This window comes from Cronobacter sp. EKM101R (assembly GCF_963888145.1).
Taxonomy (GTDB): Bacteria; Pseudomonadota; Gammaproteobacteria; order Enterobacterales; family Enterobacteriaceae; genus Cronobacter; species Cronobacter turicensis.
In genome coordinates this window covers 283,626-339,976 of the sequence record NZ_CAWPHW010000042.1, presented here as the reverse complement: position 1 = coordinate 339,976, position 56,351 = coordinate 283,626, and the positions used below count along the sequence as shown (strand labels likewise).

Below are 56,351 nucleotides of genomic sequence, written 5' to 3'. Positions count from 1 at the left end.
AAAGCCCATCAGGTCGAGCTGGTGCAGGCGGAATCGCCGTCTGGCGACGACGACACCGACCGCTAATTTCCTTCCTCTACGCGCGGGCGATGCAAAACCCGCGCGTTAGCACACCCGCGCGTTAGCACATAGTCAAAGTTCAGCTTTCTCGCTACAGTTAACTTTCACATGGCCCGAAAGGAGAGTGAGTCATGCTCTATATCTTTGATTTAGGTAATGTCATTGTCGATATCGACTTTAACCGCGTGCTGGGCGTCTGGAGTGATTACAGCCGCGTGCCGCTGGCGAATCTGCGGCAAAGTTTCTCCATGGGCGAGGCGTTTCATCAGCACGAGCGCGGCGAGCTGAGCGATGAGGATTTCGCGAAGGCGTTATGCGAGGAGATGGCATTGCCGCTGAGCTTTGAACAGTTCTCCGCGGGCTGGCAGGCGGTGTTCGTCGGGCTGCGCCCGGAAGTGATTACTATCATGCAGCAGTTGCGCGAGCAGGGGCATCGCGTGGTGGTGCTGTCCAACACCAATCGGCTGCATACCACGTACTGGCCGGAACAGTATCCGGAAGTGCAAGCCGCCGCCGATGCTATCTATCTCTCTCAGGAGATGGGGATGCGCAAGCCGGAGCCGGAAATCTACCAGAAGGTGCTGGAGCAGGAAGGCTTTAGCGCTCGCGACGCCGTGTTTTTCGACGATAACGAAGCGAATATCGACGGCGCGCGCAAGGCGGGCATTACCAGCGTGCTGGTGACTGACCGTAAAACCGTGCCTAACTATTTCTCGAATCCTGCATGTTAAAATCCGTTCATCAAAAAGCGGCCCGTCGTACCGGGCCGCTGCTCGCCTGGCTTAAGCTGCTGTGGACGCGGATCGATGAAGATAATATGACGACGCTTGCCGGTAACCTGGCGTATGTGTCGTTGCTCTCGCTCGTGCCGTTTGTGGCGGTGATTTTCGCGCTGTTCGCCGCGTTCCCGATGTTTTCCGACGTCAGCCTTCAGCTACGCCATTTTGTTTTCGCCAACTTTATGCCCGCCACGGGTGACATTATTCAGCGCTATATTGAACAGTTCGTTGCCAATTCCAGCAAGATGACGGCCGTTGGCGCGCTGGGGCTGATTGTCACCTCGCTGCTGTTGATGTACGCCATCGACAGCGCGCTGAACACGATCTGGCGCAGCACCCGTAAACGCCCGAAGGTTTACTCCTTCGCGGTGTACTGGATGATCCTGACGCTTGGCCCTCTGCTCGCGGGCGCGAGCCTGGTGATTAGCTCTTATCTGCTGTCGCTGCGCTGGGCGAGCGGCTTTACGACCATGATTGACGAAGTGCTGCGTATTTTTCCGCTGCTGCTGTCGTGGCTTTCGTTCTGGCTGCTCTACAGCGTAGTACCCACCACGCGCGTGCCGGCTCGTGATGCATTGATTGGGTCGCTGGTAGCCGCGCTGCTGTTTGAGCTTGGCAAAAAGGGCTTCGCCCTTTACATCACGATGTTCCCTTCGTATCAGCTGATTTACGGCGTGCTGGCGGTGATCCCTATCCTGTTTCTCTGGGTCTACTGGACCTGGTGCATCGTCTTGCTTGGTGCGGAAATTACTGTCACTCTCGGGGATTATCGCCAGTTACGACAGGCCGCCAGAGAAGAAGCTGAATCCGTATGATTGCATTAATTCAACGTGTGACTCACGCCAGCGTGCGCGTGGGAGAAGAAGTGACGGGTGAGATCGGGCCGGGACTTTTAGTCCTGCTGGGTGTCGAAAAAGAAGACGACGAGCAGAAAGCGAACCGACTATGCGAGCGTGTGCTGGGCTATCGCATCTTTAGCGACGAGCAGGGCAAAATGAACCTGAACGTGCAGCAGGCTGGCGGCAGCGTGCTGGTGGTGTCGCAATTTACGCTGCCGGCGGATACCGAAAAAGGCCTGCGCCCAAGCTTTTCGCGCGGTGCGCCGCCTGAGCAGGCGCAAGCCCTTTATGACTATTTTGTCAGCCGTTGCCGGGCCGCGGGCATCACCACAGAAACAGGACGTTTCGCCGCTGATATGCAGGTCTCACTAACGAATGACGGCCCCGTGACGTTCTGGTTGCAGATATGAACCAGATGCCATCGTGGTCGCGGACAACAAGAGAGAGTACCGCTATGTATCACCTTCGTGTACCCGAAACAGAAGAAGAACTTGAGCGCTACTACCAGTTCCGCTGGGAGATGTTGCGTAAGCCGCTGCATCAGCCGAAAGGCTCCGAGCGGGACGGCTACGATGCGATGGCCCATCATCAGATGGTGGTGGATGAAGAGGGCAACCCCGTCGCCATCGGGCGGCTGTATATCAACGCCGATAACGAAGGCTCGATCCGCTTTATGGCGGTCGACCCGGCGGTGCAGGAGAAAGGCCTCGGTACGCTGGTGGCGATGACGCTGGAGTCGGTCGCACGCCAGGAGGGCGTGAAGCGCGTGGTCTGTAGCGCGCGCGAGGACGCCGTGGAATTTTTCGCCAAGCTGGGGTTTGTGAATGAGGGTGAGATCACCACGCCGCAAACCACGCCGCTGCGCCACTTTCTGATGATCAAACCGATAGCCTCGCTGGATGACATTCTTCACCGCGCCGACTGGTGCGCACAGTTGCAGCAGGCGTGGTATCAGCATATTCCGCTCAGTGAAAAGATGGGCGTGCGGATCCTGCAATATACCGGGCAGAAATTCATTACCACGATGCCGGAGACCGGCAACCAGAACCCACACCAGACGCTGTTCGCGGGGAGCCTGTTTTCGCTGGCGACCCTGACGGGCTGGGGGCTTATCTGGTTGATGCTGCGCGAGCGGCACCTTGGCGGCACGATTATTCTGGCCGACGCGCATATTCGCTACAGCCGACCGATTACCGGCAAACCGGGCGCGGTGGCGGATTTAGGGTCGCTGAGCGGCGATCTCGACCGTCTGGCGCGCGGGCGCAAAGCGCGCGTGCAGTTGCAGGTGGAGCTTTCGGGCGACGAGATACCCGGCGCGGTGTTTGAAGGCATTTATATCGTGTTGCCCGCCACCCCCTTCGGGCCGCTGGAAGAGGGCGGCAACGAGGAGGAGTAAGCGTCAGGACCGGGTGTTGTTTGATCCGATGGGTTTTGGCGCTGATGGGTTTGGTGGGTGCGCTGCGCTTACCCACCCTACGGGGGTCTGGCGCTGGTGGGTTCGGTGGGTGCGCTGCGCTTACCCACCCTACGGTGCTACGGAACTGTGACGTTAACGCGATAACGTAGGGCAGGTAAGCGAAGCGCACCTGCCGTCTCTTTCTGCCTGCCCTCACTACCTGGCCATCACGCCCCCGGCACAACGCCGTTCTGCATGGTTTGCTGTACCGGCTGCCCGTTTTTCACTGTCGCCTGCAACTGCCCGTTAACGCTCGGGCGCAGCGGCGCCTCTGCCGCCAGACTGCCGCTTACGGTGAGCTGTAAATTACCGTCGCCCTCCAGCGGCACCTGCGGCCATCCCCAGTTATGCAACACATTAACCGGCACCGCGCGACCATTCAGGCTCACTGTCGTCATTCTCTGCGGCAACTGGGAAATCGTCGCGGTGGCCTGCAACATCCCCTGGCCCGCAAACGCGCTCAGCTCGCTAATCGCGATGGTGGAAGGGTTCGCGTTCAGGGTCAGCGACGGGCGACGAACGTCGACGCGGTTAAACGTCGCGGCGGCGGCGTTCAGCGTGGCGTTGCCGCCCCAGATGCCCCATTCGCCGTTACGCGCCAGCGCCAGATTATTGCCCCATGCGTCCAGCGCGGTGAGCTGGAACGGCCATTCAGGATCGATATCGATAATCAGGTTGCGGCTGCCGGAGAGCTTTTTCACCGTCACGGTTTGCAGCCACGCGGGCAGTTTCTCCTGCCAGCGCTTTTTCCAGTCGGCAGGCAGAGTGTACTCCAGGCCCGCCAGCGCCAGCTCATCAAGCGTCAACGCGTTGCCTGCCCGCTGCCAGTCGCCGGAGGTTCTTACCATGCCGCCCTCCCAGCGCGAGCTAAACTGACGCAGCGCCACGCCCTGCGTTGAGAGATCGGCATTCACGATAGGGTCGAGAAAATGCAGCGAGCCGTAGACCACCTCGCTGGCGTTCATCGACACCTTGCCGTCATCGCTCTGCCAGCTGCCGTTCACCAGCGTCAGATTACGCAGGCTGATATCCAGATCGGTCGCCGCCCAGCCCGGCCCTTCAAGCCGCGCGTCGGTGACGTCAACGCGCCCGAGCGCGAGCGAGGGCAGCGTCGTCAGCGGTTGCAGCAGGTCGCTCACGGATTTCGCGGTTTGCAGACGGATATCGCTCAAGCGCAGGTTATCCACCACCCAGCCGCCGTTCGCTAACCGACGCGCGTTGCCGGTGAGCGCGCCGCGGGCGATATCGGCCCCGAGATTGGTGATGGTCACCTCGTTGTTATTGATTTCGCCCTGCACCAGCACGTTGCTGGCGGGCATCCCGTTTAGCGTCAACGAGCCTGCGCTCAGGGCGATATCCGCCTTGCTGCCGAGGATTTTCCCGGCTTCCGGCAGCCACGGGCTGATACCACCATTAACGCGCTGCGCGCTGAGATCCCAGCCGGTTTTTGGGCTGTTAAACGCCATATCGCTCAGTTGAAGCCGGTCGGCGCGAAACGGCAGCGGGGCGGTGGAAGGGGATAAATTCAGCGTGCCCTTGTAGAGCAAAATGGTATCGACGTGCATCGGCTCGGTGAGCTGGCGGCTGCTCAGGCCGATCTCCACCTTTTGCGCCACCAGCGTGGCGGGCTGGCCGCTGCGCCCGAACGTGACGTTTTTCAGCACCAGATGCGAAGGCGCGGAGAAGCTATGGTCCATTTCATCAAAGGTGATGTGGTAACCGCTGTGCTGGTTTACCCAGCCGGTGAGCCAGCCCGCGCCCCAGCGCGTCTGTAATAACACATAGAGCGCGAGCAGAATCAGCAGAACGGCGGCGATCAGCGCAATGATGAGCTTTCCGAGAAATTTCATTGTCTTCCATCCTGTGAACTTCCGATGATGGATTTATGCACTATTCGGGCGAATTGCTCAAGGCGGGGATTGTCAACGGAGGTGTCAGCGATGGCGGCGTGGCGCCGCCATCGGCAGGGGATCAGTCGTTGGACTGTTTTTCCGGCGGGAAAATCAGATTCAGCACAATGGCGGTAATGCCGCCCGCGGCGATGCCGGAGGAGAGCAGGTTTTTCACCCAGTCCGGCGCGAATTGCAGGATCAGCGGCTGCTGCGAGACGCCGAGGCCCGCCGCCAGCGACAGCGCGATGATCATGATCGCGCGGCGGTTTAACGGCTCGCGGGAGACGATACGCACGCCGGAAGCGGCGATGGTGCCAAACATTACAATTGTCGCCCCGCCCAGCACCGGCTCAGGAATATGCTGAACGAAACCGCTCACGGCCGGGAACAGGCCGAGCGCAATCAGCATCAGCGCCACCACAAAGCCCACATAACGGCTGGCGACGCCGGTCAGCTGGATAACGCCGTTGTTTTGTCCGAAGCAGGAGTTCGGGAAGGTGTTGAACACGGCGGAGACAAACGAGTTCAGGCCGTTCGCCAGCACGCCGCCTTTCAGGCGTTTCATATACAGCGGGCCGGAGACCGGCTGTTCGGAGACGTCAGAGGTGGCGGTGATATCGCCGATGGTTTCCAGCGACGTGATCATAAAGACCAGCATCAGCGGCAACAGCAGGTTCCAGTCGATGCCAAGCCCGTAATGCAGCGGCGTCGGGATCATGATCAGCGCGCTTTGCGCAGGCGCCGCGGTGTGCGGCAGCATGTCCATCGCCCAGGCCAGCAGATAACCCACCGCCATCGCAATCACCAGCGAGGCGACGCGCAGGTACGGGTTACGCTGGCGGTTAAGGAGAATAATCACCGCCAGCACCGCGCCCGCCAGCAGCAGGTTTTTCGGCGCGCCGAAGGTGTGATCGCTCATCGCGGCATAGCCGCCGCCAATCGACGTCAGCCCAACCTGAATCAGCGACAGGCCGATGATCATCACCACCACGCCGGAAACCAGCGGTGTGATAATCCGGCGCGCCAGGTGCAGAACGCGTGAAATGACCATCTCGGTGCAGCTTGCCAGCATCAGGGTGCCGAACAGCGCGGCCATCATGGTGGGCACGTCTGCGCCGCCGGTTTTCAGCGCGGTACCACCCATAATGAGCGGCGCCACGAAGTTGAAGCTGGTGCCCTGAATAGACAGCAGCCCGGAGCCGACCGGCCCCCACGCTTTGATCTGAATAATCGATGCCACGCCGGAAGCAAACAGCGACATGCTGATGATGTGCTGCGTGTCCTGCGCGGGCAGCCCCAGAGCCTGACAAATCAGCAGCGCAGGCGTAATCACCGCCACGAACATCGCCAGAAGATGCTGGCAGGCGGCAAACAGCGTTTGCGGCAGGGGCGGCCGGTCTTCCAGACGGTAAATCAGTTCGCTATTCTGCGCGGGCGCAACCGTTTGCGCATTTTCAGACTCAAGGGTGTTAACGGACATCGACATAATCCCACGGTGGAAAAGCGGACATTCTAGCGAAGTGAAAATCAAAAGCAAACGATTGCACAGAGTGTTGATAAGATCAGAAATGACGGTTTTCAGGCAACGTTATAACCAGCGCGATCTACAGCAAACGCACCGCCGTTTTCCTTACGTAATGTGTTGGTGCGCAGGAGGCGATAAAGGGCCAGAGAGCGTGGTTCGCGAAGATGGGTAAAGGTGAGGATGGTCGCTGCGCCGCAGGGGAGAGTAGAGCGATAAAATCTCCTCTCCCGCAGGAGAGGAGGGCGGGATTACAGACGTTCCACCTGTACCGTCAGGCGAGCGTACATATCACCGGGAACGACGTCCTGGTTCGTTAATTTCACCAGTTGCATACCAAAAACCATATTACCGGATACGTCATCCGTCACGTCTAACGTTTCGTTATTAATCGCAATCGGGGTGTTATCTTCTTTGAAAATGCCGATCCCGACGCCTTTCGCGCCGTTATCCGTGACATAAGCGCTGTTCGCTAACGTGGTGCCATCCGCATCATCAGCGTCACCGATAAATTTCACGCCAAGCTTTCCATCCGCAGCGGCCTGTGCACAGCTGTCACTTTTTTGACCAACATTATCAATAAAAATACTGACTAAACGTGGGTCAGTAGCATTGCTGCCCTGGGGAATCATTTGCGATACGGAAGCATTCAGTACGATCATTTCCCGGGAAAGCGTCACCTCGCAACGCTCCGCCGTTGAATTAACGGTGCCTGAAATCGCAAGTGTTGCCGGAACATCCTGCGTTTCAGGGGCGGCATAAGCGATACCCGAAGTCAGCAGCGTGCCCAACAGCAGACCAGACATAAATTTTTTTTTCATCATTGATCCTTAATATAAAAATGGACGGTATGTTATTCAATGCTATATTCAGCATGAATAAGGACTATTTTGATTATTGCTATTTTGAATGACTTCTCCCGGCAAGCGGTTGTCAGGAGATACCTTTGCTTAATTCTATAATGAAGAATTTTACGCGCCTGTATATTTAATGCGATGGTCTTTCATTATTCATTCATTAGCTTTATATAATCGTTTGCTCAGCAGAGTATCTTGACGCGTGGGTAATTAAGTAACGCTGTATTAACCGACTTTCATTGAACCTCCTCTCCGCCGGAGAGGAGGGCGCTGTTAAAGACGCTCGATTTGTACAGTCAACGCACCGTAAACTGCCCCAGGGGTCACTTGCTGATCGGTCAGTTTCACCATTTCCACGTTAAATTGCACGGCGCCTCTGAGATCGTCCGGAAGGGTTGCTGCGACATTTAATGTGTCCTTATTAATGGCGATAGGTGCATAGTCGCCAGGCCCGAAGATACCCAGGCCTACGCCTTTGGCCCCATTACTCTCAGTATACGCATTCGCCAGCGTTGTGCCGTCGGCATCATCCGCTGCGCCGGTAAATTTCAGCGCGATTTGCCCGGCCTTTACAGCCTCGCTGCAGGCAAGGTTACTTTCGCCTTTATTATTTTTCCCTGAAATATAGGCCATAACATGAGTAGGATTAAGAGCCTTATTTCCCTGCAACGGTAAACGGTTAACGTTTTCTTGAAGGTAAACTAATGTCTTATCGAAGGATACGACACAGCCCGCAACGTCAGGCGTGATAACGCCGGATAACGATAATGTTGCCGGTGAATCCTGGGTATTGGTATCCGCCATCGCTTGCGCTGTGCCTGCCATCAGAAACGCGGCGAGCGCTGTGTTTAATAGTCTCATTTTCATTTTTGTTTCCTTACATTTGTTTATGGAATTAAAGCTTTCCCCAGAGGCATTCACGATTGTATGAAGTGGTGCCTGTGTTGGCTTTGACGTCCCTGCTACATAAATAAAAAGGGATGCTTCATTTTGCCTGTTGTAATTTTTATATGTGATCTCATCCGTCTTGTTACAAATCGTTATGTTTCTTTCATTAAAGAAAATTACAGACGTTCGATTTCGACGGTCACGCTCCCGGCGATCATGCCGGCAGTAATTTCTGTATTGGTCAGTCTGACTGGCTGTACGCCAAAGGTGACTGACGGCGTATTGGTTACCGGGCCGATATTGCTTACGGGTAACGAATCGCTGTTAATAGCAATGGGGGTATTATTTTCGTTAAAGAAACCAAAACCGACCCCTTTAGCCGCATCTTCTGCCGTGGCGTATTGATTTGCTAATGCGGTCCCATCTGCGTCATCTGCTTTCCCAACGAATTTTACGGCAATCTGGCCGGCTTCCACCGCTTTGGAACAGAAGTTACCGTTTATATCATTATCCTGAATAGATACGGTCACGGTTTGAGGCTGGGTCGCATTATGACCCTGGTAGATAACTTCTCCAGCATTCATATTGAAGTAAAGGTTTTCTTTAGACAGCGACACCCGGCAACCTTTGTCTGAAGATAACACTACGCCCGAAATGGAGAGCGTAGAGGAAACATCCTGAGGTGTGGTCTCTGCCTGAGCCGCGCCTGCAACCAGTAATCCGCCAATAACAAACATCCCGGCCATTTTTTTATTTTTCATGATTATTCCTTGATTTTTCAGTAAAAGCGCCTGCCTTCCGACAAGCGCAGAAGAATTACAAACGTTCAACCTGGAACGTAATATTGCCGGCTACGGCACCTGTTTTAACGGTCTCGCCTTTTAACTTAATCAGCTGTAATCCGATAATTTTGGTCGCCGTGTTTGATCCTGGCGATAAATTATAGATTTCGCTGGCATTAAGGGGCGTTTTGTCATGATTAAAGAGACCAATACCTACACCTGTCGCGGCGTTTTCGCCGACAGCAGTATTGGCAAATGCTGTACCGTCAGCATCATCGTAGGTGCCGACAAATTTGACAGCGATTTTGCCATCGTAGAGTTGTTTATCGCATTCAGAAATCTGACTGGTACTGGATACGCTGAACGTCATTTCCTCCGTAGATGTGCCATTCTGACCTTGCTCAATTAAATTGTTAGCCGAAGCAGTAAGATTAATCATCTCCTGATTTAGCAAAATTTGACATTGATCCGTTTTATTGGCGGACACGGTGCCTGAAATATTAAGCGTCGCAGGAACATCCTGCGTCGTGGTCGTGGCATAGGTCGCTGAAGAAAAGCATACAGCTGCGACTGCCAGCCCTGATATGATTTTTTTCATAGTACAATCCTTATAAATGAATATTACAATCCTGCAATTAACGCCGGGTCTGTGGTATTAAAAAAGGCATATCTCCGGCCCTGCAAAAAAGCTATGCCTTACCGCTTTCTTTATTGCGCCATCAGGCACTCGGCCTGTCCGTTATCGATGACGATTGGCTGCTAAGGAATTGTGCTGCGATTACAGCCGTTCGATATCTATCGTTAATACCCCGTGTACGGTGCCGGCCGTTGCTGTGCGATCTTTAAGCTTAACCACCTGGAAGCCAACGCCCTGTCCTGAATTCTGCGACACGGCAATACCGCTACCGTTAATACTCACAGGCTTACCCGTATTATCAAAAAGCCCGATGGCCACACCGGTAGCCGCATTTTCACCCGAGCTCGCATTGGCCAGCGCGCTACCCAGGCTATCGTCTGCCGTGCCCAAAAACCGATAAGACAGCCGCCCCTGCTCAATCAGGGCATCACACTGCGTGTTTCCTTCAATATGGAACGGGACAAATGACATACTGTCGGCCGTGTCGCCCTGATTGATGAGATTTGAGACATCTCCTCGTAAATAGAGAGAACTGACGCTGGTACCGAGCGTACAACGTGCTTCCGTATCGCCGGAAACAGTACCGGTAATCGTAAGCGTAGCGGGAACGTCTGCGGCATTCATTTCCGCGTGGGCGACTGACGCTATAAATAAAGCCGATATCATCAGTCCTGATGATAATAATTTCATGTCATAACTCCTGAACATGAGTATTCATTGTGAAAGAATTACCTGACCCATTCCGCAATATCATCGGTGATAAGAATGATACGGGGGTAATATCAGGATTACAGACGAACAATCTCGATAGTAATTGATGTTTGCACATTGCCCTCAACCACTTCCTGACCCGTGAGGCCAATCACCTGCGCACTTAGCGCTAACGGTTGGGTTCGAACGGGGATCGCGCCCTGATTAATCGTTACCCGTCCGCGGCTGCTTAAAAAGAGGCCGACACCTACGCCTTTTGCGGCGTTTTCCCCTGTTGCTGTGTTGGCAAATACGCTCCCTTCAACCTCATCAGCAGGTCCGGTAAACCTGACCGCGATTTTGCCTTCCTCAATACGCTGGTTACAGACCTCGTCCCCCGATAACGACACCAGAAGGGTGCCATCAAAAGTATTGCTTTTCAGTTGGCTCTGAGGAACCATCGTCGTCTTGTCAGCTAACAGGCTTATCGAATTTTTATTCATCGCTACTGTGCATGCGCCATCACCGGCGGTAATAGCACCATCTAAGGTAATGTTTGCTGATGACATGACGTTATCTGTAGGTTCCGCCTGAGCGGCACTCATCATAAAGAGTGTAGAGATCATGGCGAACAGAACTGACTTTCTCATGCTGAATATCCTATACATGAAATGAATAATAAGCGGAGCAATCCAGCCCCGCTTATTACCATGTAAAACTACAAACGCTCTATCTGAATGGTGACATTCGTTTCTAAATTACCTGCAACAGCTTCCTGACCGGCCAGTTTGACCATAGTAAAATTGATCCGGTTACCTTTTGCTGACGCGGTTAATGTATCAACATTCACTTTTAATGGAGTAAAATCCATCTTGTAAATCCCTATACCTAAACCTTTCGCAGCGGTGGCTGAACTGTTTGTATTTGCCAGTACAGTGCCCGCAGCGTTATCTGCTGTACCTGTAAACCGGTAAACCATTTTTCCTTCATCCATCAGCGAACTGCATGTCGCTCCGCCAATAACATTGATCGTTATGGTGGGGCCGTAAAGCGCGTAGTTATTGGCGCCCTGGTCGATAACTTCCGACATTTTTTCAGTAATCTGTAGGGTATCCTGACTCGGAAAGACGCTACATGATGACTCAGCATTTTGTATAATCGTCCCGCTAATATTAAGCGTCGCAGAAACATCTTTCGAAGTATCTTCGGCATGCGCGGAGAGACAGAGAAAACTGATGGCAATGGCAAGGCAGGAACATGACTTTTTCATGTTTAGCTATCCTGTGCTGGATATTTAAATATGCAGACACCCAATTAAGGGTGTCTGCATTAATCACGACTCAGAATGTATTATGCTCCCGGACTGATGAGCGCCTACATTACTTAGAGACGTACAATCTCGATAGTTAATGCGCTGGTAACATTACCGGCCTGGGCGGTCTGGCCTGCCAGTTTAACCATCGAAAGACCGATAGTCGTACCCTCGGTATACGCCAGAAGGCTGTCGGTGCTGTTTACACGCACCGGGGTTCTGTTTTCAGTAAAAATGCCCACCCCAACGCCTTTGGCACCTTGAGTGCCTGTATCCTGGTTCGCCAGAACCGTCCCTTCTGCATCATCGGTCGCGCCAGTGAATTTAAAAGCCATTCCACCTGTTGCAACCTTATTGGCGCAGTCAACCGGGCCAGTAATATTGAGTTTTACCAGACTCATCGTTGCGGCATTTTCGCCCTGGCCGACCAGGTCGTTGACATCCTGGCTTGACAGCGAAATTGTTGTATTATCCGGTACGACAGTACAAGCATCGGTAGCATCTGCTACAACAGTACCTGTAATACTCAGTGTTGCGGAAACGTCGTTAGGATTAGTTTCAGCCTGCGCTGCGCCAACCATAAAGAGAGCAGAAACTGCCAATCCTAAAATAGATTTTTTCATAATTTTATGTCCTTTAAAATTTTCAAATAAAATAGGTGAAAAGCAATCGTACCCAAAAAGGTAAAAATACTTTTCCATATTCTGTAATGTGTGCGCTGAAAATTATTACTTATAAATAATTTATTCTTAAGGTAATCTGTGCTTTCACGTTGCCCCCTGTTAAATCATTGCCAGTTTTTGCGTAACGCACAGAAAGCGGCAGAGAATAACTGTTCTGATCGGGTAGTGATAAATCCAGCGGAAAGTCGGGTCGCATTACTGTTCCGCTGAATAACATTTCAATACCGACGTTTTTCGCCGGGCTCTCGGGTGCTACGTTTTTAAATACCGTCGGGGCGTTGCTTTCATTCAGCCCTTCAATACTAAGGCTGGCTTTACTGATATTCATACACAGCAGATTGACGCTGACGGGCTGGGCATTTTTACCGCCATTATTTTTCAGTTCGCTGATTTTTACGGGAGGCAGCTCCACTTGTGGGGTTGCCATCTGAATCATGCAGTGCGCCTTCGGCGCAATCAGCGTCATAGCCAGATTCACGACCAGCGAGTTATCGCTGAGTGACACCAGTGAAGGAATTCGGAAATTCAATACACCGCCCTGCGTGATCGCCCCCGTTTTTATCGCCTCAAAACGTAACTTCACATCATCGGAAGTGATGGTTTTATTACTCAAGTCCCGTGTCTGCGTTGAGAACGGCAACACCCATTCTTTATGCGCTGAGCCCGGTTTGTCGTAAATCAGCGTCACCCGAATCCCCAGGCCTGGTAGCGCAGTAGCGTAAGTATCCTGCCCCTTTTGTTGCGTCGGCATTTTTCCGCTCAGCAGTTTGCTTATTTTCGCGCGGCACTCTGCGCTAATTACATCGTGTGTACCGCTGAGCTGGGCAAGCGTTGCTTCTCTTTTATAGATAACGCTGCCAACCGGTACCATGGTGATGTTATCGGGTAATTGAACCGTTACGGGTACCGTCATCGTTGATGGGTTTTGCTTAAGCGAGCAGTCGCCCGCGTATACCGGCGCAATAAACCCTTTTGCCATCATCACCACGACAGCAGCTTGCGCCAGCCGGAAACAGGTTTTCATCGCATTCATTGACAATTCAGCGTTAACAGGACAATAGGTAATTTAGGTGTCTGCTCTGACGGCATCTCAAACGGCACGGAGCAGGTCTGGTTTTCGCCCCATTTGAAGTTCAGCATGCCTTTATCGGGTACAGCATTGAGATACACCTGCCCTTTGTCGCCTACGTAAAACACGCTATCCATGCCTTCAATGCGCGCCCGTGCGCCGAAAGGCAGAACATCGCCGTTATGGTTGACGGTGATGACAGCTTTACGTCCGCGGATAGCTTTGAACTCAGCCAGCACGACGGCGTCTTTGGTCGGCACAAGCTGCGCTGAGGTGCTCACGAAATCGAGATCTTTACTCGCGCTTTGGGTGTTAATACCCAAATTGTTGCGATGGTAAGGCCGTAAATCCGTCACCAGAGCATACCCGCGCGAATCCGTGGTCATCTCCTGCCCGCTATTCAGCGGCACGTCGGCAATGCCCGGGATAGAAACTAACGCCATGCTGCCCGTTGTGTTGCGACCAAACGTAATGCCATGACGATGGCCCACGATGCTCCCGGAGGCATTCCACGAAATATATTTATTGTGGTCGGCGTTATAGGTCACATTCATATCGCCGTAGTTGCCCTGATAATCCAGCCCGGCGGAACCTGATTTAGTACTCTGTTCACCCTGTTTCGTGGCATAAGAAAGCTGTGTATTCCAGGTCGTACTCTGGCTTTCGCCCAGCTTGCCGTTAATGCCGAGCTGGTTGTTGATGTCGTTCTCCAGGCCTGACGTCGCCGTGTAATTCACCATCGGCTGCGCTGTCGGGAAGGTATCGCTAAACGGCACCGACAGGGTCAGCGCCAGTTGTTTGTCCCATACCGGCTCGCCCTCGCTGCGACTCATGCTATAAGAAAGTGTCAAGCTGACGCTTTTAATCGACCCATTCCAACCGACCTGCCACATGCGTGAAACGGAGTCATCCACGTTTTCGCTGCGGCTGAGCGAAGTATAAAAACTGTTTGAATCATCCAGTGACTGATTCACGGACAGGTTGTATTCACGGCGTTTACGGGTATCGGTAAATAAGTCTTCCGCCGTTGCCCAGTCGCTAAATGACAGGTAATCGCCGCTGTAATAACGGTTATCAAGTTGTATCTGCGTATCCGTATCAGGAATGTAGTTACGGTACGTCAGACGCACCATTTTCCCGCTACCTTCCAGCGCATTGCCGCGACGGCCTTTGCTGTGGGTAATATCCGCAGCAATCCCTCCGAGGCTTTTCAAATCCATACCCAGTCCAAGGCTAAACGCCTGATAACGATGGTGGTACTGGCTACCGCCATAGAGCGTGGTATTGAGCGGCAAACCACGGCTTATCACTGCCTGCAATATCTCCGGCTTGTCTTCCACTGAACTGGTGCCGGACATATAACGACCTACCGTGAGGTTATATTTTATTTGTCCGGTACGTAGCAGTTGAGGCACGCTGGAATAGGCGATCGTGTTATGCGTTTCTGATCCATCCGCTTCGGTTACCGTGACTTCCATTTTGCCGCCACTGGATACCGACGAGAGGTCGTTAATCATAAACGGCCCCGGCGGCACCGAACGCTGGTAAATCACATAACCATTTTCGCGTACGGTGACCCGGGCATTGCTTTTGGCTATGCCGCGAATAATGGGTGCGAAACCATTGAGTTGGTCAGGCAGCATATCGTCATCGGACGACAACTGGACGCCGCGAACCAGCAGGCTGTCAAAAACGTCGCCAGGCGTGCTGGAATCACCAACTGTCAGCTCACTCTTTAATGTATGAATAGCGGTTTCGACATAATTGGTAATGCTGTGGAAGCCCTCGCCGTTGCTTACCGTTGAGTTATTCCGGTAGCGCCACGCACCGAGGTTAATACCGTTAGTCAGGTTCGCGTAGGCGGTATTCGATGTATCCTTACTTTTATTCAGATATTGCTGGCCGGAGATCTGATAATTGTTGATTAGCGCCGGGATGCCATCGTCCCACTCTTCTTCAGGCACCCCTTGTACGCTTTCATCACGTAGTACTGTTTGTGGAATGATGATATCCAGCTGGAGCCTGGAGAAATCAAAAGCGAGTTTGGTACCTGGAACTTGTTCTTCCATTGGGACACAGGTGCTTTTAAGTTCGTTATCCTTTGCATCGGAACTGATCTTCTTCATATCCACTCCCAGCTTTTGGTAGGCCTTAAAAGAAAGGCACGCGACAAGCTGTTTATCCTTGTTCAGTTCAAACCGCACGCTGCTTATCATCACCGGCTTTTCATTCACATTAATGTGAACCCGATATGTGCCCGCAGGCTGATAGCCCTGGCTTAATAAACTGGTGTCGCTTAATGCGGCTTTTCCATCTACTGCCTGTAGTAAACCAGGGTCGAAGTACTCGCCAGCTGCGACGGTGCGACAAAAAATTGCTGACATCACAAAGGAGGCAAGCCACTTCAGTTTGGTACCACGCATAACGCCCTGTTACTTATTCAAGGTGCTGAGTAAACGTCTGAGATGTCACGCCAAAGTCGTTGATGCCATTCCATTCCACGCTTGTACCATTCGCAGGCGCATGCTTAAGTTTGTATGACTTTTTGCCAAACGGCGGGATGACCGTATTGTTGTCTACGACAGAAACCTGAATAGATTCTTTGTCTGCAACAATCTTGCTTAACACCAGGTAATAAGGTGATGAATTCTCAACGGTTAGATTATTCCCGTTGTGGCTCCAGTGCGCATTTTTCACGCCTTCGCCAGGATCGCCTTTTAAGCCTGCCGGACGGAAGAAAAACTTAATACGGTTGTTAATCGCCAGCACCATGCGGTTTTCAACTTTTGATTCTTCATCGGTTAATCCCGGTACGCCTTTTACGTCCAGCCAGAACAGACTTTCGCGATCGGCGGGCAAGCCATTACCCAGATACACAACGCGAATCACATTGTCGCTTTTAGGCGCAAGGCGGAATAATGGCGGTGTAACCACAAATGGCAGGTCTTTTTTTACCGTACTGTCGCCAGCATCCAGCCAGGACTGAATTAAATAGGCGCGATCTTCATTACTATGAACCGTCACCGATGCATCACCGTCTTTTTCATTATAAACCAGACGATCTGCGTTGAGTGTCAATGCAGCCCCTGCTATTCCTGACCAGCAGCTTGCGGCGAGGAGTGTTGTCAGGATTAATTTCTTCATTTTAAAAACCTAATAATGCTAAAAAGAGATAACTGACCCAATAGCGAATAATTTCCATAGGGCCTTATTGCTGTATTTATTACAGCGTTTCAATCTGTATAGCTAATGCGGATTGCCCCGGCCCACAGTGGATGCCGGGCAACCAACTGAACTATACCCATATAGAACATCATGCCGTCAGTACGGGCGCCATATAAATAGGCTTTTTTGCATGATAACTACTCCATTACTATTCATGATATGAATTTATTCGGGCTTATAGTTATCTTTATTTATATAGTTAAATACGTTGATAGTACGGCGCTGAAAACCCTTTTTCATAGCGCGGCGATATAATCGCTTCATAACTATCTTGCTTATAATTATTGGTGGTGGAAGGGTTTTCTTTCTTGATTAATTGTGCTTCCAAATGGAAATAAGAATTTAGCGCCGTGTTTTATCTGTTTTGTGAATGAGTGATATCACAGCTATCAATATGTGCGTCCTTCATTAATATTACTTTTGTATATGTGACGGCAAGGGTTTGCTTTTGTTTTCTTTCATTGTTGTTGTTTTTTTTGGGTAGGAGGTTTATTAAAAATAAAAATATATTTTTTTTGGTTATGGCTGTAGAGCGATTTACCCTCTTAATTATATAATTCTGAAAATCAATTTATTATCGTTATGAATGGGACTGCAGTAAATTATCTTAAAAAGTAACATCAGGCGGATGGGGTAAACAAGCCGGTAGTGCGGTTTAAGGTCAGCAGAGCGGCCTTCATGACACGTATAAAAAGAGTCACGAAGAGAGCAAATCATTGGGTTACGCGTTGGAGTAACGCTCGGTTTCCGGCATCCAGCGCTCAATTAATGCCGCTGCCTGCTCGGGATAACGCTCATGAATGTGGCGCGCAATACGTTGCACTTCTGGAATGAGTGACTGATCGCGCAGCAGATCCGCCACCTTGAATTCGGCGTTCCCCGTCTGACGGGTACCGAGTAATTCTCCCGGCCCGCGAATCTCGAGATCTTTCTGCGCTATCACAAAGCCGTCATTGCTGTCGCGCAGGACCTGCAGGCGAATCTGCGCTGTTCTGGAGAGCGGAGATTTGTAGAGCAGTACGCAATGGGATGCAACCGCGCCGCGCCCGACGCGTCCGCGCAGCTGATGCAGTTGCGCAAGGCCGAGCCGCTCCGGGTTTTCGATAATCATTAAGCTGGCGTTAGGAACATCCACACCCACTTCAATAACGGTGGTCGCCACCAGAAGATGCATTTCGCCCTGCTTAAACGCCTGCATCACCGCCTGCTTTTCCGCGGGTTTCATGCGCCCGTGCACCAGCCCGACGTTGAGTTCAGGCAGTGTGATTTTCAGCTCTTCCCAGGTCGCTTCCGCCGCCTGCGCTTCCAGCAGTTCCGACTCTTCAATCAGTGTACACACCCAGTACGCCTGACGGCCCTCTTCAAGGCAGGCGCTGCGCACACGCTCGATAATATCGCTGCGACGGGTATCGGGAATGGCGACGGTGGTGACGGGCGTACGGCCAGGCGGGAGTTCGTCGATAACCGAGGTATCCAGATCGGCATATGCCGTCATCGCCAGCGTGCGGGGAATAGGCGTGGCGGTCATGATCAACTGATGCGGATGAAAGCCCTGTTGCTGACCCTTTTCCCAGAGCGCCAGACGCTGATGTACGCCAAATCGGTGCTGCTCATCAATGATGACCAGCGCCAGGCCATTAAACTGCACCTGCTCCTGGAAAATCGCGTGCGTGCCGACGATCATCGAGACCTGGCCGCTGGCGATAGCGTCCTGCTGCGCCTGGCGCGCTTTTCCTTTTTGCTTGCCCGCCAGCCAGCCCACTTCAATGCCGAGCGGGGCGAACCAGTTACGGAAATTGTTGGCGTGTTGTTCGGCCAACAGCTCCGTTGGCGCCATCAGCGCGACCTGTTTTCCGTTGGCGATAGCGCGTAGCGCGGCAAGTGCCGCCACCAGCGTTTTGCCGGAGCCGACATCGCCCTGTACCAGCCGCATCATCGGAATATCCAGCGCCATGTCGCGCTCGATTTCCGCCACCACGCGCGCCTGCGCGCCGGTGGGTTTGAAAGGCAGCGAGGCGAGCAGTTGCTCTTTTAGCTCATCATGGGCAGCAAGAGCCAGGGCGTGGTAACGCTGGGCGCCGGCGCGTAGCGCCAGCATACTGAGGTTGTGCGCGAGTAATTCTTCCAGAATTAATCGACGCTGCGCAGGATGCTGTCCGCTCTCTAAATCTTCAAGTTTCATATCCGGCGGCGGGCGATGCAACGTGCGCAACGCCTCCGGAAGGCTCATCAGCCCCTGTGACAACTCCGGCGGCAACAGCTCGGTAATGGCGCACGTTTCCAGCAGTTCCAGCGCCTGATCGGTAAGCTTACGCAACGTCGCCTGACGCACGCCTTCGGTGGTCGGATAAACGGGCGTCAGGGTTTCCTGCATTTCCGGCGCGCTGACATCGCCCTGAATACGGTACTCAGGATGGATCATTTCCGCGCCGTATTTACCGCGTTTCGCTTCGCCATACGCCAGCACGCGACGGCCCGTCGCAAGGCTGTTTTTCATCGCGGCGTTGAAGTTGAAAAAGCGCATCGTCAGGATGCCGGTGCCGTCGCTTATCTGGCAGGTCATCATGCGGCGGCCGCCAAACGTGATATTGCAGTTCAGGACTTCGCCTTCCACCGTGGCGTAAACGCCAGGCAGAAGGTCGTTGATGGGATAAAGATGGGTGCGGTCTTCGTAGCGCAGGGGAAAGTGCAGCAGCAGATCCTGGATAGTATGCAGGCCAATTTTAGCGAGCTTCGCGCTCTGGCTGGCGCCCACGCCGGTCAGCGAGCTTAGCGGTACGGCGTCCAGCAAATGGCCGCGCATCGTTTACTCCGCAGCCTGCATGGTGGTCCACCAGGCAGGCTGCGCGTCGATTTCGCCCAGCTCATTCACGCGCGGATAGGGCAAACCTTTACGCTTCGCGACTCTCGCCAGCACCGGGTAGCCGCCTTCAAACAGCAGGCGCTGCTGTTCCTCTTCAGGCAGGGTACTATTGGCGCGTCGATACATTCCCGCGTTTTGCCGCTGGCGCTGCGCTTCATAAAGAATAAGCGCTGAGGCGACGGAAACGTTAAGGGACTGCACCATGCCGATCATCGGAATGATGATGTCCTGGTCTGCCAGCCGCAACGCCTCTTCGGTAATACCTGTTTTTTCCTGCCCCATCAGGATGCAGGTTGGGCGCGTATAGTCGATTTCACGAAAATCGACGGCCTTGTCAGAAAGATGGGTCGCGAGGATTTGCATGCCGCGCGCTTTCAGATGGCCCACCGCATCGCCGATGTTGCGATGGGTTTTTACTTCCACCCAGCTGTTGCTGCCTGCGGCGGAAGAGGCCATGGTACGCATGCGGTTTCCCGGCCAGACGGCGTGGACTTCATGCACGCCCACGGCGTCTGCGGTGCGGATGATAGCCGAGACATTATGAGGCTTATGCACCTGCTCCATGCAGACCGTGAGATCGGGCTGACGCCGGGCCAGCATCTCGCAGATACGCGCGTAACGCTGAGAATTCATACGGTTAGTTTCTGTTACGGGTGACTTTAATCACGTCCGGCATCACGCGAATTTTACGCATGATATTCGCCAGATGTACGCGATCGCGCGCCGTAAGGCGAATGAAGGCGCTGTACACGCGGCCATCTTTCTCTTCAGTATTCAGGCTCTGAATATTCGAACCCGCGGTGTTGATTGCCGCCGTCAGGTTCGCCAGCGCGCCCTGGTGGTTAAACATATCCACCTTGATCTCGGTGATAAACTCCTGTTCGGTCTCTTTATCCCACTCGACCGCCATAAACTTCTCGGGCTCTTTCTGATAGCCGCGGATGTTCCGGCAGGATTCATGATGGATAACAAGACCTTTGCCAGGGCTGACGTGCGCGACGATCGGATCGCCGGGAATCGGGCGACAGCATTTGGCGAAGGTAATCAACACGCCGTCTGCGCCTTTGATCGGCAGATGGCTGTGGCCGGACGCCGGCACGCTCGGCTGATTGCTTGCAGCGGCCTCGCCCTGCAGCAGGTTTTTCGCGACCACCACGCTCATGGCGTTGCCGAGACCGATTTCCGCCAGCAGATCGTCAAGCGTGGCGAGCTTCATACGCTCAAGCTCACGCTGGATATGCTCCGGCGGGATTTCTGCCAGTTTACGGCTGCCACCCAGCGCATGATTCAGAAGACGGCGGCCAAGGCTCACCGAGTCATCACGCTTGAGGTTTTTCAGCATCTGGCGAATTTTGGCGCGTGCTTTGGAGCTGACGACGAAATTGAGCCAGGCGGCGTTCGGGCGCGCGCCCGGCGCGGTAATAATTTCTACGGTCTGGCCGCTGGCAAGCGACTGAGACAGCGGATAGGGCTGGCGGTCAACACGTGCGCCAACGCAGGCGTGGCCGATATCCGTATGCACCGCATAGGCGAAATCGACCGGCGTCGCGCCCGCAGGTAGCTCGACAATGCGCCCTTCCGGCGTGAAAACGTAAATCTCATCCGGGAAGAGATCGGATTTAACGCTCTCGATAAATTCAAAAGAACTGCCCGCGCTCTGCTGAAGCTCCAGCAGGCTTTGCATCCAGCGCTGGGCGCGGATCTGCGCGGTCGTGCTACTTTCGCCGTGCTCTTTATAAGCCCAGTGCGCCGCGACGCCCATTTCCGCCATCTGGTCCATATCTTCCGTGCGGATCTGCACTTCGACCGGCACGCCGTGCGGGCCAATCATTGAGGTATGGAGCGACTGATAGCCGTTCGCCTTAGGGATCGCGATGTAATCTTTCATGCGGCCGGGACGCGGTTTGTAGAGGCTGTGCATCTGACCAAGCACGCGATAGCAGGTATCGACATCTTTTACGATCACGCGAAACGCGTAGATATCCATGATCGAGTGAAAACGCTGCTCTTTGAGCACCATTTTGCAGTAGATGGAGTAAAGATGTTTTTCGCGACCGCTGACACGACAGGGAATGCCCGCTTCCTGCAAGCGCCCCTCGATTTCAGAAAGAATCTTCTGAATCATCTCTTTACGGTTGCCGCGCGCGGCCTTAACGACCTCTTTAATGACGCGGTAACGGTTCGGGTGCAGCGCCTCGAAACCCAGTTCTTCCAGTTCGGTTTTAAGGTGATGAATACCGAGGCGGTGAGCCAGAGGACTATAAATTTCAAGGGTTTCGCGGGCGATGCGGCGACGCTTATCGGGGCGCAAAGAGCCCAGCGTGCGCATGTTATGAGTGCGATCGGCGAGTTTAATCAGGATGACGCGGATATCCTGCACCATCGCCATAATCATTTTGCGAAAGTTTTCGGCCTGCGCCTCTTTCTTATCGCGGAATTTCAGCTTATCAAGCTTCGATACGCCTTCCACCAGTTCGGCAACGCTTTTACCAAACAGCTGTTCCATGTCCTGGTAGGTGGCAGGTGTATCTTCAATCACATCATGCAGTAGCGCAGCCATGAGCGTTTCATAGTCGAGCTTCATCTCGGCCAGAATACAGGCCACGGCTACTGGATGAGTGATGTAGGGTTCGCCACTTGAACGTGTCTGTCCCTCGTGAGCATCACGTGCAACGAGATAAGCCTGCTGCAGACGCTTAATCTGGTCCGCAGGCAGGTATTGTTGAATCAGTTGATTCAGGCTTTCAAACAGATACAAGGGCTACCCGCACTAGTGATTAACGACGGCCTTCAGCGATAGCGGTAACGGCCTGCAGTTCTGCGGCTTCCTGCTCCTGCTGCTCCTGGCGCTCACGCACGTCGAGGATCTGGTTGTTGATCAGACCTTCTTCGATTTCACGCAGCGCAATAACAGTGGTTTTATCGTTTTCTTCCGGTACCAGCGGATCTTTGCCGCCCACCTGCATCTGACGAGCGCGACGCGCAGCGACCAGTACCAGGTCAAAACGGTTACCAATTTTCTCTACAGCGTCCTGAACAGTTACGCGTGCCATATTTAAAAAGCTCCACAGGTGAAGAAATGACTGGGCATGATACTGAAACTACGTTCAGTCTGCCAATAGTTTGGTGATTAAAGCGTCATGTCGCTGCTTCTGGCGGCTCATACGCAGACGTTCGGCGCGCAGGATGATTTTTAAGTCAGCCAACGCGGCATCAAAATCGTCATTGACGATAAGGTAATCGTACTCCGCATAGTGGCTCATTTCCGCCACAGCTTGCGCCATACGTTTTGCAATCACCTCTTCGCTATCCTGACCACGGCCGCGCAGGCGACGGTCCAGCTCTTCTTTAGATGGCGGCAGGATAAAAATACTGCGCGCCTGCGGCATTTTCTCGCGGATCTGCCGCGCGCCCTGCCAGTCAATATCCAGGAAAATATCTACGCCCGTCGCCAGTACCTGCTCAATCGCCGCGCGCGACGTACCGTAGTAGTTGCCAAACACTTCCGCATGCTCAAGAAACGCGTCTTCTGCAATCATCGACCGAAACTGGTCGTGACTAACGAAATAGTAGTGCTCGCCGTGGACTTCGCCAGGACGCGGGTTACGCGTGGTATGCGACACCGACACCTGCGAATCATAGAGCGGTTGCGTCTTTAAAAAAGCCTGAATAAGGCTGGATTTACCCGCGCCACTGGGAGCGGAAACAATATAGAGCGTGCCTTGAGCCATGTGGTTCTACGTCTGTTGGTATGCGAAAAGAGGAGCGTATACCGCCTTATTATACACGTCGCGCTACGCTGGCGCAGTCTTTGTCGCAGAGTTCGCGTCGCTTTGCGTCATTTTGCGAGGCATTATCCAGAAAAATGGTCTCGTTTATGCAATCAGCGAAAAACCCTGGAAAACTCCTCGTAAAACATAACAACCCGCCTCGCCGCCAGACGGCGTCATGTATTACCGTCTCGCCAGGAAAGCGAAGGGGGTGAAACGTGCGCATTATTATTCTTTTATTGCTGGCCAGTCTGGCATACGAAAGCGCTTATGCGTCCTGTCCTGACTGGACGCATAAGCAGGCGCGACAGGAGGTTGCGGCGCTGGAAAGCCAACTGGCGCGCTGGGATGAAGCATACTGGCTGCGCGGCGAAAATAACGTCAGCGACGCCGTTTATGACGGCATGCGCCAAAGGCTTAATGCGTGGAAAACCTGTTTTTCGCTCGCTACGGTGAGTGACGCGCCACCGCCGGTTGCCGCCGGGCGCACGCGCCACCCTGTTGCGCATACGGGAGTACAAAAATTCAAGGATGCCGCATCGCTTTCGCAATGGATGCACGGAAAAACGGACCTGTGGGTGCAACCGAAGGTGGATGGAGTGGCGGTTTCGCTGGTTTACCGGAAGGGCGAGCTACAACAGGTCATTAGCCGTGGCGATGGTTTGCAGGGTGAAAACTGGACAACGCGCGCACGCCATATCCCGGCAATTCCTTTGCAAGTGAAAGGTGAGCTCGCTGACAGCGTGTTGCAGGGCGAGCTTTTTTTACGCCGGGAAGGGCATCTTCAACAGCAAGACGGCGGGATTAATGCACGAGCACAGGTAGCGGGCGCGATGATGCGCAACGCGGCGTCACCTTTGCTTAACGATCTGGAGCTGTTTATCTGGGCATGGCCGGACGGGCCGAAAGAGATGGAAACGCGTTTGACCATACTGGCGCAAGGCGGCTTTCCCTTAGCGCGAGCCTGGAGTCAGCCGGTGAGTTCCGTTGCAGACGTCGCGCGTTGGCGCAAGCAGTGGTTCAGCGAACCGCTTCCCTTTGTGACGGATGGCGTCGTGATCCGCGAGGCGAGAGAGCCGCCCGGAAAAAGCTGGCGTCCGGGTGAAGGCTCGTGGGTCGCCGCGTGGAAATACCCGCCAGTGAAGCAGGTAACGGAAGTAAAAGCGCTGCGTTTCGCTGTTGGCCGGACCGGCAAGATAAGCGTCGTGGCGCAACTGGAGCCGGTAACGCTTGATGATAAACAGGTGTCGAAAGTCAGTATTGGTTCGCTGACGCGCTGGGAAAAGCTCGATCTGGCCGAAGGCGATGAAGTGGAGGTGAGTCTTGCAGGTCAGGGTATTCCGCGGCTGGATGCGGTTGTCTGGCGGCCTGCAAAACGCAGTAAGCCTGCGCCGCCAGCCGCACGTTTCGATGCGCTGAGCTGCTTGTTTGCCACGGGGGCGTGTGAGGAGCAGTTTATCTCGCGTCTGGTCTGGCTTAGCGGCAAGCCTGTATTCGATCTTGCGGGAATGGGAGAGGCCACGTGGCGTCAGTTATCGAGCCGCCATCGTTTTAAGCATCTCTTTTCCTGGCTTGCGCTCAGCGTTGACGCATTAAAACAAACGCCGGGGTTTAGCGCACCACGCGCGACACGGCTCTGGCATCAGTTCAACCTGACGCGCCAGCTGCCTTTCCAGCGCTGGGTAAAAGCGCTGGGCCTGCCTTTGCCTACGCGAGCATGGCAGGCGCTGGCAGATAACACATGGCATCAGTTACAGATGCGTGATGAACGTAGCTGGCAGACGTTGCCTGGCGTAGGCGCCGAACGTGCACGACAGCTGGTCAGCTACATTCATCATCCGGATGTCGCTGCGCTGGCGCAATGGCTGGCAGAGCAGAAAATCGACGGCTTTGCGCTGCCATAACCATTGGGCGTAACGATATGTATAACGCGTCAGTGCGTTCCGGCGCGGTAATGAAAAACCGGCAGTCCGAGCCGAAAGCGCAGCGCCAGCAGACGCGCCGTAAAACCGAACAGGAGCGTTGCTATCACTACCACATCATGGCTTGAGACGTAGTGCTCCAGAGCGATATACAGCACCGCGGCGGCGAAAGAGATGCCTGCATAAAGTTCTTTCTGAAAGACGAGCGGGATGCGTTTACAGAACATGTCTCGTAATACGCCGCCAAAGACGCCCGTTACAACAGCGGCTATCGAGGCGATGATCGGGCCTTCGCCCATATCCAGCGCGATTTGCGCGCCGATAATGGAGAAAACCACAAGCCCCAGCGCGTCCAGCACCAGGAAAAGACGCCGCAGATGAGGCATCACCGGGGCGACAAAGGTGGTGATCACTGCCGCCGCGGCAACGATCACCACATACTCCGGGTGTTTGACCCAGCCCAGCGGGTAATGGCCCAGTAAGATGTCCCGGACGGAGCCGCCGCCAAGTGCGGTGGCCGTCGCGATAATAATGACGCCGAAAGTATCCATGCGGCGACGGCCAGCCGCCAGAGCGCCTGTCATCGCTTCTGCGGTAATGCCAATTAAATAAAGTACATGCAGTAACATCGTTCCCCCTGAATCAGGTCGCAAAGGGTAACGATTCATACATGACGCAACGATTGAGATTTTCTAAGGCGAGGTGTTTCGGATTAGTTTTTCTAAATCAAAGAAAGAGACAGGCTGATGTGGGCGGGCGAATTTTTATGAAAAAAGGCCCTGACGGGCCTATTAAAATTTATTCAATGTTCTGGATCTGCTCGCGCATCTGCTCAATCAAGACTTTGAGTTCGATGGCGGAATTGGTTACTTCGGCGTTAATCGACTTAGACGCCAGCGTGTTCGATTCGCGGTTAAATTCCTGCATCATGAAGTCCAGTCGGCGGCCTACCGCCTCTTTCTTTTTCAGGATGTTATAGGTTTCTTTAACGTGCGCTTCCAGGCGGTCGAGCTCTTCAGCGACATCAATGCGCTGCGCCATCATCACCAGCTCTTGCTCCAGACGGTTATTCTCAAGCTGCACCTGCGCGTCTTCGAGTTTTGACACCAGGCGCTCACGCTGCCACTGAAGAATTTCCGGCATATGCGCACGCACTTTGGTGACTTCGGCGCTGACGCCTTCGAGGCGTTGTTCGATAAGCGCTTTGAGCGCCTGACCTTCGGTTTCGCGCGCCACGATGAAATCGTCGAGCGCGCCGTCGAGCGCGGCCAAAATCTCGGTAGCGATGGCATCAAGATCCTGCTCCTGAGCGGCCATTACGCCCGGCCAGCGCAGAATATCGACCGGGTTGATTTCGCCCTCGTCGCTTTGCATTTTTACCCAGTTAGCGGCGGAAACCAGCTGCTTCGCCAGTTTTTCGTTAAGGATAAGCTCGCCCTGCGCGCTGGCATCAGGCTCAAAACGCAGGCTACACTCGATTTTGCCGCGGGTCAGACGGGTACGGAGGCGCTCGCGCACCACGGGCTCAAGGCTGCGGAACTGTTCCGGCAGACGGAAATAGGTTTCCAGGTAGCGCTGGTTTACTGAACGTAGCTCCCAGGTGGCGCTGCCCCAGTCACCCTTAATTTCTCGCCGGGCGTAGGCGGTCATACTGCGGATCATAGAAGTACCCGTTTTCTGATGTGAATGTGGGGATTATAGCTACCGCAGGTCTTACAGGATAGGAATAAGCGCTTTCAGCCCGTATAATGCGCAGCCACATTCGTTAACAAGCCGGAGATATGCCCATGCGTCCAGCAGGCCGTAGCGCATCAGAAGTGCGCCCAGTTACCCTGACCCGTCATTACACTAAACACGCAGAAGGCTCCGTGCTGGTTGAGTTTGGCGATACCAAAGTGCTTTGCACCGCCTCCATTGAAGAAGGCGTGCCGCGCTTCCTGAAAGGCCAGGGACAAGGCTGGATCACAGCCGAATATGGCATGTTGCCGCGCGCGACCCATACCCGTAACGCCCGTGAAGCGGCGAAAGGCAAACAGGGCGGCCGCACACTCGAAATTCAGCGTCTGATTGCCCGTGCGCTGCGCGCTGCGGTGGATCTTAAAGCGCTGGGCGAATTTACCATTACCCTCGACTGCGATGTGATTCAGGCCGACGGCGGCACCCGCACGGCGTCCATTACCGGTGCCTGCGTTGCGCTTGCTGATGCGCTGAACGCGCTGGTTGCGGCGGGCAAGCTGAAAACCAATCCGCTGAAAGGAATGGTTGCGGCGGTATCCGTTGGTATCGTTAACGGCGAAGCGGTATGCGATTTGGAGTATGTGGAAGATTCCGCCGCCGACACCGATATGAACGTCGTCATGACCGAAGACGGTCGCATGATTGAAGTGCAGGGCACGGCAGAAGGCGAGCCCTTCACCCATGAGGAGTTGCTCGACTTGCTGGCGCTGGCCCGCGGGGGAATCGAGTCGATCGTGGCGTCGCAGAAGGCGGCGTTAGCAAACTGATTTTTAAGGCGACTGAAAAGTCGCCTTTTTTATGCCTGCAATATGCTATCTGAGGAGCAAAGCCATGAAACCGTATCAGCGCCAGTTTATTGAATTCGCCCTTAACAAACAGGTGCTTAAATTTGGTGAGTTCACGCTGAAATCCGGGCGCCAGAGCCCTTACTTCTTTAACGCCGGTTTGTTTAATACCGGTCGCGATCTGGCGTTGCTGGGCCGTTTTTATGCTGAGGCGCTGGTTGATTCCGGCATTGATTTCGATCTGCTGTTCGGCCCCGCTTACAAAGGCATTCCTATCGCCACCACGACCGCCGTCGCGCTTTCAGAACATCACGATCGCGACGTGCCGTACTGCTTTAACCGTAAAGAGGCGAAAGACCACGGCGAAGGCGGCAGCCTGGTTGGCAGCCCGCTTCAGGGCCGCGTCATGCTGGTGGATGATGTGATTACCGCGGGTACCGCGATCCGTGAATCCATGGAAATTATTCAGGCGCACGGCGCAACGCTTGCGGGGGTGATGATTTCGCTCGACAGGCAGGAGCGCGGACGCGGCGAGCTTTCCGCCATTCAGGAAGTGGAGCGCGATTACGGTTGTCAGGTAATTGCGATTATTACGCTTAACGAGCTTATCGCGTATCTGGCGGAAAAACCGGAGATGGCCAACCATCTGGCTGCGGTAGAGGCTTATCGCCAGCAATACGGCGTCTGACAGAAAGAAAAAAGGCCGGATATCCGGCCTTTTTTCTCTGCCTGCATCGGCGTTATTGCAGCTGCGCGGCCAGCAGTGGCCAACGGGCTTCGAAATCCGCCGTCGGGCTGTAGCGGAACTCACTGCGCACAAAGCGCGACAACATCCCTTCGCAAAACGCCAGCAGCTGGCTTGCCAGCAGCGCTTCGTCAGTCGCATAGCCTTCGCCTTCGCGCATTTTCTTCTCGCGCAACACCTGGCGCAACTGCGCTTCAATACGCTCAAACAGCTGGTTAATGCGCCCCTGTAAACGATCCTGTTCAAACATCAGCGCATGGCCGGTAAGAATACGGGTCAGCCCCGGGTTACGCTCGCCGAAACCGAGGATGAGCTGCACAATCAGACGCAGGCGGTTAAGCGTCTCTTTTTCATCTTTCAGAATCAGATTAATGCGGGTAATCAGACTGTCTTCAATAAATTCAATCAGGCTGTCGAACATGCGGGTTTTGCTGGGGAAGTGGCGATAAAGCGCCGCTTCGGAAACGCCAACGGAAGCCGCCAGTTTTGCGGTCGTAATACGTTGGCTGCCATCGCTGGATTCAAGCATCTGCGCCAGAGACTGAAGTATTTCTTCGCGACGGTTCCTTTTCGCGGTTTGTTTTTCTGCCATGTTTTAAAATACCCCTGAAAAATAATCACTTGCCAGGCGAGCATCCACAAAGCGTCCGCAGGCTTTCGCCTGCGGCAATCTGTTCGCTTTATTTAACTTAAGGAATGCGCGGTTACGCGGGCAGCTTATTTACGCCCGGAGTGCCCGAAGCCGCCTTCGCCGCGATCGGTGGCGGCAAAGTCTTCAACCAGATTAAATTCCGCCTGCACCACTGGCACAAACACCATTTGCGCGATGCGCTCGCCCGGTTCAATCGTGAAGCTCTGCTGGCCGCGGTTCCAGACGGAAACCATCAGCTGGCCCTGGTAGTCGGAATCGATAAGGCCGACCAGGTTACCCAGCACAACGCCATGTTTATGTCCAAGGCCAGAGCGCGGCAGAATAACGGCGGCAAGCGTTGGATCGGCGATATGAATAGCCAGACCGGTTGGCAGGAGCGTCGTCGCACCCGGCGCCAGTTCAACGGACTCGTCCAGGCAGGCGCGCAGATCGAGGCCTGCTGAGCCAGAGGTGGCATACGTCGGCAGCGGGAATTGCTCGCCCACGCGCGGGTCCAGAATCTTAACGTCGATTTTTTTCATCATAACGGGTAACAATCTCGTCCAGTAAACGTTGGCCAAGGAGCGCCTTCCGCTCAAGCGGTAAGACTTTCTCTCCCTCCTGCCAGAAAAGATGCAAAGCGTTGGTATCGCTGTTAAAGCCGTGACCGGCTTGCGACACATCGTTGGCGCAAATCAGATCAAGGTTTTTGCGCAGGCGTTTTTGCCGCGCATATTCTTCCACATTATTTGTTTCGGCAGCAAACCCGACAACATAAGGGCGATTTTGTGAGAGCGCCGCGACGCCTGCGACAATATCGGGATTTTTCACCATTTTCAGCGTCAGCTCATCGCCCTGTTTTTTTATTTTTTCAGAAGAAATGGTCTCGGCCCGGTAGTCCGCGACGGCCGCGCAGCCGATGAAAATCTGCTGCTGCTGCGCACGTTGCTGAACGGCGGCTTCCATTTCCAGCGCGCTCCCGACATCGATTCTCTCCACCCCAGGCGGCGTCGCCAGGGCGACCGGCCCGGCGACCAGCGTAACGCGCGCGCCGCGAGCGCTCGCTGCCGCCGCAATCGCAAACCCCATTTTGCCGGAGCTGTCGTTGGTGATATAGCGCACCGGATCCAGCCGCTCACGGGTCGGACCCGCGGTAATCATGATGTTGAGATGTTGCAGATCGTTGACAGGCGCGAAGTGGTTTGCGGCAAGCTCCACAATTTCTAGCGGGTCGAGCATACGGCCGGGGCCAACATCGCCGCAGGCCTGACTGCCGCTGTCCGGCCCCCAGATACGTAAACCACGCGAGGCGAGCTGCTCGATATTCTGCTGCGTCGCGATATTACGGTACATCTGCTGATTCATGGCCGGGACGACGGCGACAGGCGACGGCGTGGCGAGACAAATCGTTGTCACCAGATCGTTCGCCATGCCCGCGGCGACGCGCGCAATGAGATCGGCGGTGGCGGGCGCGAGAATCACTAAATCCGCCCATTTGCCCAGTTCAATATGACCCATTGCGGCTTCAGCTGCCGGGTCAAGCAGGCTGTCTGACACAGGGTAGCCGGAAACGGCCTGCAGGCTCAGCGGCGTAATAAACGCTTTCGCTGCCTCGGTCATTGCAACGCGCACTTCCGCGCCGCGCTCGCGCAGACGGCGCACCAGTTCCGGCGTTTTATACGCCGCAATGCCGCCGCTGACGCCCAGAACGATTTTTTTACCGGCAAGGCCCATGGTCTTCTCTTCCTGTCACTTTCTGGAAAGCGGGCATTTTATCACAATCCCAAAAACTGCGCGGCGGTATGAAATTTAAACTTTGCGAGACGTCGCGCAGGGATGAAAAACCGCTGTCGCCAGCCTCTGGCCGCCAGCGGATAATGGCGTAGCGACATAAGGGCAGGGAAGACGATGGCGAAAATGGACTACGGGCCGCGGGAAAAGCTCATGCGATACGGCGCGGCGGATTTAAGCGATGAAGAATTGCTGGCGATTTTCCTGCGTACCGGGACGCCGGGTATGGATGTCATGACGCTGGCAAAACGGCTGCTGGCGCATTTTGGCTCGCTGTACGGGTTGTTGTCGGCGGATATCGCGCCATTTCGACAAATTGGCGGCGTCGGCATGGCGAAATACGTGCAGCTCAGGGCCATCGGCGAACTGGCGCGGCGCTATTATCGCTCGCGGCCCAACGAAGAGACGGCGCTGCTGAGCCCGACGATTACGCGTGAATTTCTGGAAAGCCAGCTGGCGGAGCAGGAGCGCGAAATGTTTCTGGTGATTTTTCTTGATAGCCAGAACCGTATTATCAGGCAAAATACGCTGTTCACCGGCACGCTCAGCCATGTTGAAGTGCATCCGCGGGAGATCGTTCGCGAGGCGGTACGGCTCAACGCCGCCGGGATTATCCTTGCGCATAATCACCCTTCCGGGCACGCCGAGCCCAGCCGGGCGGATAAAATGGTCACCGAGCGTATCGTAAAATGTTGTCAGCTGGTGGACATTCGGGTGCTTGACCATCTGGTCATTGGGCGTGGAGAATACGTTTCTTTCGCCGAACGTGGGTGGATATAAGCCAGACGTGGCGATCCTTAGCGATCTTTATCTGTTCGGGACTTGAGCAGACGGTCCCGGCAGCGTATACTACGCCACCTTTGAGAATCTCGGGTTTGGCATGTGGGCCTGGCAATGCGAGTTCCATTGAACCGCCAGACTGGGCCATCAGGCCTGACGAGGCTGCCAACACCCTATACGAAGCTCGAGCTAATTTGATTTTTGGAGAATAGACATGTCCCGAGTCTGCCAAGTAACTGGCAAGCGTCCGGTGACCGGTAACAACCGTTCCCACGCACTGAACGCGACTAAACGCCGTTTTCTGCCGAACCTGCACTCTCACCGTTTCTGGGTTGAGAGCGAAAAGCGTTTCGTTACTCTGCGCGTATCTGCTAAAGGTATGCGTGTAATTGATAAAAAAGGCATCGATGTAGTTCTTTCTGAACTGCGTGCCCGTGGCGAAAAGTACTAAGTACTTAGAGGAAATAAATCATGGCTAAAGGTATTCGCGAGAAAATCAAGCTGGTTTCTTCTGCTGGTACTGGTCACTTCTATACCACTACGAAGAACAAACGTACTAAGCCGGAAAAACTGGAACTGAAGAAATTCGATCCGGTTGTCCGTCAGCACGTTCTCTACAAAGAAGCTAAAATCAAATAAGATTTTTGTCCGATTTGTACAAAAACCCCGCTCCGGCGGGGTTTTTTGTTTTCCGAACCGCCCTCATATCTTCTGTTACCGCTCCCTGTTAATGAACTCACGCGAGAGACGCTATGCCTGAATTACCTGAGGTGGAAACCAGCCGTCGCGGGATTGAACCGCATCTGGTTGGCGAAACGATACTGCACGCTGTTGTACGTAACGGCCGCCTGCGCTGGCCGGTATCTGATGAAATCCATGCGTTAAGCGACAAACCCGTTCTCAGCGTGCAGCGTCGCGCCAAATACCTGCTGCTGGAACTGCCGGACGGCTGGATAATCATCCACCTTGGCATGTCCGGCAGCCTGCGCATCCTGCCGGAAGAGCGCCCGGCCGAGAAGCATGATCATGTCGACCTGGTGATGAGCAACGGCAAAGTGCTGCGCTACACCGACCCACGCCGTTTCGGCGCCTGGCTGTGGACGCGTGAACTCGAAGGCCACAATGTGCTGGCGCATCTGGGGCCGGAGCCGCTAAGCGACGCCTTTAACGGCGCGTACCTGCGGGATAAATGCGCGAAAAAGAAAGTCGCGATTAAACCCTGGCTGATGGATAACAAACTGGTGGTAGGCGTCGGTAACATTTACGCCAGCGAATCGCTGTTTGCCGCCGGGATCCATCCCGATCGGCTGGCCTCGTCGCTGTCGGAAAAAGAGTGTGAACTGCTGGCCCAGGCGATCAAAGCGGTGCTGTTACGATCAATTGAACAGGGCGGCACGACGCTGCGCGATTTTCTGCAAAGCGACGGCAAACCGGGCTATTTTGCGCAACAGTTACAGGTCTACGGGCGCGAAGGTGAACCGTGCCGGGTGTGCGGCACGCCGATTCTGGCGGGGAAGCATGCTCAGCGCCGCACCTACTGGTGCCGACGCTGTCAGAAGTGATTAACGCAGCTTTTCCAGCAGCGCCTGGTGAACGTGCGCAGGCAGGAAGTGGGAGACGTCGCCCTTGTGGCGCGCCACTTCCTTCACCAGGCTCGAGGAGATAAACGACCACTCTTTCGACGGCATCAGAAAGACGCTTTCAAGCGACGGCATCAGATGCCGGTTCATATGCGCCAGCTGCATCTCATATTCGAAATCGCCCGCGGTGCGCAGGCCGCGCACCAGAACATTCGCCTGTTGTGCCTGCGCGAAGTTCGCCATCAAATCACTAAAACCGGTCACGCTGACGTTCGGCAGATGCGCCGCGGCTTGCTGCGCGAGCTCTACGCGCTCATCCAGGGAAAACATTGTCTTCTTATGCGGACTGGCGGCGACCGCCAGGATCAGCTCGTCAAACATGCTGGCTGCGCGGGTGATGATATCGAGATGACCGTTGGTGATCGGGTCGAAAGTACCTGGGTAAATCGCGCGAGTGGTCATAGCGTTACTTTTCCGTAAAGCCGCGGTTCAGCGCCCACAGCTCGGTATATTTGTTGAAGGTGTACTGGGCGTTAACGACCGCCAGCAGCCAACCCTGTCGGCCATCCAGAACGCCTGCGCGCAGTATCAGCGTTTTGCAGAACGCGGCCAGCGTGCGCCCGAAGATCCCCGCCACCGACACCTTCTTGCCTTTCCGGTGGCGCTCGTGCGCCCAGGCGGTGGCGTAATTCAACTGCTTGCGCTGGAAGCTGGCGAAATCGCGGCAGGTCAGATGCAGCAGGTCGCCCGAAAGTGTCGCCACGCGCGCACCCGGCGCGTCGAGCGATTCATGCACCTGATTATCATTATAGCGATAGCGCTCGCGCGCATAGAGGCGGGTGACGCGATCCGGATACCAGCCGCTGTGGCGCATAAAGCGTCCCAGAAACAGATTACGACGGGCGATGCTGTACACCGTCTGCGGATCGGGGTTTTCAAGCACCTGATGAATCGCCTGCGCCAGCTCCGGCGTCACGCGCTCGTCAGTATCGATCATCAATATGTAGTCGCCGCTGGCATACTGTTGGGCCCGCTGACGCTGAACGCCGTAGCCCTGCCAGTCGCTTTCGGTAAACACTTTCGCACCAGCGGCTGTGGCGATTGCGACCGTGTCATCGTTGCTGCCGGAATCCAGCACCACGATTTCATCAGCCCAGGCCACAGAAGCGAGGCAATCCGGCAGCAACGCTGCCGCGTTTTTAGCAATCATCACCACCGAGAGGCGCGCGCGCATCAGTGGCTCCGCTGCGGAAGGTAGGGCTGTAGCAACTGCAACAGGCGCTGTAGCGCGCCCTGGTTCTGGTGCAGCACTTCTACCGCATGGCGGCCGTACCAGAGCCGGTAATCTTCGTCGGTCAAAAGCGTGGAGATTTCTTTCACCAGTGAATCGGCATCGGTGACGGTGATAAGCCCGTCGGCTTCCTGCAATTTGGCGCAGATATCTTTGAAGTTAAACGTATGCGGGCCCATCAGCACCGGAATGGCGTGCGCGGCAGGCTCCAGCGGGTTATGGCCGCCACGCTCGACAAGGCTGCCGCCGACAAAGGCGAGATCGGCGATGCCGTACAACAGCATCAGTTCGCCCATCGTGTCGCCAATGACCACCTGCGTACTTCCGGACGGAATTTCGCCGGTGCTGCGCAGCGTAAAGCTAAAGCCCGCTTTCTGTACTAAATCGCGCGCGTCTTTGAAACGTTCCGGATGGCGTGGCACCAGGATCAGCAGCAGGTCGGGAAAAGTTTCCAGCAGCTGGCGATGCGCCTGCAGAATAATCGCTTCTTCGCCATCATGGGTGCTGGTGGCAATCCAGACCTGACGGCGCGGCGCCCACTGGCGACGCAGCGTAATCGCGCGCGCAGCCAGTTCCGGCGTTACGGAAATATCGAATTTCAGGCTGCCGGTCACCGCCAGCTGGTTGCGCTTAAGGCCGAGCGCGGTAAAACGGCTGGCGTCTTCATCATTCTGCGCGGCAATCAGCGTGATTTTCGCAAGCAGGCGGCGCATAAACCCGCCGAGCTTTTGATAGCCTTTGGCGGAGCGCTCGGAGAGCCGGGCGTTGGCGATAACCAGCGGAATTTTGCGCTGATGTAGCGCGGAAATCATATTCGGCCACAGCTCGGTTTCCATGACGATCACCAGTTTTGGGCGCACCGTTTCCAGAAAACGGTTCATGGCGCAGGGCAGATCGTAAGGCAGGTAAACGTGATGCACATCTTTGCCGAAAGCCGACTGCACGCGCTCAGAGCCCGTCGGCGTCATCGTGGTGACGGTAATCGGCAGAGACGGATAGCGGTGGCGCAGCGCGCGCACCAGCGGAATGGCGGCCAGGGTTTCGCCTACGGATACCGAGTGCAGCAGGATACCGTCCGGCAACACTTTTCCCTGACAAAAGCCGTAGCGTTCCCCCCATCGTTTGCGATAGGCAGGGGCTTTACGGCTGCGGAGCAAAAGCCGCACCCAGACAAAAGGCTGTATCAGGTAGAGCAGAGCGGTATACAACGATTCCAAGCTAATATCCGTTATTTTCTGTATCGGCGGGCAAATTCTAAGCATTTCACCGGGGTAAAGCTATTGTTTTGGCGCCAACAGGAGAGTTTTGCCTGCCGGCAGTATACAGATAAGCACAGAGAGGAAGAAGCGGGCGGCGGCGACCGCCCGCGGCATCAGGAATTATCAGGAAAAAGCCCGCGCGCAGGCGGTGTTACGGTATCCGTATGATGCGCAATACGTTCCGAAAACGCGCCTGTAAATACACAGGCGCTGTGGTGGCGCCTGCATAGACTCTTTTAGCCTGCGATTTTCTTAAGGCGGAAGAAACGACGACCCAGACGCCAGCGCTGCTTAAAGCCGCGCGCGTTTTTCCAGATCATCTCCCAGATGCCCCGATCAAAAAGCTCACGCGTGATTTCACGTTTCTTTGAGGGATCTTCAATATTATTAATGCTATGCAAGATCCCCAGCCCTTCTTTAGCGATCTGCCAGTGACATGCCGGAGCGCGTTTCACCTGCTCCGGGTAACGTTCATTAATCGCGTTCAGCATCTCCAGTATTTTCATATAGTGGCGAGCTGAGCGCATACGCGTGTCATCAGTACCTGGCGTATGTGACACCGATGCGGCGTGGATCAGATAGTCATACAGCGTCTCGTCGATATACTGCACCCGCTGCGCCGTCAGCAATACTTCTGTGGTCCACGGGATATCCTGATGGCGCAGGCCATGTTCGAAGCTAAAGCCGTGACGTTTGATAAAGTCGTGGCGATAGATATTGAGCCAGGTGACATGCAGGAATTTGCGTGAGCTTAGCGCCATCTGCAGCCATGTTGGGCCATCCAGAACGCCCGTCGAACCGAGGCGGTCTGAGGGAAAAATTTTCTTCGCGGGGCGACCGTCATCATAGATGTAAGTACCGTTGCAGGTCGCGACATCCAGATTATTTTGCGTGGCAATATCCAGCAGGCGGGGGTAAAGCGTCGGATAGATAACGTCATCGATATCCGGAAACGCCAGGTATTGCCCATGGGCCAGCGCAAGCCCGGTGTTACGGGCCGCGGATACGCCCTGGTTTTCCTGTTTTACATGCTGAAAACGGGAAAATTGCGCGCGGTAGCTTTCGGTGATTTCAGCGGAGCGGTCGGTCGACCCGTCGTCCACGACGATAAGCTCAACGCTGTCTAATTGCTGACTTTTAATGCTGTCAAAAAAGGCGCTCAGGAATTTTTCGCCATTATAAACCGCGACAATAATACTCAGAAGAGGGGTATCAGACATGCTTTCTCCGTTGGATACCGGGGGTACAGGCAAACCGTCATCATCTGACGTTATGGCTTATCGACAGCTTACCGCGCTGGCCGTTTGCCAGATCGTTGTTCCAGTGGTGCTTATTATCTATGAAGTAATAAAGAAAGCCACAAGCGTACGCCCGTTCCCCCTCATTGCGGATGCATTGCTGCGCCGGGTTGTGTAAGGTGCGAGCCAGTCAGGCTGCCATTGCGAGGCGCAAACGTCTTCAATGGCAGAATAAAAAGTGCGAACCATTAATAAAGCCAAAGGTATAATTGCCGCCGCACAGGCCGGTCAATAACAGGAAGATTATGCATATCGTTCATACCGAAGCGGACGGCGGGAAGGGTGGTCAGCCGCTGCGTATTATCAACGAATCTCTCGGCATGCTGGCGCGCGGCCATCAGGTCACTATCGTCTGCCCCGAAGACGTACCGCTGAATACGCTGGCGCGGGACGCAGGCCTGAAGGTGGTCAATCTGCCCATCCGGCGCAAAAAAATCCCTAATCTGCTGCGCCTGCGCGCCTGGCTGAAACACGAGGCGGGACACATTGATGTTATCAATAGCCATAATTCTGTAGATACCTGGCTTGTGGCGCTGGCCTGCGCAACGCTGCGTAACCCTCCGCCGCTGGTACGTACCCGTCACGCCTCCGGCAAGCCGCGCAACAACCGCGGTACACGCTGGTTGTTCGGCACCGCCTGCGCGCATGTGGTGACGACGGGCGAAGCGCTGCGCCATCAGCTTGAAGACATTGGCGTACCGCTTTCTCACAGTACGTCTGTGCCAAGCGGTGTAGACACGTCACGCTTTAAGCCGGGCGATAAACACGCGGCACGCCAGCATTGCGGATTAAGCGAAGACGATTTCTGGCTCGGCGTGGTTTCTCATCTGCGCCCGAATAAAGGTCACAGCGTGTTGTTGCAGGCGCTGGCGCAAATCGATAATCCGCGTATCCGGCTGGCGATTGTTGGCGAAGGGCCGCACCGCGCCGCGCTGGAGCAGGAGATTGTCACGCTGGGGCTGGAGACTCGCGTGGTAATGGCCGGGCATCAGAGCGATCCGCAGAGGTGGTTTCCGGCGTTCGATATTGCGCTGAGCCCGTCGCATGATATGGAAGGCGTGCCGCAGGGCGTGCTGCAGTCGCTGGCGTCGCGCGTTGCGACTATCGCCACTGACGCGGGCGGTACGGCGGATGCCGTAATTGATAATCAGACCGGGCTGTTAGTCGGTCAGCGAGATGTTCAGGCTTTGAAGAGCGCCATCATGCGGCTCTATGACGACGCTGCGCTGCGTGAACGGCTGGCACAGCAGGGTTATGATTACCTGTGCAGCCATTTCACGCGTGACTGTATGCTGGATGCGATGGAACACGTGTTCCGCAACGCCAGCCGTCAGGCCAGCAGTTCACGGTAAAGCGCATTGAGCTCCTGGGCCATTCTCTCCAGCGTCCAGGGCTCTGCGGTGCGTCGCGCCGCGCGGCTATAATCTTTCCCGGCGGCGCGCCCTGCCAGCCACTGGCCAATCGCCTCACTGTAGCCGGGCGCATCAAGCGCATCGCGCACCCAGCCATTTTCGCCTTCCTGCACCCATTCCGCCGCCCCGCAGCCGTGGCTGGTTAATAACGGCAGACCACAGGCGAGCGCTTCCACACACACATTCGGGAAGGGATCGTAGAGTGTCGGCAAAATCAGCGCATCGGCGCTGCCGTATACCGTTTTGATATCTGCGACCGGGCCGAGAAATTTTACGCGATCCGCGACGCCAAGCTTGTGCGCCAGCGCTTCGAAACGCCGCGCGTGTTTATCACGCCCGGCCACCAGCAGCCAGACGGACGGATGGTCGACAATCGCTTTCAGCGCCACTGCGACGCCTTTACGGGCAAAGCCAGAGCCGACATAGGCGAGTACCGGGGCATTGGCCGGAACACCAAGCTCGCTGCGTAGTGAGTGCTCACTTACTGATGGGTGGAAAACAGACGTGTCAACGCCGTTATAAATCACCGTCAGTTGATGATCCGCCAGCCCGAAGCGGCGGGCGATATCATCGCGCACCATTCTGGAGTTACAAATCACTTTGCGCAGCGTCGGATGCATAAACATCTCGCGCTCGGCCTTGAGAATGTAGCGGTGATATGCGCTGAAAGACTGCGCCCAACGCGCAAGGGGCGACTGGATGCGATGGTACTGCTCAAGCCAGGCGGCGTGTACGCCGTCGCCGGCGCGGAAAATCGTGGCGCCAGGAATGCGCTCGTGGCTTTGCACAATATCAAACGCTGCAAACTGCGCGGCGGCGGCGGCGGCAAAACCTGCCTCACGCGCTTTGCGGTTGCGAAACGGCGGATCGACCGTCAGCGTTTGCCAGCCCGTACCGCTCTCCCACTGGCGGGCAATCAGCGTGACATCCAGATCGCCGCTTTGCGACAGCACATTCAGCGCGCGCGAGACAAAACGCTCCGCGCCGCCGTTAGGATTCCAGGTCTGCCTCACGATGGCCAACTTCATGCGGGCGTTTCCAGCAGCAGAGTATCAATAGCGCTCAGCACCTGTTGAGGCGTAATGGCGGTGATGCAGTCAGAGACGCCACTGTCGCCGCAGCCTGCTTTGCCGCAGGGCTGGCAGGTAAAGCCTGCGGTGATAACGCGATGCGATACGCCCCAGGGTGACCATTTGATGGCGCCGGTCGGCCCGAAAATCGCCACGGTTGGCGTACCGACGGCGCTCGCCAGATGCATCGGCATTGAATCCACGCCGAAGTAAATCCGGGCGTGTTTCATCAGCGCGCCAAGCTGCTTCAGATTCAACTGGCCGCTCAGATCGAATACCGGCTGCGTCAGCGCAGCGCGGAGTTTATCCATATACTCTGTTTCTTCGCGTGAAGGTGCGGCGGAGAGAATAACGGGCAGCCCACGGCTCGCGAGCGCATCGACAGTAGCCGCCAGCGCGCGGATATCCCAGGATTTAAACATCCAGCGCGAAGTGGGGTGCACCAGAATGTAGTCGCCGCTCTTCAGGCCGAATGCGGCCAGTTTCTCCTGAATAAACGCCTCGGCTTCATCGCCGGGTACGAACAAGGTGCGTTTATCATCGCGGGTAGCCGGGTGAATGCCGATACGGCGCAGCGCGTCGAGGTTCACTTCCACCATATGACGCGTGTTGTCCTGAATCGCCGGATAGAGCGTGGTAAATGATTTTACCCAGCGGCGACGCGCGAAACCGCTGCGTTTGTCAGGGCGAAAACCGACGGACACGCGTGGTTTCAGCAGGCGTGCCAGACGAGCGCCGTGCCAGTGCTCGGTGAGGTTAATCAGCACGTCATACTGGCGGGCTTTGAGGGTTTTCACCAGTCCGCGGTAAAGCCGAAACTGCTTAAGCAGGCCCTGCTTGCGCCAGTGACGGCCAATAGTATGCACCTGGTCGATATGCGGATGGCTGGTCAGCATCGCCTGGGTGTCGTCATAAACCAGCGCATCCACCTCCGCCTGCGGGTACGCTTTTTTCAGCACCGTAAAGCAGGGAGAGGTCAGCAGTACGTCGCCATGGTGGCGCAGCTTAATAATCAGAACCCGCTTCGGCGGATGTTCAGGCGTGAATAAGTCAGGCATGGGCACTCTCTGAAACGGAAGTTTCCCCGCAAAGCCAGGGATGCAATGATTCGAAAACGGTGGCGGCGGGCAGGTCGGCGAGGCTTTCAGAATCTGTCGGACGACAGACAACCTGATTCTTCCCATACCCCCCAATCAGCCCCGGATCCGTGGGGCCATAGAGCGTGAAGTTTGGACGATCGAGAGCCGCCGTCAGATGGCTCAGACCTGTATCTACTGACACCACAAACCGCGCGCCAGCCAGCTGGTGGGCGACCTGTTCCAGCGTCAGACGCGGGAGCACCTGAACATAATCGAAACCGTCGGCAAGCCTTTTCGCCCGCGCTTCTTCATGCGGCGCGCCCCACGGCAGGCGGATCTGCAGCCCGCTCGGGCCCAGCAGCGCGATAAGCTCGCGCCAGTGCGCTTCCGGCCAGTGTTTTTCATCGCGCGTGGTGGCGTGCAGGAATACCACATAACGCCCGGCGTCATCCGCAGGCTGGCGCAAAAAGTGCTGCGCGATGGCGTAATCGCCCTGCGCGGCGGGTTTTGCATAGCCCAGGCTTTTCGCGAAGAGTTCGCGGGTGCGCTCCACGGCGTGCTGCGCTTTCGCAATATGGTGACGGCGATTATAAAAAAGGCTCGCGAGCGGCTCGCGCGCCGTCTGCCAGTCCATGCCATGCTTAACGCCGCGCGCCAGACGCGTCACCAGGGCGGCGCTTTTGACCAGCCCCTGTGCGTCGATCACCGCGTCATAATTCACGGCCCGCAGCGCGTCGCGAAACGCGCGCCGCTCGGCTTTGACCGGCGCGGAAAACCACGCCTTACGCCAGCGGCGGATAGCCACCGGCAGTACGCGCTCAACCGCCGGGTGCCATGACGGGATCTGCGCGAAACCTTCTTCCACCACCCAGTCGAAACGGATATCCGGCATCGCCTGCATGGCGTCGGTTAAGGCGGGCAGCGTGTGAAGCACGTCGCCCATCGAGGAGGTTTTAACAACAAGCACCCGCATCCGTCAGGCTTCCTCGTTAAGCAGCAGTTCGTTGAGCGTTTCCAGTACGCGCGCGGGCGTAATGTCGATAAGACTCTGGTGATAGCCTTCGGCGGCGTCGCCTTTGCGCACTTTATGGTAGCCGGTGATAAGACGAATGACTTTCGCCTTATGCGACAGCGGCGGCGTGAAATCCGGGCTGCTCGGCCCGTACAGCGCCACCAGCGGGCGATCGAGCGCGGCGGCCACGTGCATCAGGCCGGAATCATTGGTCACCACTGCTTTACAGGCGGCGATGAGCACCACGGCCTGCTCAAGCTGGGTCTCACCCGCCAGATTGCGGCACCACGCCTGCTGTTCAACACTCAGCGCGGCGAGAATTTCATTGCCCGCTTCGTGATCTTTCGCCGAGCCGAACAGCGCCACCTGATAACCTTCGTCAATCAGCTGTTTTGCAAGCTCTGCATAGTGATAATGCGGCCAGCGTTTCGCCGGGCCGAACTCCGCGCCAGGGCAGAATCCGATGACCGGACGCTCGGCGGAAAGCGCGAACTGCGCGCAGGTCTGGCTTTTTTCCGCATCCGTCACCAGCAGTTGCGGCCAGAGTAAGGGCTGCGGCAAATCTTTCGCCGACTGCATTACGCCCTTATCGTAGGCCAGCGCGACATAGCGTTCGACCATCAGCGGCCACGCCTGTTTATCCAGCACGCGAACATCGTTTAACAGGCCGTAGCGCATCTCGCCGCGCCAGCCGGTACGGTGTGGGATGCCCGCAAAAAACGGCACCAACGCCGATTTAAACGAGTTCGGCAGGACATATGCGCGATCGTAGCGACGCTCGCGCAGGCTATGGCCCAGGCGGCGGCGCTCGCCAAGCCCCAGCGCGCCGTGGCCGAGCGGCATGGGGATCGCCTCATTCACCTCCGGCATGCGCGACAGCAGCGGACGGCACCACGCGGGCGCCATCACGTCAATCACCGCCTGCGGATAACGGGCCCGGAGCGTGCGATAGAGACTTTGCGACATCATCATGTCGCCCACCCATGACGGGCCGATCACCAGTATTTTCATGCATCAGCCTGCTTATGCGTCGCGGTTCAGCCAGGCCATATATTCTGCGACCCCTTCGGCAACGGTTTTAAACGGCTTGTCGTAGCCCGCCGCGCGCAGGTTAGTGAGATCGGCCTGGGTAAACGCCTGATAACGGCCTTTGAGTTTTTCCGGGAACGGGATGTACTCAATGCTGCCTTTTTTATGGAAGGCCAGCGCGGCATCCGCCACGGCCTGGAACGACTCCGCACGGCCGGTGCCGCAGTTGAAAATGCCGGATACGCCGTTCTGCCAGAACCACAGGTTCACCGCGGCCACGTCGCCCACGTAGATGAAATCGCGTTTGAAGTTATCGCTCCCTTCAAACAGTTTCGGGCTTTCGCCGTTGTTCAACTGGGTGTTGAGGTGGAACGCCACGCTCGCCATGCTGCCTTTGTGGCCTTCACGCGGGCCGTAAACGTTAAAGTAGCGGAAGCCGGTTATCTGCGAGTTCGCTTCCGGCAGGATCTGGCGAACATATTCATCGAACAGGAATTTCGAATAGCCGTACACGTTCAGCGGCTTCTCATATTCGCGTGATTCGATGAAGTCAGAAGTGCGACCGCCGTAGGTGGCGGCGGAAGAGGCGTACAGGAACGGGATTTCACGCTCCAGGCAGTAGTGCAGCAGCTCTTTGGAGTACTGATAGTTGTTTTCCATCATGTACTTGCCATCCCACTCGGTGGTGGAGGAGCAGGCGCCTTCGTGGAACACGGCTTCAATCTCGCCGAACTCTTCGCCGGACATGATCTGCACCTGGAAATCTTCTTTATCCATGTAATCGGCGATATTCAGATCCACCAGATTGACGAATTTGGTGCCGTCTTTCAGGTTGTCCACCACCAGAATGTCGGTATAGCCGATGTCGTTCAGAGCCTTAACAATGTTGCTGCCGATAAAACCCGCGCCGCCGGTAACGATAATCATAAGCCTGTCCTTCAGAATGTGAGCCGGGAAAAATCTCCGGCGTGAATAGTATCAATCATACCATCACATTGGTTGCCCTACAGCCATTGGCCGTTTAAGCCGCAGCAAGTTTGCCCGTCTCGCGTGATTTATGCTGCAAAACAAAGAATCGGTGCTTCGTCATCTCGTCTCTGTCCATAGCTTTGGGTAATAATATGTGCCGAACTGGCTCATGTCTGGAGAAATGCAATGCGAGGGGATTTTTACCAACAGCTTTCCGCCGATTTAGAAACGGCGCGCGCCGAAGGCTTGTTTAAGGAAGAACGAATCATCACCTCCGCCCAGCAGGCGGATATCCAGGTGGCAGACGGCAGCCACGTAATCAACTTTTGCGCCAATAACTATCTCGGTCTGGCGAACCACCCTGAGCTTATCGCCGCGGCGAAGCAGGGCATGGACACCCACGGCTTCGGCATGGCGTCGGTGCGCTTCATCTGCGGCACCCAGGACAGCCACAAGGAGCTTGAAAACAAGCTGGCCGCCTTCCTCGGTATGGAAGACGCCATTCTTTACTCTTCCTGCTTTGACGCCAACGGCGGGTTGTTTGAAACACTGCTCGGCGCGGAAGACGCGATTATCTCTGATGCGCTGAACCACGCTTCCATCATTGATGGCGTGCGCCTGTGTAAAGCAAAGCGTTTCCGTTACGCCAATAACGACATGCAGGAACTGGAAGCGCGCCTGAAAGAAGCCCGTGAAGCGGGCGCGCGCCATATTCTTATCGCGACAGACGGCGTGTTCTCCATGGATGGCGTGATCGCCAACCTGAAGGGCGTGTGCGATCTGGCGGATAAATATGATGCGCTGGTGATGGTGGATGACTCCCACGCGGTCGGCTTTGTCGGCGAAAACGGGCGCGGTTCGCATGAATATTGTGACGTGATGGGCCGCGTCGACATCATCACCGGTACGCTGGGCAAAGCGCTTGGCGGCGCGTCCGGCGGCTATACCGCGGCGCGTAAAGAAGTTGTCGAGTGGCTGCGTCAGCGTTCGCGTCCATATCTCTTCTCTAACTCGCTGGCACCGGCCATTGTCGCGGCGTCCATCAAAGTGCTGGAGATGGTGGAGTCCGGGGCTGAGCTGCGCGCGCGTCTGTGGTCCAACGCGCGTCTGTTCCGCGAGAAAATGACGGCGGCGGGCTTTACGCTGGCGGGCGCCGATCACGCCATCATCCCGGTGATGCTGGGCGATGCGGTTGTCGCGCAGGCATTCGCCCGCGAGCTGCAAAAAGAGGGCATTTACGTGACCGGCTTCTTCTATCCGGTGGTGCCAAAAGGCCAGGCGCGTATTCGCACCCAGATGTCGGCGGCGCATACTCCTGAACAAATTGAACGTGCGGTCGATGCGTTTACCCGCATCGGTAAACAGTTAGGCGTGATTGCCTGAGGGCGTGAAATGAAAGCATTATCAAAACTGAAACCGGCAGAAGGCATCTGGATGACCGATGTGCCGGAGCCGGAAGTGGGCCATAACGATCTGCTGATCAAAATTCGCAAAACCGCGATTTGCGGCACCGATGTGCACATTTATAACTGGGACGAGTGGTCGCAGAAGACCATTCCGGTGCCGATGGTCGTGGGCCATGAATATGTCGGCGAAGTGGTCGGCATCGGCCAGGAAGTGAAAGGCTTTAAAATCGGCGACCGCGTCAGCGGCGAAGGCCATATTACCTGCGGCCACTGCCGTAACTGCCGCGGCGGGCGCACGCATCTGTGCCGCAACACCGTCGGCGTGGGCGTCAACCGCCCGGGCTGTTTCGCCGAATATCTGGTGATCCCGGCTTTCAACGCGTTCAAAATCCCGGATAACATTTCCGACGATCTGGCTTCTATCTTCGACCCGTTCGGCAATGCCGTACACACGGCGCTTTCGTTTGATCTGGTTGGCGAAGATGTGCTGGTTTCAGGCGCAGGCCCGATTGGCATCATGGCGGCTGCGGTGGCGAAACATGTCGGCGCGCGTAACGTCGTGATTACCGACGTGAACGACTATCGTTTATCGCTGGCGCGCAAGATGGGCGTGACCCGCGCGGTGAACGTCGCGAACGAAAGCCTTCAGGACGTGATGAACGAGCTGGGCATGACGGAAGGCTTTGATGTGGGGCTGGAGATGTCCGGCGCGCCGCCGGCGTTTCGCACCATGCTGGATACCATGAACCACGGCGGGCGTATCGCGATGCTTGGCATTCCGCCATCCGATATGTCTATCGACTGGAACAAAGTCATTTTTAAAGGGCTCTTCATCAAAGGCATTTATGGCCGCGAGATGTTTGAAACCTGGTACAAAATGGCGGCACTGATCCAGTCCGGCCTCGATCTGTCGCCGATTATCACGCATCGCTTTACCATCGACGATTTCCAGAAAGGCTTCGACGCCATGCGTTCCGGTCAGTCCGGGAAGGTGATCCTGAGCTGGGATTAACCGTTAACTGCGGCGCCTGTGAATGCAGGCGTCGCTACCATCTTCAGCGGTTTGACTTTATAAAAGCGAATTGCTACCGTCTGCCCAAATTTTAATAACGCCTCTTTTTTACGCCCAGTATCACATCGATACCTGGCTCTCTTTTATTTGAAAGAGAGTTGGTTTTCTTTTGTCCGGTGATAAATGTGTCGTCAGGAAAGATTTAAATAGTGTCCAGGTAGTCATGTCCATTCTGTTAGAGCAAAAGGCGACGAAATACGGTTTCCGTATTTCGAGCGTCGTACCGTTGGTTATTTCGCTGTTAATCGTTATCTACGCTAATGTGTTAAATGAAAAATATAATACGGTCATCAACCGGGCGCTGGTTTTTGCCTTGCTGATGTTTGCGATTAAAACCATTACTAACAAAGGGTTCAGAAACCTGCTCGCCGTGCTTTTTTTAGTGCCGGTCGCGGCGGACGTGACGCTTCAGCTGTATGCATGGACCAACTTTAATTCAGCATTCAGTTATGGATTTGCCTTAAGTGTGCTTAATACCACGCCGGATGAAGCGAGATCGATGCTCGGCCTTTACTGGCGTGACGGCCTGTTATTTGTGGCGCTCTCGGCGCTGTTTATTTTTACGGCGAATAGCGGCGCATGGCCGGTATCATCACGCTTCAGGCGCTGGCCTGCGATCCTCCTTGGCCTGACACTCTTCGGCTTCTTTACGCAGGCATGGCTGCATCAAATCCGTAAAAGTAATGTTGAAAGCCTGGCGCAGCGTTTTATGCAATCAACGCCGGTCAGCACCGCTAAAGTGTTTATGCAGGCGGCGGAAGATAATGCCGTGATGGCGAGCGTGGGTAATAATATTCCTGATTATAAAATCGCCGTATCAGATACCGGGATTGAAAATTACGTGCTCATTGTCGGCGAATCTGAACGCACGAAAAATATGGGCATTTACGGTTATGGCCGTGATACCACCCCGGAACTGGAGGCCCAAAAAAATCAACTTCTGCTGTTTCGCAACGCGGTGGCACCGGCCCCGGTCACCATTATGGCGGTGCCGATGGCATTGACGGCGGATACCGTAAGGGCGCGGGATCCGCGTAAATATGGCGATAACGTGATTAATATCGCCAACAAAGCGGGTTACGACACCTACTGGTTCAGCCGTCAGGGTAAAGGCGGCGCGCATAATAATATTATTACTGCCATCGCCCTGAATGCCCATCAGAGTACGTGGGTGGAGGAGGGCTATGATGATGCCCTGTTGCCGCTCCTGAACGAGGCAATAAAAAAACCCGGTAAAAAACTGATTGTTTTACACCTGTACGGTAGCCATGAACCTGCGTGTCGGCGTTTTCCTGCAAATCAGACTCTTCTCAACAGCGCTAATAAAGCCGACGACTGTTACGATAATTCCGTGCGTTTTACCGATGCCATCATGGGCCAGGTCTTCCGCGCGCTGGGCGACAGCCGTTCGTCCGTTCTTTACTTCTCCGATCACGCCTTGATCCGCGATCCTTCCCGCGCCGTGGTGTATTCGCATGGCGGCGCCAGACCGCCTCGCGAAGCGCTACAGGTCCCGATGTTCATCTGGTATGCTCAGCGGGTCGCAGAGAAAGATAAGCGGACAGGGGATTACAACAGGATGTGGTCAACGGATGATGTGAATACGCTTGCTGAGTTGTGGCTGGGTATCCATCGTGAAGGCGAGGCGACAAACTCATTGTCGTCCTGGCTATCGCAGTATAATAAGGATGTCGCGGTTATGGATACCACGGGCAACGTGTATGAATGGCGTCATCTTCATTAACACAGCAGCCTTTAATGGTTTTTTAATCATATGCTAGAGTGTTTTGTTTGCAGTAGTAAATGGAATGATGATGACCACGAATAAATTTGAGAAGCTCCATGTTGGTTTGATGCAGTTGTTATTCGGATTATGCGCAATTGCATTTGGTTGTGTCGTTATATCACCAAATTTTTCTGCAAAAGTTTTCAGCCTGGCAGGCGGAATAGCCCTGATCGCATTTATTATCGATATCAAAAATTTCAGAAAAAATGACGCCTTTTGGCTTTGTGCTGTTTTGTTAATTATCGGTATTTGCGATTTGGTGTGGTACCGTCTGTTTAAAGTAGATACCAGTCCGGCGATTAACTCCTACCGCGCTTATCTTGAGGTGGGAAAAATATGTGTGGCGGGTGCATTCTGCATCTATGCTTTTGTTAATCATCGAAATTCGCGTATCGGCAATAACAAAATTCATGCTCTGCTGGCTATCCTTCTGCAACTGATGATGAGCATATATGTTGGTTATCAGGCTATATTTCTTGGTACCGGACGCGTAACGCTTTCTCTCGCGGGTGGCGCCGATGCCACGGGTGCGGCTTATACAATAGCGTTTCTTTCCTTTTATATCATTACTGTTCTTCAGCACAGTCAGCATAAGTGGAAAGAATCACTGATTTTAGGGCATTTTTTCGTGACCTTTTTGATGCTGGTGGCGACCGGTACTCGTGCGGCAATTATAGCTTATCCTCTTATTTTCCTTGTTCTGTTAGCTATCAAGCTCTATAAAGAAAAACATATTCCCTGGAAGGGCATTATCGCATTTGTTCTTGCCTTAATCGTGGGCGTTTTCATGATGAAGGAAGATATTGCGAAACGTTATAATGATTTTAATCGCGATATTGCCGCCTACGACAGAAATATTACACTAACCTCAGTCGGGGCGCGTCTGGCTATGTGGCAAACCGGGCTGGAGGCCGCGAAGAATAACTTTTTGTGGCAATCAACCGATCAGCGTAATGAAATTATTGCTGCAACCGTAAAGAAAGAGCCAGGGTTGCGTGGAGCCTTACTTTTTATGAAAGGCCACTTGCATAATGAAGTGGTAGAAACTTTATCGCTGAAAGGCCCATCAGGTTTGTTGCTCTATTTTGCCTTTATTGTTGCGTTGTTCTGTTACGCCTTCAGGAAGCTAAATAGTATTATCCTCTGTGCGTTCCTGGCCTCAATCATTATGTTTGGCATCAGCGGCGTGATGTTCTATTCGAAAACAACTCCCATCGCCTGGATGCTGACGCTTATTATGTCTATCGTCTTTCTGGAGCAGAACAGACACCAGGATGTTGTTAAGTAGGCTTTTTTGCAACGTCATCGGGAAAAGAGTATTCTCCGGTGGCGTTGCTATATCTACCAGACGAGCGTGTTATGAATGAACTGATCTCCGTTATCATCACAACCTTTAACAGAGAGGAACTGCTGGAGCGGGCGATTCGCTCAGTCATCGCGCAAACGTACGCTGCCGTTGAGCTGATTGTAATTGACGATTGCTCAAATGAGAAAACCGCGCAGCTTATAGAAAAAATGCGGCCGGAATGCGAGGCGCGATTCGTAGATTTTATCTATGAGCGAAACGAAAAAAACAGCGGTTCAAACTTCAGCCGTAACCGGGGTTATGCCCTTTCGCACGGTGTCTTCGTGACGGGGCTGGATGACGACGATTATTTTTTGCCTGAACGCCTGTCAAAGCTGGCCGCACGTTATGAAGAACGTTATGCATTCGTAACAGACTCACCCGCCCGTCTGGATAAAAAACAGCGGACAAATTCCCAGGGCAACCGTAAACGCATTATCACGTTACAGGATATCCTGTGTGAAAATGTCGTGGGCAATCAGGTGCTCACCACCCGAGAAAAAATGCTGGGCGTGGGTGGCTTCTCGCCGGAAATTAAGCAACAACAGGATCGCGATGCCTGGATTAAGCTGATACTAAAATATGGGCCCGGCGTTAAATATAGTTTTAGTACCGCAATGGTAGACGCTGAACATAGCAGCGATCGTATTACTAAAAAAATTAAGAAATATACGTCTTATCGCAAGCTTTATTTTAAATACCGTGAGTATATGTCGGAAACGACGCGCAGTAATAATCTTTTCCAGCTAATGTCGTTCAGGGGATTCAGTTCAACACGCATGAATGGTTTGCTACGTAGCCGTAAGAAAGATATTAAGTTAAGGCTGAAGCTGTTTCGTCGCACGCTAAAAGAACTTTTTTGAATCATCTGACAGGTGGAACGATGAAGCTGAATACCATTAATAAATTCATCAAGAAGACGCGCAGATGGCATAAGAAGACGGGGCTTGCTGTTTTCCAGCGCGCGGCGGCGCATTTTGAAGAAAAGAAAAAGGCGGCGATTTTCTCGGTTATCGACCGTCTCAATGTTCAGGCTGAGTCCGTTTCTCCCGTACATCAGGCCCAGTCACGGATGATCTGGATTTGCTGGTTCCAGGGGCTGGAACACGCTCCCGCACTGGTTAAACAATGTGTCGAATCGGTAAAATGTCATACGCCTGATGCAAATATCATTGTTTTGACTGATGAAAATATTCCACAGTACTTAAATCTTCCTGAGCACATCACTACAAAATATCAGGCGGGTCTTATTAGCAAAGCGCAGTATTCAGATATTGTCCGTTGCTCACTGCTTTACCAGTACGGCGGCATCTGGATGGATGCGACGGTTTTCATGACCCGTTCGTTACCTGAATCCTTTTTTGAAAATAAGTTCTCTTCGCTGCGTTTTACGAGTAGCACACGGGACAATGCGCTCAGTCAGGGCTACTGGACAGCTTATTTTCTCGCCGCACAGCAAGGCAATACGCTGGTAAAGCTGGTCAGAGATATTCTTTATCGCTACTGGCAGGAGCATGATGCGCTGATTGAATATTTCCTTATTGATTACAGCTTCCTGTATGCGCGCGAACAGGTGCCAGCATTTCGTGAAATGATGAATGTACAGCCAGTCACTGGCGAGAACCGTTTTCTGATTCGCCAGTTTATCAATTCGGCTCCAACAGAAACCGCGCTGAACGCGTTAAATAATGATCCTGTCGGTATTTATAAGCTTTCTCACAAAGAGAAATATCTCATGACAGATAATGGCAAGCCGACATTATATAGCATCATCCTTAACGGTAATTTTAAGCTGCAATAATGATTAAAAGGCACGTATCTGCCAACCTTTTATAGGTTCACGGTGATAAAAAAACGCTCTGATTCGCCGCTTCCGCGCTAATAAAAAACCCGCCTTCAGGCGGGTTTTTTATTATGACTGCTTGCCCCAGCCTTGCCACTGATGTCGAAAATAGCTCACCACAGCGCTCTCGCTGACGCTTTCGCTTATTACCGTAAAGAAACGCGTGGCGTAGACCGGTTCAGGCTGGCGTTTTGGCTTGCAGAGCTTCACGCCGCGGAACGGGTTACGCGGCGCGGCAGGCGCGGTCTGCGAAGGCGGAGCGGCGTTCGGTCTGGAGGTATCCACCTGCGGCTCATTCAGCAGGCTGCTCGCGCGCACCAGCGTGATATCGGGCGGCAGGCTGTAGAGCATCTGCTGAAGCACGCGCACCGTTGACGGGTGCGGATGGCCGATAGCAATCGCCGAGCCGTTGCGGCGCGCCAGCGCGACCGCGCGGTTAAACTGGTAACGGATATCCGCCTCGTTCTGGGTATCGTCCAGAAAGACTTTGCGTTTGATGACCTTCACGCCGGTGCCTGCGGCGGCCCGCATAGCCTGGCTATTGCCGATGGTCATGCTGTCGAGAAAAAAGAGATTGTAGTGCGCAAGCGCCGCCATCACTTTCTGCATGCCGGGCAGGCTTGATGTCATCGCGCTGCCCATATGGTTATTCATGCCGATGGCGTAAGGCACGTCGTTTACCGCTTCGCGAATAATACGCGCGATTTCCTCGCTGCTCATGTCCGGGCGCAGGGTGTCTTTTTCCAGCGGCTGTTTGCTGAGCGGCGCCATCGGCAGGTGAATGAGTACGTCATGCCCCTGATTGTGGGCTTTGGTCGCCATTTCGCGGGCGTGCGGCGCGTTGGGGAGTACGGCGACGGAGACTTCTGCGGGCATTCCCAGCACCTGATTCTCGGTACTGGGGCGATAGCCGAAATCATCAATCACGATAGCGAGTTTGCCGGCGAGGGCGGGAGCGGCGAGCGCCAGCGAACCAGCGAGAGCAAAAACAAGACGACGCAACTGAAGCAAAACTTATCTTCCCAACCACGGTTGTGGATTGACCGCCTGACCCTGACGGCGAATTTCAAAATAGAGCGAAGGCCGACCCTGACCGCCGCTGTTGCCCACCAGCGCGATGGGCTGACCAGCGCGGACCTGGGCGCCGACATTCACCAGCGCGCTCTGGTTGTAGCCGTAAAGGCTCATGTCGCCTTTGCCATGCTCAACCACGACCACCAGACCATAGCCCTGCAGCCAGTCGGCTAAGATAACGCGCCCGTCGGCGATGGCTTTCACCTCGGTGCCTTCGCTGGCGCCGATAACGATGCCCTTCCAACGTAGTTCACCTTGCAGCTGTTCGCCATAACGGTGCAGCATCGGGCCGCGTACCGGCCAGAATGCCTGGCCGTTCGGCGAGCCGAGGCCGCCGGTGCGCGCCATCAGCGAACGCTCGCTGTCGGAAGGTTTATAGGTGGTGCCTTTGCGCGTCGCCTCTTTCTGACGGGAACGGACCTGCTCGGCTTCGCGCGCTTCGCGCTCGGCGCGAGCTTTGGCCGCCGCTTCCGCACGGGCGATGCGATCGCGCAGGCGCGATTCGTTGGCGCGCAGTTCGCTCAGCTGCTGCTGTCCTTCCTGAATGGAAGAGTCCAGCGCGCCGAGGGTTTTCTTACGTTCGTTGCGGGCCTGCTCCAGCTTCGCCTGCTGCGCCTGCTGCTCGTAAAGCAGCGTCTGCTGTTGCGTCTGCTTCTCTTCAAGCTCCGCTTTTTGCGTGGCGACTTCTTCGCGGGTTTGCTTGAGCTGGGCGATGGTCTCCTGACGCGCTTCGTTGAGATAACCGAAATAGGCCTGTAAACGCTGGCCGCGCTGACTCTCTTCGCCGCTCAGGATCAACTGAAGGCCGCTGTGCTGCCCCTGACGAAACGCCGCATCAAGCTGGGCCGCCAGGTTGCGTTCCTGGGCCGCTTTTTGCTTCTCAAGCTTTGCGATGGAGTCGTTCATCTGAGCTATCTGGCGATTGAGATCCGCCAGCGTGTTCTGGGTTTCGCGCAGCTTGCGGCTGGCGGCGGCGATCGCCTGCTCCTGGCTTTTCAGCTGGGCGAGCAGTTTCGCGCGCTGTTGCTGTTGCTGGCGCACGGCGCGCTCTTTGGCGGCGATATCATCCTGAATGGATTTAAGCTGATCGCGGTCATCCGCGTGGGCGGAAAGCGGGCATAACAATACGCCAGCGCTGAGCGCGCTGGCGTAAAGCAGGGGCTTGAGTGAGAACCGAAACGGCCTGTTGCCCCATGTCATTGAAAAAATCGCCTTTCCCCTCATAGGGAGGGATTATTCCACGATGAACAGTGGCTTGCCAGTCATCTCTTGCGGGATTTCCATGCCCATCAGCGTCAGCAGGGTCGGCGCGATGTCGGAGAGCTTACCGCCGTCTACCGCTTTCACTGTTTTATCACCCACGTAAATCAGCGGCACCGGCAGGTTGGTGTGCGCGGTATGCGCCTGGCCGGTTGCCGGATCGCGCATCTGTTCGGCGTTGCCGTGGTCGGCGGTAATGAGCATCTGACCGCCAGCGGCCTCAACGGCGCGAGTCACCTGCTCGATACAGTTATCGAGCGCTTCCACCGCCGCGACAGCTGCGTCAAACACGCCGGTGTGGCCGACCATATCGCCGTTCGGGTAGTTACAGATAATGGCGTCATACTTGCCGCTGCTGATGGCGCCGACCAGTTTTTCGGTAAGCTCGGCGGAGCTCATTTCCGGCTGCAGATCGTAGGTCGCGACTTTCGGCGAATTAATCAGAATACGGTCTTCGCCCGGGAACGGCTCTTCCACGCCGCCGTTAAAGAAGAATGTCACATGCGCGTATTTCTCGGTTTCGGAGATGCGCAGCTGGGTTTTGTCATGTTTCGCCATCCACTCGCCGAAGGTGTTCAGCAGCGAGGCTGGTGGGTAAGCGCAGGCGGTGCGGATATCTGCCGCATATTCCGTCAGCATGACAAAATCCGCGAACTTCACGACTTTTTTACGGTTAAAGCCATCGAAATCGCGGTTGACGAAAGCGCGGGTGATCTGACGAGCGCGGTCGGCGCGGAAGTTCATGAAAATCAGCGCGTCGCCATCTTCCATCGCGGCAGAAGCTTCACCTTCGGCACGAATCACCGTCGCTTTGACGAACTCATCGTTTTCATCGCGCGCGTAAGCGGCTTCCAGGCCTGCCACGGCGTTTTGCGCTTCATACTCGCCTTGCGCCAGCGTCAGCAGGTCGTACGCCTGCTCTACGCGGTCCCAGCGGTTGTCGCGATCCATGGCGAAATAACGACCGATAATGGAAGCGACGCGGCCTTTGCCCAGTTCGGCAAATTTCGCCGCGAATTTCTCAAGCGTGGCCTTCGCGCTGCGCGGCGGGGTATCGCGGCCATCCAGGAACGCGTGCAGGTAGATTTTCTCTGCGCCGCGGGCGGCGGCCAGTTCAATCATCGCCAGAATATGATCTTCATGGCTGTGTACGCCGCCCGGCGACGCCAGGCCCATAATATGTACGGCTTTGCCTGCCGCGACGGCGTTATCCACTGCGGCGGTCAGTACCGGGTTTTCAAAGAAAGTGCGTTCTTTAATTTCCACATCCAGGCGCGTGAGATCCTGATACACGATGCGTCCGGCGCCCAGGTTGACGTGGCCCACTTCCGAGTTGCCCATCTGGCGGTCAGGCAGGCCGACCTCAAGACCAGAAGCATCAATCAACGTATGTGGGCGGCTGGCCCACAGGCTATCCATCACAGGCGTTTTGGCGGCGGAAATAGCGTTATCCTGGTTGTCTTCACGGTAGCCATAGCCATCCAGAATCACTAATACGACAGGTTTTTTAGTAAACGACATTGCAGAACCTCATGCGTCAAAGACGAAAAAATTGGCGTAATTTTACTACACCGCCTGAGGGCAAATAGCCGCAGAAGATCAAAGAACAAGGCGGGGCGTGCAAGCGTAACGGCGCATTTCATCCTTTTTTACGTAACGCGCCGCAGAAAACGCACAACCTTCCTTGTACTGGCTGTAATTGACACAGCGCGCAGGTATACTCCTCACCTGGTTTTTTTACTGAGTCGGGAGTTTGACCCCCCCATGCAAGAAATTATGCAATTCGTTGGCCGCCACCCCATACTTAGTATCGCGTGGATTGCGTTACTCGCGGCGGTGATTTACACCACTTTCAAGAGCCTGACGTCTAAAGTGAAGGTGATTACGCGTGGTGAAGCGACGCGTCTGATTAACAAAGAAGATGCCGTGGTAGTGGATATTCGCCAGCGCGACGACTTCCGCAAAGGCCATATCGCCACCGCGATGAACGTGCTGCCTGCCGATATCAAAGCCAACAACGTCGGCGAGCTGGACAAGCATAAAGCGAAGCCGGTTATCGTGGTTGACGGCAACGGCCTGTCGGCACAGGAATCCGCGACTGCGCTGACCAACGCCGGGTTTGAACAGGTGTATGTGCTGAAAGAAGGCGTCGCTGGCTGGAGTGGTGAAAACCTGCCGCTGGTGCGTGGTAAATAATTTTCATAAAGAGGTAACGACATGGCTAATATCGAAATGTATACCAAAGCAACCTGCCCGTATTGCCATCGTGCGAAGGCCCTGCTGAACAGCAAAGGCGCCGCTTTCCTCGAGCTGCCCATTGATGGCGATACCGCCAAACGGGAAGAGATGATTCAGCGTAGTGGCCGCACCACTGTACCGCAGATCTTTATCGACGGTCAGCACATCGGCGGCTGCGACGACCTGCATGCACTGGATGCGCGCGGCGGACTCGATCCTCTGCTGCGCTAGTGCGCTTTTGCCGTGAAGGCATATTTAAGGACATTACATATAAAGGGTTTTCGCTCATGTCAGAACAAAACAACACTGAAATGAACTTTCAGCTTCTGCGCATTTACACCAAAGATATCTCTTTCGAAGCACCGAATGCGCCGCACGTGTTCCAGAAAGACTGGCAACCGGATGTGAAACTGGATCTGGATACGGCGTCCAGCCAGCTTGCTGACGATGTCTACGAAGTGGTATTGCGCGTGACGGTCACCGCGTCGCTGGGCGAAGAGACCGCTTTCCTGTGTGAAGTGCAGCAGGCGGGTATTTTCAACATTACCGGCATTGAAGGCACTCAGATGGCGCACTGCCTCGGCGCTTACTGCCCGAACAGCCTGTTCCCGTA

The 56,351-nt window shown here is 54.9% G+C and carries 57 protein-coding genes (2 of these 57 cut by a window edge); 22 read left to right on the top strand and 35 right to left on the bottom strand.

Annotated features, from left to right (window positions below; all coding sequences use genetic code 11):
- The 5 genes from AACV31_RS19030 to fabY form a co-directional block, all read left to right on the top strand.
- Window positions 1-66 carry the 3' portion of a DeoR/GlpR family DNA-binding transcription regulator gene (locus AACV31_RS19030; RefSeq protein WP_075197270.1) on the top strand. 741 nt of this gene lie to the left of the window's left edge, so 66 of the gene's 807 nt are visible here — the last part of the coding sequence; its start codon lies beyond the left edge, outside the window; it ends in the stop codon at window positions 64-66.
- Window positions 67-191: 125 nt separating this feature from the next.
- Window positions 192-791, top strand: a complete 600-nt coding sequence (gene yihX / locus AACV31_RS19025) for a glucose-1-phosphatase (protein ID WP_007765614.1) — start codon at window positions 192-194, stop codon at window positions 789-791.
- The gene (locus AACV31_RS19020; RefSeq protein ID WP_105538142.1) at window positions 785-1,654 is read left to right on the top strand and encodes a virulence factor BrkB family protein; all 870 of its coding nucleotides are present in this window, start codon (window positions 785-787) and stop codon (window positions 1,652-1,654) included. Before yihX ends, AACV31_RS19020 begins: the two co-directional genes overlap by 7 nt.
- Window positions 1,651-2,088: a D-aminoacyl-tRNA deacylase gene (gene dtd, locus AACV31_RS19015; RefSeq protein WP_015742978.1), complete on the top strand. Its 438-nt coding sequence runs from the start codon at window positions 1,651-1,653 to the stop codon at window positions 2,086-2,088. Before AACV31_RS19020 ends, dtd begins: the two co-directional genes overlap by 4 nt.
- Before the next feature lie 44 nt (window positions 2,089-2,132).
- Window positions 2,133-3,074: a fatty acid biosynthesis protein FabY gene (gene fabY, locus AACV31_RS19010; RefSeq protein ID WP_007765611.1), complete on the top strand. Its 942-nt coding sequence runs from the start codon at window positions 2,133-2,135 to the stop codon at window positions 3,072-3,074.
- Window positions 3,075-3,301: 227 nt separating this feature from the next.
- On the opposite strand, the gene AACV31_RS19005 is transcribed toward fabY, so the two are convergent.
- The 18 genes from AACV31_RS19005 to gmk form a co-directional block, all read right to left on the bottom strand.
- Window positions 3,302-4,984, bottom strand: a complete 1,683-nt coding sequence (locus AACV31_RS19005) for an AsmA family protein (RefSeq protein WP_165155037.1) — start codon at window positions 4,982-4,984, stop codon at window positions 3,302-3,304.
- 121 nt (window positions 4,985-5,105) lie between these two features.
- Window positions 5,106-6,506: a nucleobase:cation symporter-2 family protein gene (locus tag AACV31_RS19000; RefSeq protein ID WP_075197266.1), complete on the bottom strand. Its 1,401-nt coding sequence runs from the start codon at window positions 6,504-6,506 to the stop codon at window positions 5,106-5,108.
- A 293-nt stretch (window positions 6,507-6,799) separates the two neighbouring features.
- Window positions 6,800-7,369 (bottom strand): fimbrial protein, encoded by a 570-nt coding sequence (locus AACV31_RS18995; protein WP_075197265.1) that lies wholly within the window; start codon window positions 7,367-7,369, stop codon window positions 6,800-6,802.
- 309 nt (window positions 7,370-7,678) lie between these two features.
- On the bottom strand, window positions 7,679-8,272 hold the full coding sequence (locus AACV31_RS18990) for a fimbrial protein (RefSeq protein WP_165155039.1): 594 nt from the start codon (window positions 8,270-8,272) through the stop codon (window positions 7,679-7,681).
- A gap of 197 nt (window positions 8,273-8,469) precedes the next feature.
- Window positions 8,470-9,054, bottom strand: coding sequence for a fimbrial protein (locus AACV31_RS18985; protein WP_165155041.1), 585 nt, complete (start codon window positions 9,052-9,054; stop codon window positions 8,470-8,472).
- A gap of 55 nt (window positions 9,055-9,109) precedes the next feature.
- Window positions 9,110-9,673, bottom strand: coding sequence for a fimbrial protein (locus AACV31_RS18980; RefSeq protein WP_165155043.1), 564 nt, complete (start codon window positions 9,671-9,673; stop codon window positions 9,110-9,112).
- 180 nt (window positions 9,674-9,853) lie between these two features.
- Window positions 9,854-10,402: a fimbrial protein gene (locus AACV31_RS18975; protein ID WP_105538135.1), complete on the bottom strand. Its 549-nt coding sequence runs from the start codon at window positions 10,400-10,402 to the stop codon at window positions 9,854-9,856.
- Window positions 10,403-10,500: 98 nt separating this feature from the next.
- Window positions 10,501-11,052 carry a fimbrial protein gene (locus AACV31_RS18970; protein WP_234006147.1) on the bottom strand — a complete coding sequence of 184 codons (552 nt, stop codon included), beginning with the start codon at window positions 11,050-11,052 and terminating at the stop codon, window positions 10,501-10,503.
- A 68-nt stretch (window positions 11,053-11,120) separates the two neighbouring features.
- Window positions 11,121-11,672, bottom strand: a complete 552-nt coding sequence (locus AACV31_RS18965; RefSeq protein WP_165155045.1) for a fimbrial protein — start codon at window positions 11,670-11,672, stop codon at window positions 11,121-11,123.
- 113 nt (window positions 11,673-11,785) lie between these two features.
- Window positions 11,786-12,415, bottom strand: coding sequence for a fimbrial protein (locus AACV31_RS18960; protein ID WP_242658636.1), 630 nt, complete (start codon window positions 12,413-12,415; stop codon window positions 11,786-11,788).
- A 31-nt stretch (window positions 12,416-12,446) separates the two neighbouring features.
- A complete protein-coding gene (locus AACV31_RS18955; RefSeq protein ID WP_165155284.1) occupies window positions 12,447-13,421 on the bottom strand; it encodes a fimbrial protein in 975 nt (324 codons plus the stop codon).
- A 5-nt stretch (window positions 13,422-13,426) separates the two neighbouring features.
- Window positions 13,427-15,889 (bottom strand): fimbria/pilus outer membrane usher protein, encoded by a 2,463-nt coding sequence (locus AACV31_RS18950; protein WP_075197258.1) that lies wholly within the window; start codon window positions 15,887-15,889, stop codon window positions 13,427-13,429.
- Window positions 15,890-15,902: 13 nt separating this feature from the next.
- Entirely contained in the window at window positions 15,903-16,610 is a 708-nt protein-coding gene (locus tag AACV31_RS18945; RefSeq protein WP_075197257.1) for a fimbrial biogenesis chaperone, read from the bottom strand.
- A gap of 802 nt (window positions 16,611-17,412) precedes the next feature.
- The gene (recG, locus tag AACV31_RS18940) at window positions 17,413-19,494 is read right to left on the bottom strand and encodes an ATP-dependent DNA helicase RecG (protein WP_165155047.1); all 2,082 of its coding nucleotides are present in this window, start codon (window positions 19,492-19,494) and stop codon (window positions 17,413-17,415) included.
- Between the two features lie 3 nt (window positions 19,495-19,497).
- Window positions 19,498-20,187: a tRNA (guanosine(18)-2'-O)-methyltransferase TrmH gene (gene trmH, locus AACV31_RS18935; protein WP_165155049.1), complete on the bottom strand. Its 690-nt coding sequence runs from the start codon at window positions 20,185-20,187 to the stop codon at window positions 19,498-19,500.
- 4 nt (window positions 20,188-20,191) lie between these two features.
- Window positions 20,192-22,312, bottom strand: a complete 2,121-nt coding sequence (spoT, locus tag AACV31_RS18930; RefSeq protein WP_165155051.1) for a bifunctional GTP diphosphokinase/guanosine-3',5'-bis pyrophosphate 3'-pyrophosphohydrolase — start codon at window positions 22,310-22,312, stop codon at window positions 20,192-20,194.
- 19 nt (window positions 22,313-22,331) lie between these two features.
- A complete protein-coding gene (gene rpoZ / locus AACV31_RS18925) occupies window positions 22,332-22,607 on the bottom strand; it encodes a DNA-directed RNA polymerase subunit omega (protein ID WP_000135058.1) in 276 nt (91 codons plus the stop codon).
- Between the two features lie 54 nt (window positions 22,608-22,661).
- Window positions 22,662-23,285, bottom strand: a complete 624-nt coding sequence (gene gmk / locus AACV31_RS18920) for a guanylate kinase (protein ID WP_007765565.1) — start codon at window positions 23,283-23,285, stop codon at window positions 22,662-22,664.
- A 257-nt stretch (window positions 23,286-23,542) separates the two neighbouring features.
- Between gmk and ligB the strand changes: the two genes are divergently transcribed.
- Window positions 23,543-25,228 carry an NAD-dependent DNA ligase LigB gene (gene ligB, locus AACV31_RS18915; RefSeq protein WP_165155053.1) on the top strand — a complete coding sequence of 562 codons (1,686 nt, stop codon included), beginning with the start codon at window positions 23,543-23,545 and terminating at the stop codon, window positions 25,226-25,228.
- 29 nt (window positions 25,229-25,257) lie between these two features.
- On the opposite strand, the gene AACV31_RS18910 is transcribed toward ligB, so the two are convergent.
- Window positions 25,258-25,875 (bottom strand): trimeric intracellular cation channel family protein, encoded by a 618-nt coding sequence (locus AACV31_RS18910; RefSeq protein WP_007765562.1) that lies wholly within the window; start codon window positions 25,873-25,875, stop codon window positions 25,258-25,260.
- Between the two features lie 169 nt (window positions 25,876-26,044).
- Window positions 26,045-26,908, bottom strand: a complete 864-nt coding sequence (locus AACV31_RS18905; protein WP_007765561.1) for a YicC/YloC family endoribonuclease — start codon at window positions 26,906-26,908, stop codon at window positions 26,045-26,047.
- A gap of 125 nt (window positions 26,909-27,033) precedes the next feature.
- Here AACV31_RS18905 and rph point away from each other — a divergent pair, with 125 nt between their 5' ends.
- Both rph and pyrE read left to right on the top strand, forming a co-directional pair.
- Complete coding sequence (gene rph / locus AACV31_RS18900) at window positions 27,034-27,750, top strand: ribonuclease PH (RefSeq protein ID WP_007765560.1); 717 nt, start codon at window positions 27,034-27,036, stop codon at window positions 27,748-27,750.
- A 64-nt stretch (window positions 27,751-27,814) separates the two neighbouring features.
- Entirely contained in the window at window positions 27,815-28,456 is a 642-nt protein-coding gene (gene pyrE, locus AACV31_RS18895; RefSeq protein WP_015742958.1) for an orotate phosphoribosyltransferase, read from the top strand.
- 52 nt (window positions 28,457-28,508) lie between these two features.
- Here the strand turns inward: pyrE and slmA are convergent, their stop codons facing one another.
- The 3 genes from slmA to coaBC all read right to left on the bottom strand — a co-directional run bounded on the left by slmA (window position 28,509) and on the right by coaBC (window position 30,878).
- Window positions 28,509-29,105, bottom strand: a complete 597-nt coding sequence (gene slmA / locus AACV31_RS18890) for a nucleoid occlusion factor SlmA (protein WP_007703339.1) — start codon at window positions 29,103-29,105, stop codon at window positions 28,509-28,511.
- Window positions 29,106-29,230: 125 nt separating this feature from the next.
- Window positions 29,231-29,689 (bottom strand): dUTP diphosphatase, encoded by a 459-nt coding sequence (gene dut / locus AACV31_RS18885; protein WP_032806938.1) that lies wholly within the window; start codon window positions 29,687-29,689, stop codon window positions 29,231-29,233.
- Complete coding sequence (gene coaBC, locus AACV31_RS18880; RefSeq protein ID WP_015742956.1) at window positions 29,667-30,878, bottom strand: bifunctional phosphopantothenoylcysteine decarboxylase/phosphopantothenate--cysteine ligase CoaBC; 1,212 nt, start codon at window positions 30,876-30,878, stop codon at window positions 29,667-29,669. The genes dut and coaBC overlap by 23 nt, the downstream gene beginning before the upstream one ends.
- Before the next feature lie 174 nt (window positions 30,879-31,052).
- Between coaBC and radC the strand changes: the two genes are divergently transcribed.
- The 4 genes from radC (at window position 31,053) to mutM (ending at window position 33,277) form a co-directional block, all read left to right on the top strand.
- Window positions 31,053-31,715, top strand: coding sequence for a RadC family protein (radC, locus tag AACV31_RS18875; RefSeq protein WP_007765544.1), 663 nt, complete (start codon window positions 31,053-31,055; stop codon window positions 31,713-31,715).
- Window positions 31,716-31,929: 214 nt separating this feature from the next.
- On the top strand, window positions 31,930-32,166 hold the full coding sequence (gene rpmB / locus AACV31_RS18870) for a 50S ribosomal protein L28 (RefSeq protein ID WP_004388471.1): 237 nt from the start codon (window positions 31,930-31,932) through the stop codon (window positions 32,164-32,166).
- 20 nt (window positions 32,167-32,186) lie between these two features.
- Window positions 32,187-32,354, top strand: a complete 168-nt coding sequence (gene rpmG / locus AACV31_RS18865; RefSeq protein ID WP_003024094.1) for a 50S ribosomal protein L33 — start codon at window positions 32,187-32,189, stop codon at window positions 32,352-32,354.
- A 113-nt stretch (window positions 32,355-32,467) separates the two neighbouring features.
- Window positions 32,468-33,277 (top strand): bifunctional DNA-formamidopyrimidine glycosylase/DNA-(apurinic or apyrimidinic site) lyase, encoded by an 810-nt coding sequence (gene mutM / locus AACV31_RS18860; RefSeq protein ID WP_007765542.1) that lies wholly within the window; start codon window positions 32,468-32,470, stop codon window positions 33,275-33,277.
- Here mutM and coaD read toward each other — a convergent pair whose 3' ends face one another.
- The 4 genes from coaD to AACV31_RS18840 form a co-directional block, all read right to left on the bottom strand.
- On the bottom strand, window positions 33,278-33,757 hold the full coding sequence (gene coaD / locus AACV31_RS18855; RefSeq protein ID WP_105538131.1) for a pantetheine-phosphate adenylyltransferase: 480 nt from the start codon (window positions 33,755-33,757) through the stop codon (window positions 33,278-33,280).
- A 4-nt stretch (window positions 33,758-33,761) separates the two neighbouring features.
- Complete coding sequence (locus AACV31_RS18850) at window positions 33,762-34,529, bottom strand: glycosyltransferase family 2 protein (RefSeq protein WP_165155055.1); 768 nt, start codon at window positions 34,527-34,529, stop codon at window positions 33,762-33,764.
- On the bottom strand, window positions 34,529-35,803 hold the full coding sequence (gene waaA / locus AACV31_RS18845; RefSeq protein ID WP_108695566.1) for a lipid IV(A) 3-deoxy-D-manno-octulosonic acid transferase: 1,275 nt from the start codon (window positions 35,801-35,803) through the stop codon (window positions 34,529-34,531). Before waaA ends, AACV31_RS18850 begins: the two co-directional genes overlap by 1 nt.
- Window positions 35,804-36,081: 278 nt before the next feature.
- Window positions 36,082-37,065, bottom strand: coding sequence for a glycosyltransferase (locus AACV31_RS18840; RefSeq protein ID WP_165155057.1), 984 nt, complete (start codon window positions 37,063-37,065; stop codon window positions 36,082-36,084).
- 323 nt (window positions 37,066-37,388) lie between these two features.
- Here AACV31_RS18840 and AACV31_RS18835 point away from each other — a divergent pair, with 323 nt between their 5' ends.
- Window positions 37,389-38,495 carry a glycosyltransferase family 4 protein gene (locus AACV31_RS18835; RefSeq protein WP_165155059.1) on the top strand — a complete coding sequence of 369 codons (1,107 nt, stop codon included), beginning with the start codon at window positions 37,389-37,391 and terminating at the stop codon, window positions 38,493-38,495.
- On the opposite strand, the gene AACV31_RS18830 is transcribed toward AACV31_RS18835, so the two are convergent.
- The 5 genes from AACV31_RS18830 to rfaD are packed head-to-tail and all read right to left on the bottom strand — an operon-like array spanning window position 38,474 to window position 43,672.
- Window positions 38,474-39,583, bottom strand: coding sequence for a glycosyltransferase family 4 protein (locus tag AACV31_RS18830; protein WP_075197246.1), 1,110 nt, complete (start codon window positions 39,581-39,583; stop codon window positions 38,474-38,476). The two genes, AACV31_RS18835 and AACV31_RS18830, sit on opposite strands and share 22 nt — an antisense overlap.
- Window positions 39,580-40,683 (bottom strand): putative lipopolysaccharide heptosyltransferase III, encoded by a 1,104-nt coding sequence (gene rfaQ, locus AACV31_RS18825; protein ID WP_165155061.1) that lies wholly within the window; start codon window positions 40,681-40,683, stop codon window positions 39,580-39,582. The genes AACV31_RS18830 and rfaQ overlap by 4 nt, the downstream gene beginning before the upstream one ends.
- Window positions 40,676-41,677 (bottom strand): lipopolysaccharide heptosyltransferase RfaC, encoded by a 1,002-nt coding sequence (gene rfaC / locus AACV31_RS18820; RefSeq protein WP_165155062.1) that lies wholly within the window; start codon window positions 41,675-41,677, stop codon window positions 40,676-40,678. The genes rfaQ and rfaC overlap by 8 nt, the downstream gene beginning before the upstream one ends.
- Window positions 41,678-41,680: 3 nt before the next feature.
- Window positions 41,681-42,727 (bottom strand): ADP-heptose--LPS heptosyltransferase RfaF, encoded by a 1,047-nt coding sequence (gene rfaF, locus AACV31_RS18815; protein WP_087600507.1) that lies wholly within the window; start codon window positions 42,725-42,727, stop codon window positions 41,681-41,683.
- A gap of 12 nt (window positions 42,728-42,739) precedes the next feature.
- The gene (gene rfaD, locus AACV31_RS18810) at window positions 42,740-43,672 is read right to left on the bottom strand and encodes an ADP-glyceromanno-heptose 6-epimerase (RefSeq protein ID WP_007765517.1); all 933 of its coding nucleotides are present in this window, start codon (window positions 43,670-43,672) and stop codon (window positions 42,740-42,742) included.
- Between the two features lie 228 nt (window positions 43,673-43,900).
- Between rfaD and kbl the strand changes: the two genes are divergently transcribed.
- The 6 genes from kbl to AACV31_RS18780 all read left to right on the top strand — a co-directional run bounded on the left by kbl (window position 43,901) and on the right by AACV31_RS18780 (window position 51,124).
- Complete coding sequence (gene kbl / locus AACV31_RS18805) at window positions 43,901-45,097, top strand: glycine C-acetyltransferase (protein WP_165155064.1); 1,197 nt, start codon at window positions 43,901-43,903, stop codon at window positions 45,095-45,097.
- A 9-nt stretch (window positions 45,098-45,106) separates the two neighbouring features.
- Entirely contained in the window at window positions 45,107-46,132 is a 1,026-nt protein-coding gene (gene tdh, locus AACV31_RS18800) for an L-threonine 3-dehydrogenase (protein WP_007765513.1), read from the top strand.
- Window positions 46,133-46,355: 223 nt separating this feature from the next.
- Entirely contained in the window at window positions 46,356-47,936 is a 1,581-nt protein-coding gene (locus AACV31_RS18795) for a phosphoethanolamine transferase (RefSeq protein ID WP_165155066.1), read from the top strand.
- A gap of 70 nt (window positions 47,937-48,006) precedes the next feature.
- Window positions 48,007-49,266 (top strand): O-antigen ligase family protein, encoded by a 1,260-nt coding sequence (locus AACV31_RS18790; RefSeq protein WP_165155068.1) that lies wholly within the window; start codon window positions 48,007-48,009, stop codon window positions 49,264-49,266.
- Between the two features lie 71 nt (window positions 49,267-49,337).
- Window positions 49,338-50,186, top strand: coding sequence for a glycosyltransferase (locus AACV31_RS18785; protein WP_165155070.1), 849 nt, complete (start codon window positions 49,338-49,340; stop codon window positions 50,184-50,186).
- Between the two features lie 20 nt (window positions 50,187-50,206).
- A complete protein-coding gene (locus AACV31_RS18780) occupies window positions 50,207-51,124 on the top strand; it encodes a capsular polysaccharide synthesis protein (protein ID WP_165155072.1) in 918 nt (305 codons plus the stop codon).
- 111 nt (window positions 51,125-51,235) lie between these two features.
- Here the strand turns inward: AACV31_RS18780 and AACV31_RS18775 are convergent, their stop codons facing one another.
- The 3 genes from AACV31_RS18775 to gpmM are packed head-to-tail and all read right to left on the bottom strand — an operon-like array spanning window position 51,236 to window position 55,021.
- Window positions 51,236-52,177, bottom strand: a complete 942-nt coding sequence (locus AACV31_RS18775) for a divergent polysaccharide deacetylase family protein (RefSeq protein ID WP_165155074.1) — start codon at window positions 52,175-52,177, stop codon at window positions 51,236-51,238.
- A 3-nt stretch (window positions 52,178-52,180) separates the two neighbouring features.
- Window positions 52,181-53,440 carry a murein hydrolase activator EnvC gene (gene envC / locus AACV31_RS18770; protein WP_234004999.1) on the bottom strand — a complete coding sequence of 420 codons (1,260 nt, stop codon included), beginning with the start codon at window positions 53,438-53,440 and terminating at the stop codon, window positions 52,181-52,183.
- Between the two features lie 33 nt (window positions 53,441-53,473).
- A complete protein-coding gene (gene gpmM / locus AACV31_RS18765; protein ID WP_165155076.1) occupies window positions 53,474-55,021 on the bottom strand; it encodes a 2,3-bisphosphoglycerate-independent phosphoglycerate mutase in 1,548 nt (515 codons plus the stop codon).
- A gap of 243 nt (window positions 55,022-55,264) precedes the next feature.
- Between gpmM and AACV31_RS18760 the strand changes: the two genes are divergently transcribed.
- The 3 genes in view from AACV31_RS18760 to secB are tightly spaced (at most 56 nt apart) and all read left to right on the top strand, a layout consistent with a single transcriptional unit that may run on beyond the window.
- Window positions 55,265-55,696: a rhodanese-like domain-containing protein gene (locus AACV31_RS18760; protein ID WP_075197236.1), complete on the top strand. Its 432-nt coding sequence runs from the start codon at window positions 55,265-55,267 to the stop codon at window positions 55,694-55,696.
- Between the two features lie 21 nt (window positions 55,697-55,717).
- A complete protein-coding gene (grxC, locus tag AACV31_RS18755; RefSeq protein ID WP_004388492.1) occupies window positions 55,718-55,969 on the top strand; it encodes a glutaredoxin 3 in 252 nt (83 codons plus the stop codon).
- A 56-nt stretch (window positions 55,970-56,025) separates the two neighbouring features.
- Window positions 56,026-56,351, top strand: partial view of a protein-export chaperone SecB gene (secB, locus tag AACV31_RS18750; protein ID WP_007765492.1) — the 5' portion only. Its footprint extends 142 nt past the window's final position; the window shows 326 of its 468 coding nt (coding positions 1-326); its start codon is at window positions 56,026-56,028; its stop codon lies beyond the right edge, outside the window.

What these genes read in the sequence shown, in the direction of transcription:
- dut (WP_032806938.1), bottom strand. Translation starts at nt 29,689, where the DNA reads ATGATGAAAAAAATCGACGTTAAGATTCTGGACCCGCGCGTGGGCGAG.
- coaD (WP_105538131.1), bottom strand. Translation starts at nt 33,757, where the DNA reads ATGACCACTCGCGCGATTTACCCAGGTACTTTCGACCCGATCACCAAC.
- AACV31_RS18780 (WP_165155072.1), top strand. Translation starts at nt 50,207, where the DNA reads ATGAAGCTGAATACCATTAATAAATTCATCAAGAAGACGCGCAGATGG.
- gmk (WP_007765565.1), bottom strand. Translation starts at nt 23,285, where the DNA reads ATGGCTCAAGGCACGCTCTATATTGTTTCCGCTCCCAGTGGCGCGGGT.
- rfaC (WP_165155062.1), bottom strand. Translation starts at nt 41,677, where the DNA reads ATGCGGGTGCTTGTTGTTAAAACCTCCTCGATGGGCGACGTGCTTCAC.
- AACV31_RS18910 (WP_007765562.1), bottom strand. Translation starts at nt 25,875, where the DNA reads ATGTTACTGCATGTACTTTATTTAATTGGCATTACCGCAGAAGCGATG.
- tdh (WP_007765513.1), top strand. Translation starts at nt 45,107, where the DNA reads ATGAAAGCATTATCAAAACTGAAACCGGCAGAAGGCATCTGGATGACC.
- pyrE (WP_015742958.1), top strand. Translation starts at nt 27,815, where the DNA reads ATGAAACCGTATCAGCGCCAGTTTATTGAATTCGCCCTTAACAAACAG.
- fabY (WP_007765611.1), top strand. Translation starts at nt 2,133, where the DNA reads ATGTATCACCTTCGTGTACCCGAAACAGAAGAAGAACTTGAGCGCTAC.
- yihX (WP_007765614.1), top strand. Translation starts at nt 192, where the DNA reads ATGCTCTATATCTTTGATTTAGGTAATGTCATTGTCGATATCGACTTT.
- AACV31_RS18950 (WP_075197258.1), bottom strand. Translation starts at nt 15,889, where the DNA reads ATGCGTGGTACCAAACTGAAGTGGCTTGCCTCCTTTGTGATGTCAGCA.
- AACV31_RS19005 (WP_165155037.1), bottom strand. Translation starts at nt 4,984, where the DNA reads ATGAAATTTCTCGGAAAGCTCATCATTGCGCTGATCGCCGCCGTTCTG.
- coaBC (WP_015742956.1), bottom strand. Translation starts at nt 30,878, where the DNA reads ATGGGCCTTGCCGGTAAAAAAATCGTTCTGGGCGTCAGCGGCGGCATT.
- AACV31_RS18760 (WP_075197236.1), top strand. Translation starts at nt 55,265, where the DNA reads ATGCAAGAAATTATGCAATTCGTTGGCCGCCACCCCATACTTAGTATC.
- AACV31_RS18830 (WP_075197246.1), bottom strand. Translation starts at nt 39,583, where the DNA reads ATGAAGTTGGCCATCGTGAGGCAGACCTGGAATCCTAACGGCGGCGCG.
- AACV31_RS18955 (WP_165155284.1), bottom strand. Translation starts at nt 13,421, where the DNA reads ATGAAAACCTGTTTCCGGCTGGCGCAAGCTGCTGTCGTGGTGATGATG.
- AACV31_RS18965 (WP_165155045.1), bottom strand. Translation starts at nt 11,672, where the DNA reads ATGAAAAAGTCATGTTCCTGCCTTGCCATTGCCATCAGTTTTCTCTGT.
- rfaF (WP_087600507.1), bottom strand. Translation starts at nt 42,727, where the DNA reads ATGAAAATACTGGTGATCGGCCCGTCATGGGTGGGCGACATGATGATG.
- rfaQ (WP_165155061.1), bottom strand. Translation starts at nt 40,683, where the DNA reads ATGCCTGACTTATTCACGCCTGAACATCCGCCGAAGCGGGTTCTGATT.
- AACV31_RS18985 (WP_165155041.1), bottom strand. Translation starts at nt 9,054, where the DNA reads ATGAAAAATAAAAAAATGGCCGGGATGTTTGTTATTGGCGGATTACTG.
- AACV31_RS18835 (WP_165155059.1), top strand. Translation starts at nt 37,389, where the DNA reads ATGCATATCGTTCATACCGAAGCGGACGGCGGGAAGGGTGGTCAGCCG.
- trmH (WP_165155049.1), bottom strand. Translation starts at nt 20,187, where the DNA reads ATGAATTCTCAGCGTTACGCGCGTATCTGCGAGATGCTGGCCCGGCGT.
- envC (WP_234004999.1), bottom strand. Translation starts at nt 53,440, where the DNA reads ATGACATGGGGCAACAGGCCGTTTCGGTTCTCACTCAAGCCCCTGCTT.
- kbl (WP_165155064.1), top strand. Translation starts at nt 43,901, where the DNA reads ATGCGAGGGGATTTTTACCAACAGCTTTCCGCCGATTTAGAAACGGCG.
- rpoZ (WP_000135058.1), bottom strand. Translation starts at nt 22,607, where the DNA reads ATGGCACGCGTAACTGTTCAGGACGCTGTAGAGAAAATTGGTAACCGT.
- AACV31_RS18990 (WP_165155039.1), bottom strand. Translation starts at nt 8,272, where the DNA reads ATGAAAATGAGACTATTAAACACAGCGCTCGCCGCGTTTCTGATGGCA.
- gpmM (WP_165155076.1), bottom strand. Translation starts at nt 55,021, where the DNA reads ATGTCGTTTACTAAAAAACCTGTCGTATTAGTGATTCTGGATGGCTAT.
- mutM (WP_007765542.1), top strand. Translation starts at nt 32,468, where the DNA reads ATGCCTGAATTACCTGAGGTGGAAACCAGCCGTCGCGGGATTGAACCG.
- AACV31_RS18790 (WP_165155068.1), top strand. Translation starts at nt 48,007, where the DNA reads ATGACCACGAATAAATTTGAGAAGCTCCATGTTGGTTTGATGCAGTTG.
- AACV31_RS18945 (WP_075197257.1), bottom strand. Translation starts at nt 16,610, where the DNA reads ATGAAGAAATTAATCCTGACAACACTCCTCGCCGCAAGCTGCTGGTCA.
- grxC (WP_004388492.1), top strand. Translation starts at nt 55,718, where the DNA reads ATGGCTAATATCGAAATGTATACCAAAGCAACCTGCCCGTATTGCCAT.
- AACV31_RS18970 (WP_234006147.1), bottom strand. Translation starts at nt 11,052, where the DNA reads ATGAGAAAGTCAGTTCTGTTCGCCATGATCTCTACACTCTTTATGATG.
- AACV31_RS18795 (WP_165155066.1), top strand. Translation starts at nt 46,356, where the DNA reads ATGTCCATTCTGTTAGAGCAAAAGGCGACGAAATACGGTTTCCGTATT.
- AACV31_RS19000 (WP_075197266.1), bottom strand. Translation starts at nt 6,506, where the DNA reads ATGTCCGTTAACACCCTTGAGTCTGAAAATGCGCAAACGGTTGCGCCC.
- radC (WP_007765544.1), top strand. Translation starts at nt 31,053, where the DNA reads ATGGCGAAAATGGACTACGGGCCGCGGGAAAAGCTCATGCGATACGGC.
- AACV31_RS18785 (WP_165155070.1), top strand. Translation starts at nt 49,338, where the DNA reads ATGAATGAACTGATCTCCGTTATCATCACAACCTTTAACAGAGAGGAA.
- rpmG (WP_003024094.1), top strand. Translation starts at nt 32,187, where the DNA reads ATGGCTAAAGGTATTCGCGAGAAAATCAAGCTGGTTTCTTCTGCTGGT.
- AACV31_RS18840 (WP_165155057.1), bottom strand. Translation starts at nt 37,065, where the DNA reads ATGTCTGATACCCCTCTTCTGAGTATTATTGTCGCGGTTTATAATGGC.
- slmA (WP_007703339.1), bottom strand. Translation starts at nt 29,105, where the DNA reads ATGGCAGAAAAACAAACCGCGAAAAGGAACCGTCGCGAAGAAATACTT.
- AACV31_RS19020 (WP_105538142.1), top strand. Translation starts at nt 785, where the DNA reads ATGTTAAAATCCGTTCATCAAAAAGCGGCCCGTCGTACCGGGCCGCTG.
- AACV31_RS18975 (WP_105538135.1), bottom strand. Translation starts at nt 10,402, where the DNA reads ATGAAATTATTATCATCAGGACTGATGATATCGGCTTTATTTATAGCG.
- dtd (WP_015742978.1), top strand. Translation starts at nt 1,651, where the DNA reads ATGATTGCATTAATTCAACGTGTGACTCACGCCAGCGTGCGCGTGGGA.
- rpmB (WP_004388471.1), top strand. Translation starts at nt 31,930, where the DNA reads ATGTCCCGAGTCTGCCAAGTAACTGGCAAGCGTCCGGTGACCGGTAAC.
- AACV31_RS18995 (WP_075197265.1), bottom strand. Translation starts at nt 7,369, where the DNA reads ATGAAAAAAAAATTTATGTCTGGTCTGCTGTTGGGCACGCTGCTGACT.
- rph (WP_007765560.1), top strand. Translation starts at nt 27,034, where the DNA reads ATGCGTCCAGCAGGCCGTAGCGCATCAGAAGTGCGCCCAGTTACCCTG.
- AACV31_RS18850 (WP_165155055.1), bottom strand. Translation starts at nt 34,529, where the DNA reads ATGCGCGCGCGCCTCTCGGTGGTGATGATTGCTAAAAACGCGGCAGCG.
- AACV31_RS18980 (WP_165155043.1), bottom strand. Translation starts at nt 9,673, where the DNA reads ATGAAAAAAATCATATCAGGGCTGGCAGTCGCAGCTGTATGCTTTTCT.
- AACV31_RS18960 (WP_242658636.1), bottom strand. Translation starts at nt 12,415, where the DNA reads ATGGAAAAGTATTTTTACCTTTTTGGGTACGATTGCTTTTCACCTATT.
- AACV31_RS18905 (WP_007765561.1), bottom strand. Translation starts at nt 26,908, where the DNA reads ATGATCCGCAGTATGACCGCCTACGCCCGGCGAGAAATTAAGGGTGAC.
- rfaD (WP_007765517.1), bottom strand. Translation starts at nt 43,672, where the DNA reads ATGATTATCGTTACCGGCGGCGCGGGTTTTATCGGCAGCAACATTGTT.
- recG (WP_165155047.1), bottom strand. Translation starts at nt 19,494, where the DNA reads ATGCGCGGCCATTTGCTGGACGCCGTACCGCTAAGCTCGCTGACCGGC.